Source organism: Shewanella glacialimarina (genome assembly GCF_020511155.1).
GTDB classification, from domain to species: Bacteria; Pseudomonadota; Gammaproteobacteria; order Enterobacterales; family Shewanellaceae; genus Shewanella; species Shewanella glacialimarina.
On record NZ_CP041216.1, the window covers coordinates 4152340 to 4210010 of the forward strand.

51 protein-coding genes (2 of these 51 only partly in view) are annotated in these 57671 nt (G+C 40.5%); 20 read left to right on the top strand and 31 right to left on the bottom strand.

Annotated features, from left to right (window positions below; translation table 11 throughout):
- The 5 genes from FJ709_RS18150 to leuA all read right to left on the bottom strand — a co-directional run.
- Window positions 1-1046, bottom strand: partial view of a diguanylate cyclase domain-containing protein gene (locus FJ709_RS18150; RefSeq protein ID WP_226411779.1) — the 5' portion only. 397 nt of this gene lie to the left of the window's left edge; the window shows 1046 of its 1443 coding nt (coding positions 1-1046); it begins with the start codon at window positions 1044-1046; its stop codon lies beyond the left edge, outside the window.
- Window positions 1047-1435: 389 nt separating this feature from the next.
- On the bottom strand, window positions 1436-2041 hold the full coding sequence (gene leuD, locus FJ709_RS18155; protein ID WP_226411781.1) for a 3-isopropylmalate dehydratase small subunit: 606 nt from the start codon (window positions 2039-2041) through the stop codon (window positions 1436-1438).
- Window positions 2042-2060: 19 nt separating this feature from the next.
- A complete protein-coding gene (leuC, locus tag FJ709_RS18160; RefSeq protein ID WP_226411783.1) occupies window positions 2061-3473 on the bottom strand; it encodes a 3-isopropylmalate dehydratase large subunit in 1413 nt (470 codons plus the stop codon).
- Complete coding sequence (leuB, locus tag FJ709_RS18165; RefSeq protein WP_226411785.1) at window positions 3473-4567, bottom strand: 3-isopropylmalate dehydrogenase; 1095 nt, start codon at window positions 4565-4567, stop codon at window positions 3473-3475. Before leuB ends, leuC begins: the two co-directional genes overlap by 1 nt.
- Window positions 4564-6132 carry a 2-isopropylmalate synthase gene (leuA, locus tag FJ709_RS18170; protein WP_226411787.1) on the bottom strand — a complete coding sequence of 523 codons (1569 nt, stop codon included), beginning with the start codon at window positions 6130-6132 and terminating at the stop codon, window positions 4564-4566. The genes leuB and leuA overlap by 4 nt, the downstream gene beginning before the upstream one ends.
- Window positions 6133-6629: 497 nt before the next feature.
- Between leuA and FJ709_RS18175 the strand changes: the two genes are divergently transcribed.
- Complete coding sequence (locus FJ709_RS18175) at window positions 6630-8444, top strand: hypothetical protein (RefSeq protein WP_226411789.1); 1815 nt, start codon at window positions 6630-6632, stop codon at window positions 8442-8444.
- 99 nt (window positions 8445-8543) lie between these two features.
- On the opposite strand, the gene recQ is transcribed toward FJ709_RS18175, so the two are convergent.
- Window positions 8544-10367: a DNA helicase RecQ gene (gene recQ / locus FJ709_RS18180; protein WP_226411791.1), complete on the bottom strand. Its 1824-nt coding sequence runs from the start codon at window positions 10365-10367 to the stop codon at window positions 8544-8546.
- 167 nt (window positions 10368-10534) lie between these two features.
- Here recQ and FJ709_RS18185 point away from each other — a divergent pair, with 167 nt between their 5' ends.
- Both FJ709_RS18185 and rarD read left to right on the top strand, forming a co-directional pair.
- A complete protein-coding gene (locus FJ709_RS18185) occupies window positions 10535-10999 on the top strand; it encodes a thioesterase family protein (RefSeq protein WP_226411793.1) in 465 nt (154 codons plus the stop codon).
- A gap of 115 nt (window positions 11000-11114) precedes the next feature.
- Window positions 11115-12017 (top strand): EamA family transporter RarD, encoded by a 903-nt coding sequence (gene rarD / locus FJ709_RS18190; RefSeq protein WP_226411795.1) that lies wholly within the window; start codon window positions 11115-11117, stop codon window positions 12015-12017.
- A 31-nt stretch (window positions 12018-12048) separates the two neighbouring features.
- Here the strand turns inward: rarD and FJ709_RS18195 are convergent, their stop codons facing one another.
- The 5 genes from FJ709_RS18195 to radC (FJ709_RS18215) all read right to left on the bottom strand — a co-directional run bounded on the left by FJ709_RS18195 (window position 12049) and on the right by radC (FJ709_RS18215) (window position 15545).
- On the bottom strand, window positions 12049-12588 hold the full coding sequence (locus FJ709_RS18195; RefSeq protein ID WP_226411797.1) for a PH domain-containing protein: 540 nt from the start codon (window positions 12586-12588) through the stop codon (window positions 12049-12051).
- 155 nt (window positions 12589-12743) lie between these two features.
- Window positions 12744-14063 (bottom strand): amino-acid N-acetyltransferase, encoded by a 1320-nt coding sequence (argA, locus tag FJ709_RS18200; protein ID WP_226411799.1) that lies wholly within the window; start codon window positions 14061-14063, stop codon window positions 12744-12746.
- 266 nt (window positions 14064-14329) lie between these two features.
- Window positions 14330-14503, bottom strand: coding sequence for a 50S ribosomal protein L33 (rpmG, locus tag FJ709_RS18205; protein ID WP_226411801.1), 174 nt, complete (start codon window positions 14501-14503; stop codon window positions 14330-14332).
- Between the two features lie 6 nt (window positions 14504-14509).
- Window positions 14510-14746: a 50S ribosomal protein L28 gene (gene rpmB, locus FJ709_RS18210; RefSeq protein ID WP_226411803.1), complete on the bottom strand. Its 237-nt coding sequence runs from the start codon at window positions 14744-14746 to the stop codon at window positions 14510-14512.
- A 121-nt stretch (window positions 14747-14867) separates the two neighbouring features.
- The gene (gene radC, locus FJ709_RS18215) at window positions 14868-15545 is read right to left on the bottom strand and encodes a RadC family protein (RefSeq protein ID WP_226411805.1); all 678 of its coding nucleotides are present in this window, start codon (window positions 15543-15545) and stop codon (window positions 14868-14870) included.
- A gap of 150 nt (window positions 15546-15695) precedes the next feature.
- Here radC (FJ709_RS18215) and coaBC point away from each other — a divergent pair, with 150 nt between their 5' ends.
- The 5 genes from coaBC (at window position 15696) to folE (ending at window position 20890) form a co-directional block, all read left to right on the top strand.
- On the top strand, window positions 15696-16889 hold the full coding sequence (gene coaBC / locus FJ709_RS18220; protein WP_226411807.1) for a bifunctional phosphopantothenoylcysteine decarboxylase/phosphopantothenate--cysteine ligase CoaBC: 1194 nt from the start codon (window positions 15696-15698) through the stop codon (window positions 16887-16889).
- Complete coding sequence (dut, locus tag FJ709_RS18225; protein ID WP_226411809.1) at window positions 16886-17344, top strand: dUTP diphosphatase; 459 nt, start codon at window positions 16886-16888, stop codon at window positions 17342-17344. The genes coaBC and dut overlap by 4 nt, the downstream gene beginning before the upstream one ends.
- A 35-nt stretch (window positions 17345-17379) precedes the next feature.
- Window positions 17380-17973, top strand: a complete 594-nt coding sequence (gene slmA / locus FJ709_RS18230) for a nucleoid occlusion factor SlmA (protein ID WP_226411811.1) — start codon at window positions 17380-17382, stop codon at window positions 17971-17973.
- A gap of 126 nt (window positions 17974-18099) precedes the next feature.
- Window positions 18100-20064 carry an alpha/beta hydrolase family protein gene (locus FJ709_RS18235; protein ID WP_226411813.1) on the top strand — a complete coding sequence of 655 codons (1965 nt, stop codon included), beginning with the start codon at window positions 18100-18102 and terminating at the stop codon, window positions 20062-20064.
- A gap of 175 nt (window positions 20065-20239) precedes the next feature.
- Window positions 20240-20890: a GTP cyclohydrolase I FolE gene (gene folE, locus FJ709_RS18240; protein ID WP_226411815.1), complete on the top strand. Its 651-nt coding sequence runs from the start codon at window positions 20240-20242 to the stop codon at window positions 20888-20890.
- Between the two features lie 106 nt (window positions 20891-20996).
- Here folE and pyrE read toward each other — a convergent pair whose 3' ends face one another.
- A complete protein-coding gene (pyrE, locus tag FJ709_RS18245) occupies window positions 20997-21638 on the bottom strand; it encodes an orotate phosphoribosyltransferase (protein ID WP_226411817.1) in 642 nt (213 codons plus the stop codon).
- Window positions 21639-21710: 72 nt separating this feature from the next.
- Window positions 21711-22424 (bottom strand): ribonuclease PH, encoded by a 714-nt coding sequence (gene rph / locus FJ709_RS18250; RefSeq protein ID WP_226411819.1) that lies wholly within the window; start codon window positions 22422-22424, stop codon window positions 21711-21713.
- 166 nt (window positions 22425-22590) lie between these two features.
- Here rph and FJ709_RS18255 point away from each other — a divergent pair, with 166 nt between their 5' ends.
- The 6 genes from FJ709_RS18255 (at window position 22591) to FJ709_RS18280 (ending at window position 29515) form a co-directional block, all read left to right on the top strand.
- Window positions 22591-23454: a YicC/YloC family endoribonuclease gene (locus FJ709_RS18255; protein ID WP_226411821.1), complete on the top strand. Its 864-nt coding sequence runs from the start codon at window positions 22591-22593 to the stop codon at window positions 23452-23454.
- A 199-nt stretch (window positions 23455-23653) separates the two neighbouring features.
- On the top strand, window positions 23654-24868 hold the full coding sequence (locus tag FJ709_RS18260; protein ID WP_226411823.1) for a tyrosine-type recombinase/integrase: 1215 nt from the start codon (window positions 23654-23656) through the stop codon (window positions 24866-24868).
- A 46-nt stretch (window positions 24869-24914) separates the two neighbouring features.
- Window positions 24915-25256, top strand: a complete 342-nt coding sequence (locus FJ709_RS18265; protein WP_226411825.1) for a hypothetical protein — start codon at window positions 24915-24917, stop codon at window positions 25254-25256.
- A 131-nt stretch (window positions 25257-25387) separates the two neighbouring features.
- Window positions 25388-25963, top strand: coding sequence for a GIY-YIG nuclease family protein (locus FJ709_RS18270; protein WP_226411827.1), 576 nt, complete (start codon window positions 25388-25390; stop codon window positions 25961-25963).
- A gap of 10 nt (window positions 25964-25973) precedes the next feature.
- Window positions 25974-28124 (top strand): ATP-binding protein, encoded by a 2151-nt coding sequence (locus FJ709_RS18275; RefSeq protein ID WP_226411829.1) that lies wholly within the window; start codon window positions 25974-25976, stop codon window positions 28122-28124.
- Window positions 28124-29515 (top strand): hypothetical protein, encoded by a 1392-nt coding sequence (locus FJ709_RS18280; RefSeq protein ID WP_226411831.1) that lies wholly within the window; start codon window positions 28124-28126, stop codon window positions 29513-29515. Before FJ709_RS18275 ends, FJ709_RS18280 begins: the two co-directional genes overlap by 1 nt.
- On the opposite strand, the gene FJ709_RS18285 is transcribed toward FJ709_RS18280, so the two are convergent.
- The 5 genes from FJ709_RS18285 to FJ709_RS18305 form a co-directional block, all read right to left on the bottom strand.
- The gene (locus FJ709_RS18285; protein WP_226411833.1) at window positions 29486-31036 is read right to left on the bottom strand and encodes a DNA cytosine methyltransferase; all 1551 of its coding nucleotides are present in this window, start codon (window positions 31034-31036) and stop codon (window positions 29486-29488) included. The genes FJ709_RS18280 and FJ709_RS18285 overlap by 30 nt on opposite strands.
- Before the next feature lie 189 nt (window positions 31037-31225).
- Entirely contained in the window at window positions 31226-32713 is a 1488-nt protein-coding gene (locus FJ709_RS18290) for a hypothetical protein (RefSeq protein ID WP_226411835.1), read from the bottom strand.
- Complete coding sequence (locus tag FJ709_RS18295; RefSeq protein WP_226411837.1) at window positions 32713-34224, bottom strand: DUF5710 domain-containing protein; 1512 nt, start codon at window positions 34222-34224, stop codon at window positions 32713-32715. Before FJ709_RS18295 ends, FJ709_RS18290 begins: the two co-directional genes overlap by 1 nt.
- Before the next feature lie 5 nt (window positions 34225-34229).
- Entirely contained in the window at window positions 34230-36026 is a 1797-nt protein-coding gene (gene drmB / locus FJ709_RS18300; RefSeq protein WP_226411839.1) for a DUF1998 domain-containing protein, read from the bottom strand.
- Window positions 36019-39171, bottom strand: coding sequence for a helicase-related protein (locus FJ709_RS18305; protein ID WP_226411841.1), 3153 nt, complete (start codon window positions 39169-39171; stop codon window positions 36019-36021). Before FJ709_RS18305 ends, drmB begins: the two co-directional genes overlap by 8 nt.
- A 488-nt stretch (window positions 39172-39659) precedes the next feature.
- Here FJ709_RS18305 and FJ709_RS18310 point away from each other — a divergent pair, with 488 nt between their 5' ends.
- On the top strand, window positions 39660-39866 hold the full coding sequence (locus FJ709_RS18310) for a hypothetical protein (RefSeq protein WP_226411843.1): 207 nt from the start codon (window positions 39660-39662) through the stop codon (window positions 39864-39866).
- Here the strand turns inward: FJ709_RS18310 and FJ709_RS18315 are convergent.
- From FJ709_RS18315 to FJ709_RS18340, 6 genes are all read right to left on the bottom strand, one after another.
- Window positions 39863-40105: a helix-turn-helix domain-containing protein gene (locus FJ709_RS18315; RefSeq protein ID WP_226411845.1), complete on the bottom strand. Its 243-nt coding sequence runs from the start codon at window positions 40103-40105 to the stop codon at window positions 39863-39865. The two genes, FJ709_RS18310 and FJ709_RS18315, sit on opposite strands and share 4 nt — an antisense overlap.
- A 152-nt stretch (window positions 40106-40257) precedes the next feature.
- Window positions 40258-40791: a HEPN domain-containing protein gene (locus FJ709_RS18320; protein WP_226411847.1), complete on the bottom strand. Its 534-nt coding sequence runs from the start codon at window positions 40789-40791 to the stop codon at window positions 40258-40260.
- A gap of 16 nt (window positions 40792-40807) precedes the next feature.
- Window positions 40808-42388: a VWA domain-containing protein gene (locus tag FJ709_RS18325; protein ID WP_226411849.1), complete on the bottom strand. Its 1581-nt coding sequence runs from the start codon at window positions 42386-42388 to the stop codon at window positions 40808-40810.
- On the bottom strand, window positions 42381-43916 hold the full coding sequence (locus tag FJ709_RS18330) for an AAA family ATPase (RefSeq protein ID WP_226411851.1): 1536 nt from the start codon (window positions 43914-43916) through the stop codon (window positions 42381-42383). The genes FJ709_RS18325 and FJ709_RS18330 overlap by 8 nt, the downstream gene beginning before the upstream one ends.
- Window positions 43917-44006: 90 nt before the next feature.
- Window positions 44007-45482 (bottom strand): sigma-54 interaction domain-containing protein, encoded by a 1476-nt coding sequence (locus FJ709_RS18335; protein ID WP_226411853.1) that lies wholly within the window; start codon window positions 45480-45482, stop codon window positions 44007-44009.
- Window positions 45483-45688: 206 nt separating this feature from the next.
- Window positions 45689-45877, bottom strand: coding sequence for a helix-turn-helix transcriptional regulator (locus tag FJ709_RS18340; RefSeq protein ID WP_226411855.1), 189 nt, complete (start codon window positions 45875-45877; stop codon window positions 45689-45691).
- Window positions 45878-46021: 144 nt separating this feature from the next.
- Here FJ709_RS18340 and radC (FJ709_RS18345) point away from each other — a divergent pair, with 144 nt between their 5' ends.
- The 4 genes from radC (FJ709_RS18345) (at window position 46022) to FJ709_RS18360 (ending at window position 47978) form a co-directional block, all read left to right on the top strand.
- Window positions 46022-46498: a RadC family protein gene (radC, locus tag FJ709_RS18345; protein WP_226411857.1), complete on the top strand. Its 477-nt coding sequence runs from the start codon at window positions 46022-46024 to the stop codon at window positions 46496-46498.
- Window positions 46499-46664: 166 nt separating this feature from the next.
- Window positions 46665-47069: a DUF2787 domain-containing protein gene (locus FJ709_RS18350; RefSeq protein ID WP_226411858.1), complete on the top strand. Its 405-nt coding sequence runs from the start codon at window positions 46665-46667 to the stop codon at window positions 47067-47069.
- 133 nt (window positions 47070-47202) lie between these two features.
- Window positions 47203-47763 (top strand): tyrosine-type recombinase/integrase, encoded by a 561-nt coding sequence (locus FJ709_RS18355; RefSeq protein WP_226411860.1) that lies wholly within the window; start codon window positions 47203-47205, stop codon window positions 47761-47763.
- Complete coding sequence (locus FJ709_RS18360; protein ID WP_226411862.1) at window positions 47760-47978, top strand: helix-turn-helix transcriptional regulator; 219 nt, start codon at window positions 47760-47762, stop codon at window positions 47976-47978. Before FJ709_RS18355 ends, FJ709_RS18360 begins: the two co-directional genes overlap by 4 nt.
- Before the next feature lie 235 nt (window positions 47979-48213).
- Here the strand turns inward: FJ709_RS18360 and FJ709_RS18365 are convergent, their stop codons facing one another.
- Together FJ709_RS18365 and FJ709_RS18370 are read right to left on the bottom strand one after the other, a co-directional pair.
- Window positions 48214-48888, bottom strand: a complete 675-nt coding sequence (locus FJ709_RS18365; RefSeq protein WP_226411864.1) for an inovirus Gp2 family protein — start codon at window positions 48886-48888, stop codon at window positions 48214-48216.
- Between the two features lie 339 nt (window positions 48889-49227).
- Complete coding sequence (locus FJ709_RS18370; protein ID WP_226411866.1) at window positions 49228-50538, bottom strand: helix-turn-helix domain-containing protein; 1311 nt, start codon at window positions 50536-50538, stop codon at window positions 49228-49230.
- Between the two features lie 183 nt (window positions 50539-50721).
- Between FJ709_RS18370 and FJ709_RS18375 the strand changes: the two genes are divergently transcribed.
- On the top strand, window positions 50722-51426 hold the full coding sequence (locus FJ709_RS18375; protein WP_226411868.1) for a hypothetical protein: 705 nt from the start codon (window positions 50722-50724) through the stop codon (window positions 51424-51426).
- A gap of 191 nt (window positions 51427-51617) precedes the next feature.
- On the opposite strand, the gene FJ709_RS18380 is transcribed toward FJ709_RS18375, so the two are convergent.
- The 5 genes from FJ709_RS18380 to ftsY form a co-directional block, all read right to left on the bottom strand.
- Entirely contained in the window at window positions 51618-52904 is a 1287-nt protein-coding gene (locus FJ709_RS18380; RefSeq protein ID WP_226411870.1) for an acetyl-CoA hydrolase/transferase family protein, read from the bottom strand.
- 312 nt (window positions 52905-53216) lie between these two features.
- Window positions 53217-54077 (bottom strand): RNA polymerase sigma factor RpoH, encoded by an 861-nt coding sequence (gene rpoH, locus FJ709_RS18385; RefSeq protein ID WP_226411872.1) that lies wholly within the window; start codon window positions 54075-54077, stop codon window positions 53217-53219.
- A gap of 318 nt (window positions 54078-54395) precedes the next feature.
- A complete protein-coding gene (gene ftsX / locus FJ709_RS18390; protein ID WP_226411874.1) occupies window positions 54396-55361 on the bottom strand; it encodes a permease-like cell division protein FtsX in 966 nt (321 codons plus the stop codon).
- Complete coding sequence (gene ftsE / locus FJ709_RS18395; RefSeq protein WP_226411876.1) at window positions 55361-56047, bottom strand: cell division ATP-binding protein FtsE; 687 nt, start codon at window positions 56045-56047, stop codon at window positions 55361-55363. Before ftsE ends, ftsX begins: the two co-directional genes overlap by 1 nt.
- A 6-nt stretch (window positions 56048-56053) precedes the next feature.
- Window positions 56054-57671, bottom strand: the 3' portion of a protein-coding gene (gene ftsY, locus FJ709_RS18400) for a signal recognition particle-docking protein FtsY (RefSeq protein ID WP_226411878.1). It continues 47 nt past the right edge of the window; the window shows 1618 of its 1665 coding nt (coding positions 48-1665); its start codon lies beyond the right edge, outside the window — the gene reads right to left on this strand; the stop codon is at window positions 56054-56056.

Here is a 57671-nt window from a genome sequence, read left to right on the forward strand (position 1 = left end):
TCGATAAATAATAATGAAAAGTGACGCTTTTCGGATAATAGGTTTTGAATCATATCTCTAATAGCCATACGGTTAGGTAACCCTGTGACCATATCATGATTCGCCAAGTGCATTGCTTTTGTCTGGGCTCGTGCCAAATCTGCTGTTCTATCAGCTACGCTACGCTCTAACTCATAGCGACTTTTTTTAATTTCTTCAGACATATGGTTAAAACTTTCAAAAAGCTGCACAAACTCTTTGGTTGTTAACCGCGATAAAGACAGTTTTTTTAAGGTGTTAGGGGCAGAGGTTAAACCATTGGTAGTATCAATTAATAACGCAATCGGACGCGTAATTAACCCAGAAATCCACCACGAAATGCCAACACAAACAATAAAGGCACTAATTGCTAGCGTTAAAATAATGCCGGCTTGTTCATCTGCACGGGCTAATAATTCACTTTTTGGCTGAGGGATCATCACCCCCCATCCTGTGCTCGGTACCACGGTATAGCCGGCTATCATGTCAGCCTTTACTGCCGGAGAATAAAATGCCATAACGCCTGAGCCACCCATCATCATATTTTGTACCACACTTATCGCACTGATGTTTTTACTCTCTTGTTGCCATAACTTATCCGGATGGGCTAATACATTACCTTGTTGATCAACAATAGCGGCATGCCCGCCTTGACCAAACTTAACTGCAGACTGCAATTGTTGGATATAGCTAGAGTGCATAGTAGCAAGCCATATCCGTTTATCATCACTTTGGCGGATCATATATAAGGTCGGCTTAGTAACACCTTTTTTATGGATTGGTGTAAAGCGGCTACGATTAATATCAGTCATATTAAATGGGTTTAATGAAGAGGTTAACGAGGTAGGCTGTGAGTTTTCAGGACCAAAAATAACCGCTTGTAATTTGCCATACTGATCAAATTCACCTAATGAAACAACATCAACATCCTGCATCAACTGAATAAATTCTATTGCTAAGGTTTGCGATACTACTGAATCACTCGCGCGAGTAAAAATAGCTAAAGCATCAATGGCATAGCGCTCCAATGCCTGGGAAACATTCTTGGCTAGTAGTAAATGTTTTTCTTCTACCGTCCGATATTCATCTTCAAATACATTATGATTCGATCATACTGCCATAGAAATAATCGGCACTAGCGAAACTAGCACCATCACTAACAATAACGAGCATCTAAAAGATAGTTTCATTAATAATTTGCTCTCATTTAACCCAGCTCCATGTAAGCGAAAAGTCTATTAGCCAAACACAAAATTGAAACACCTTATTCACAAACATTCCAAAATGCAACCAGGCTTAATAAGAGCTTAAAGTTGCGCGCTAAAGAAAACTCAATGTTATTAAATAGCATCCAATAAAAAAACCTTCTATTACTAGAAGGTTTTTAAAAAATTAACCTACCTTTTAACGGTAAGTTTTATGCATACCAGGCAGGTATATTAGTTTCATAATCGGTAATGCTTTGCTCAAACGATAGTGTTAACCCTATCGCATCTAAACCATTTAGCAATTTATGACGCGCTGATTCAGTAAGACTAAAACTAAACACAGCACCTGTTGGTGAGGTCACTTGCAGCGCTTGTAAATCGACGGTAACTTGAGCACCCTCTTTGGCAGCCACTTCATCAATTATTTGTTGTACTTGTTCAGCCGCTAATTTTACCGGTAATAAACCATTGTTAATTGAGTTGCCGTAAAATATATCAGCAAAGCTAGGCGCAATAATTACCCGTAAACCAAAGTCCGCTAATGCCCAAGGAGCATGTTCACGGCTTGATCCACAGCCAAAATTTTCTTGGGTGAGTAAAATTGAGGCGCCCTTATAACGCGGATGATTTAACACAAAATCAGGGTTGGGCTTATCGCCTGCATCATCTAAATAACGCCAGTCGTGAAATAAATGCACCCCAAAACCATCACGGGTCACTTTAGACAAAAATTGCTTTGGAATAATTTGATCGGTATCAATATTGGCACTATCAATGGTTACCGCTAAACCGGTATGGGCAGTAAATGCTTGCATGTTTCTCTCCTTTATCGGTTTAGTAAGGTTTGCGAATATCAACAAAATGGCCTGCAATCGCTGCTGCGGCAGCCATTGCAGGACTCACTAGATGAGTGCGACTCCCCCGGCCCTGACGGCCTTCGAAGTTACGATTGCTGGTTGATGCGCAGCGATCGCCGGCTTCTAAACGGTCATCATTCATGGCTAAACACATTGAACAACCCGGTAAACGCCACTCAAAGCCCGCTTCAATAAATATTTTATCTAAGCCTTCAGCTTCTGCTTGTAATTTCACCTGGCCCGAACCCGGCACTACAATGGCCACAACACCTGCCGCCACTTTACGATTTTTAGCATGTGCGGCAGCGGAGCGTAAATCTTCAATACGCGAGTTAGTGCACGAGCCAATAAACACTTTATTGATGGTCACATCGGTCATTTTTGTGCCCGATGTCAGGCCGATATACTCTAATGCCTTAATGATACTGTTGCGCTCAGTGCCGTTAGTCTCATCATCTGGATTTGGTACTACACCATCAATTGCAACCACTTGACCGGGGTTGGTGCCCCAGGTTAACTGCGGCGCAATATCTTTAGCTTCGAGTACAACTTGCTCATCAAACTGGGCATCTATATCGGTTTTTAATTCAGACCATGCGGCAACCGCCTGCTCCCAATCTTGGCCTTTTGGTGCAAATTCGCGCCCTTTTAAGTAGTCAAAAGTAGTTTGGTCAGGTGCTACCATGCCAGCTTTAGCACCCATTTCAATGGCCATATTACATAAGGTCATACGACCTTCCATTGATAATGCGGTAATTGCATCACCACAAAATTCGACCACATAGCCTGTGCCGCCATCCATACCCAGTTTGCCAATAATGGCTAACACGATATCTTTAGCTGTCACGCCGTCAGTGACACTGCCACGCACTTCTACTCGCATGGTTTTGGCTTTTAATTGGCGTAATGTTTGGGTAGCTAAAACGTGTTCAACTTCAGAGGTGCCAATACCAAATGCCAGTGCGCCAAACGCACCATGTGTAGCGGTATGAGAGTCACCACAGACAATGACACTGCCAGGTAATGTAATGCCTAACTCAGGCCCCATTACATGCACAATACCTTGGTTTGGATGATGAATATCATATAAGCGTACGCCAAAGTCTTTACAGTTTTGCGCTAAGGTTTCAACTTGAATACGCGCCATTGGGCTTAGTGCATCAAGGCTGGCACTTTTAGTTGAGGTATTGTGATCCATGGTCGCAAAAGTTTTTTCTGGTGAGCGTAATTTACGCCCCGCAACCTTTAAGCCACTAAACGCTTGCGGCGATGTCACCTCGTGCACTAGGTGACGATCCACATAAATAATTGGCGCCTCAGCTTCTGGGCTAGCGACTATGTGTGCATCCCATACTTTTTCGTACAATGTTTTTGCGCTAGTTTGCGTCATTAGACACCTTCCTTAATAGCATTAGCGATGAAATCACCCATTTGCTTGGTCGATTTGGCTTGGTCGCGCTTCTCTGCTGTTAATAATTCGCCAGTTAAAAAGCCCGCTGATAATGCTTTACTTACGGCACGCTCAATGGCGGTTGCCGCGGCTTCTTCTTTAAAGCTGTGACGTAGCATTAATGCTGCAGATAAAATTTGTGCTACTGGGTTGGCAATACCAAGACCGGCAATATCTGGCGCACTACCACCAGCGGGTTCAAACAAACCAAAACCAGTGCTGTTCATGCTGGCCGATGATAATAAGCCCATAGAGCCGGTTAACATGGCGATTTCATCAGAGATAATGTCACCAAAAAGGTTTGAACATAACATCACATCGAACTCATTTGGACGACGTAATAATTGCATGGTCGCATTATCAATATAGATATGCTCAAGCTCAACATCAGGGAAGTCTATCGCAACTTCTTCAACCACTTGACGCCATAATACCGAGCACGCTAGCACGTTAGCTTTATCGACTGAGGTGACTTTCTTTTTGCGCCCGCGCGCGGCTTCAAATGCGATACGGGCAATACGGCTAATTTCACGGCGGCTATAACGCATAGTGTCAAAAGCTTCTTCATCGTCCCCTTCGCCCTGGCGCCCTTTTGGCTTACCAAAGTAAATACCACCTGTTAGCTCACGCACACACAACACGTCAAAACCACGGGCTGATATGTCACTACGTAATGGTGACATATGCTCTAAGCCATCGTGTAATTTTGCAGGACGTAGATTACAAAACAATTCAAAGTGACCACGAAGCGGTAATAATGCACCGCGTTCAGGCTGATCATTAGGCGGTAATTTTTCCCACTTTGGGCCGCCAACACTGCCAAATAAAATCGCATCAGCCGCTTCACAACCTTTTAATGTTGCATCAGGCAATGGGCAACCATGATTATCAATCGCAATGCCGCCTACATCATATTCGGTGTATTTAATATCGAGCTTAAAGCGTGCTTCTACTTCGATAAGCACTTTACGTGCTTCGGCCATCACTTCTGGACCGATACCATCACCCGACAATACTGCTACTTGATAACTCATACGCCACCTAACTCCCTATCTTTATGAATCTGTTGTTTAAAATCAGCCACTTTATCGGCACGATAAGTTAAGTTCATCACATGCACTAAGGCTTGCGCTGACGACTCAACTACGTCAGTAGCTAAACCGACGCCGTGGAAGTTTTGGCCATTATATTTGGCGGTAATATCCACTTGTCCTAATGCGTTTTGGCCTTCACCTTTAGCACCTAATTTATAGCTAGTTATATTTATCTCACGCCCAGTTGCTCGGGCAATCGCATTGTATGCTGCATCAACTGGACCGTTACCTGTGGCAGCTTCCGTTTTTTGCTCGCCATCAACCACAATACGAATAGTGGCTGTCGCTACACCTTCGGTTGAATCTGAATGCACCATCATGTGTTGTAATTCATAGTTATCATCATCTTGAGATCGTGATTCCATAAACACTAAGGCTTCAAGGTCATAATCAAATACTTGGCCTTTTTTATCGGCTAATTTTAAGAACTGATCGTACAAACTGTCCATATCATAATCAGTCGTCAAATAGCCCATTTCTTCCATTCGATGCTTAATCACATGGCGGCCTGAACGTGAAGTCATGTTCAAATTATTACGATTTAAACCAATGCTTTCTGGGGTCATAATTTCGTAAGTATTTTTGGCTTTTAACATGCCATCCTGGTGAATACCTGACGAATGTGAAAACGCATTAGCGCCAACAATCGCTTTATTGGCCTGAATAGGCATATTACACAACTGGCTAACCAAACTTGAGGTGCGGTAAATTTCTTTGGCGTTAATGCCACACTCTAGATCTAATAAGCCTTTGCGAGTCGATAAAATCATCGCTATTTCTTCAAGAGAACAGTTACCTGCACGCTCTCCAATACCATTAATAGTACACTCAATCTGACGAGCCCCCATTTCAACGGCGGTAATCGAATTGGCAACCGACAATCCTAAGTCATCATGGCAATGCACTGAAATTATCGCTTGATCGATATTAGGGACGCGATTAAATAAGGTCTGAATAATGGCGCCAAATTCACTTGGAATGGTATAACCGACGGTGTCCGGGATATTAATGGTGCGCGCACCCGCGGTAATTGCCGCTTCAACCATACGACATAAATTATCAATCGGTGTACGGCCGGCATCTTCACAGGAAAACTCAACATCATCGGTAAATTTACGCGCATATTTAACCGCGTTAACGGCCATTTCTAGCACATCATCAAAGCTGCGTTTTAATTTGCTTTCAACATGAATGGTTGAGGTAGAAATAAAGGTATGAATACGGAACTGCTCTGCCACAGATAAAGCTTGGGCTGCTGCATCAATGTCTTTTTCTAGGGCACGTGCTAGCGCACAGACACGGCTATTTTTAATGGTTTGGGCAATGGTTTGTACCGACTTAAAATCACCCGGAGATGAAATAGGAAACCCTACTTCCATGACATCAACACCAAGACGTTCTAATGCTAAAGCAATTTGAAGTTTTTCTTTCACTGTCAAACTGGCCGCCAAAGCCTGCTCACCATCTCTTAATGTGGTATCAAAAATTATGACTCTATCAGACATCGACTTTACTCCATTTTTGCCTTTGCTTTTCAAACTAAATTGGCAATTGCTTCTCGGTAATGACTACATTTTCAAATGCGTATAAACAAAAAACCCCGCGACATCATGCGCGGGGTTTGTGATTGGTGAGAAAATTAATTCACATTCAGCACAACAGGCTCCGCGCAGTTTCTGCGAATGAGGAGGAGGAGCCCTAGAAGTACATTTGTGTTATTCATAATTTTTAAATATCTATTCTATTTTTATCGTGATCGAATTTTCTCTTGGGTTAATAATTACCTTGGCAGCGCCTCAGTGTCAACCCCATTTTTACTAAGTTGAATAATATGAGTGACGATTAAAATGAATAATCATTGAATAAATAGCGTTATAAATCGAGCTATCTCATTGTTTCACTTCTAACTTAGTCATTAATTTTGTGCATTATTTAGCGTGAAATCGGTATACTCAACACTACTCTGGCATCTTTTTTAGCAAGCCCAAAGGTCATCATGTTTTTGTTGCAGCGGTTTATACGTGTGTATTGCTTATTTATCACAGGATCACTGACACTTATTACCGCAGCATTATCCTTAAACAGCAACACAGCTTTGGCTGCAACTTATCCACCCGCATTAACTCATGATGATTATCAGCTTAAAACGAAAACAGAAAAGCTCGATTACATCAATTGGCTGTCACCACAGTATCCCGCTCAGGCTAAAAAACTTATTGATGAGCTTGATTCTTTGCATCAAGCAACGCCTTTTTCTGATCATCATTATTTGAGATTACATTTGTTAAGTTGTTTTAATCTGATTAATTTGGGTTTAAATTCACAAGCCATTAAAGTAGCCAAAGTTGGCGTCGATATGGCTCAAAAAATGCGTATAGATTTAGCCAAACCCTATTTTCTAGCCTGTGAAGCAAGTGCATTGGATTTTGAGGGGGAACAAATTCTGGCCGCACTCGTCAATGAGGAATCGATTAAATTAGCTCAGTTATATAACCAGCCTCAAGCATTGGCTCAGGGCTTAATAACTAGAAGTACCAGAAATAATACTAACGAAACCTTCTCACAAGCATCTGAAGATATCAAAGTCGCCATAGACTTATATCCTGCCGCAAAAGATCAAACTCCATCATGGTATTTACTGCCTGAACCTTACTTAACACTGGTGATGAGCAATTTAATGTATTCTTCTGGTGATTTATTGGCAGCATTAGCTTATGCAAAAGAAGCACAAGCCTCACATCAGTCTAATGGAGTTATTGCCACCGCTGTGGGGTTTTACTTGGCACGAATTTCTATCTCTTCAGGTGATTTAAAATCTGCAGAGCACTATTTAGCGTTAACTAAAACCCTTTCACCTGAACCAGATAACTTAAATAACCAAGCTAATTTTAATGCCCAAACGGCTTATATCGAACTGCACCTGGGTCACTTACTCTCAGCAGAAACCGCTATTGAAAAAAGCATCAAGTATTTTATCAATACTAATGACGATATTAAATTAATGCGGGCTCAACGTACTTTAGCAATGATTTATTTCGCTCAAGATAAAAACAAGCAAGCGTTATCGTTAATGAATGAAAACATTGCCCAAGCTAATCATAATAATCAATTTTTTGATCTAGTAGAGTTTCATCAAATTCTAAGTCAACATTACAGCAGCAACAATCAATATAAATTAGCGTTTCATCAGCAAGAACTTAAATATGCTGCAAGTCAAAAGGCCAGTGAAAAACTGACTAACACACGCATTGCACAGCTCAAGGCTAATCGCGAACCCATTGAAAATATTACTCAACAAATAGACCCATCATCGTTAATCTTTCAAGCACAAAATATCGCGCTACTCAGTTTAGCTATTTTTATTTTATTTGCATCGTTTATTTTCTTTATCTCCCGCAAGCCTAAAACTGAACTCAACTTGAGAAATGATGACGACCCATTACAGCAAATAGATTCAATATTAAGCTTGGCAAAGCAGAGCCATAATCCGCTCACATTGTTGCTACTGGACACAGTCAATATGCGTGATGTGGATATTGCGATAGTGCAAGGAGCAATGCAGCAAGTCTTACGAGAGCAAGATAAAATTTTGCGCCAAAAAAGCAACCAAATCGCAGTATTACTGCCCTTCACGACCGATAAAGGTGCTACACGAGTAGTTAATCAACTTGCGATCATTATTCAACCTTATCAATCGATTAAAGTTAACTTTGGCATCGCCAGCCTGCAGCAGTTGGACAACCTTGATAGCTTAATGAAACGTGCAGAATTAAATCAGCTAGGCAATTTACAGAAGTGGCACCAAAGTAGTAAATAAAATACTAAACAAACTGGATTAGAGGTAATGGCTGTTATTTGAGGTTTTACTTGAAAACTTTTTGATTTAGCAGAGTTTTATGGCCTGATAACCGAGACATTAGCTGTTGGCTAAATAGTCACTGATCTCATCAAGAAACTCACCACCGAAGCGGTCTAGTTTAATTTGGCCTACGCCGTTTACAGCCAGCATTTCACCTGGACTTGTGGGTAACATGGCAGACATTTCAGCCAGCGTTGCATCATTAAACACCAAATAAGGCGGTATATCGTGTTGTTCAGCAAGCTCTCGCCGTAATAGCTTTAAGCGTGCAAACAGCTTACGATCATATTGCTGCACTGAACGGGTATTGGGCTTACGTTTAACATCTAATAACTGAATACGTGGTTCAGCCAACATCAACGCCATTTCAGCTTTTAAAATCGGTCGGGCGGCGGGGTTTAAGCGAATACTGGAGCCGCGGGTAATGTCTTGACTGGCTAAGCCAAGGTGAATTAATTGCCTAAGTACACTTAACCAATGTTCGGCGGACTTATCAGCACCAATTCCCCAGGTTGTCAGCTTGTCGTGGCCCCTATCCATCACATTGGCAGCTTTAGAACCTCTTAGCACATCAATAATATGATGCATACCAAAGCGTTGTTGTAGTCTAAACACACAGGACAACACTTTTTGCGCATCTTCAGTACCGTTGTATCGTTTAGGTGGGTCAAGACAAATATCACAGTTACCACAGGGTTCAGAGGCACTCTCATCAAAATAATGCAGTAGTACCTGACGACGGCAAGTTTGCGCTTCAGCAAACGCTGCCATGGTATGTAACTTATGAAACTCAACCTGTTGCTGTGGACCCGGTTCAGATTGTTCAATCAAGTGTCTAACCCTGCCGATATCGGCGGGGTCAAATAACATATAGGCTTCGGCTTCTAACCCATCTCGACCGGCTCTGCCAGTTTCTTGATAATAGGATTCAATACTTTTAGGAATATCATAATGCACCACAAATCGCACATTCGATTTATTGATCCCCATACCAAATGCCACCGTCGCAACGACTATGTCGACTTGGTCTTTTAAAAATTTATCCTGTATATCCGCTCTGTCATCCTGACTCATGCCCGCATGGTAACCTTGCGCATTAAAACCTTGTAAGCGTAAGCGCTCAGACACTTCATCAACGCGGCGACGACTGCTGCAATAAATAATCCCACTGGCGCCATTTTGAACTTGGAGGTATTGGCGTAATTGATTCGCTGCATTGAGTTTTTCCGCTACGGTATAGCGAATGTTTGGACGATCAAAACTGGCTAATAGAGTATAGGGCTGAATATGCAAACGCTCACAAATACTCTGACGGGTAGCATGGTCTGCTGTGGCCGTTAATGCCATTAATGGAATGTGAGGGAAATGCTGTTTAAGCGCACCTAATGCAGCATATTCAGGCCGAAAATCATGACCCCATTGACTAATACAATGCGCTTCATCAACGGCAAATAATGAAATGGTAAGCTCGTGCATACGCTCAATAAAGTCCGGTCTTAATAACCGCTCAGGAGAAACGTAAAGCAGTTTTATTTCGCCCTGGTGCAACTGACGCAAAATTGCGGCGCTTTGCTCCCGTGGTAAGGATGAATTTAAATACGCCGCACTAACCCCACTTTGCCTTAAGCTATCGACTTGATCTTTCATCAAGGATATTAACGGTGACACCACAATAGTTAACCCAGGCATAACGAGTGCTGGTAACTGGTAGCACATACTTTTACCACCACCAGTTGGCATTATCACCAAGGTATCGTTGCCGGATAAAGCTTGCTCAATAACCTCACGCTGCCCATCGCGAAAATCGCGATAACCAAAGACTTGCTGCAATTGAGCAGCTAATAAATCAGCATGAGTAGATTGAACGGGTTGTGATGTCATTAGCGGAAAATGGTTTATCCATAATTAGTTGAACAGAACAAAATGAGTCGACTATTCTAAAGCACCCATGCACAGATGTCTTGGCTTAAACCACATTCACCTCTATCAAATGATGAGAATTAGCGCTAGATTAAATACTCTACGTTTAATAGAAAGCAAGGACGAACATGACAACACCCATTCAAGCTCAAGTGTTACAACAGGTTGCAGAGATTTTCGATAAGCATGTCCCGTTTCATAATCTATTAGGGTTAGAAATCATACGCTACGATATTCAGGGAGTAGAAGTGGCCATTAAGATGAAACCTGAATTAATTGGCAATATTCATCAAAACATTCTTCATGGCGGAGTAACAGCAACAATACTGGACGTTGTGGGTGGTTTAACCGTGTTTGCAGGGTTAGTTGGCAGTCGAGATGATTGGCAAATTGAAGAATTACAACAACGCCTCACTACTCTAGGTACCATTGATATGCGCGTTGATTATCTTCGCCCAGGTAGAGGCCAGGTGTTCACAGGCACAGGCAGTGTTATTCGCTCAGGTAATCGGGTGTCAGTTTGTCGTATGGAATTACATAACGAGGAAGGCACTCATATTGCCTTCGGCACGGGCACCTATATGGTGGGCTAATTTTGAGGCAGAATCTTTACAGCAGCAATCTAATAAGATAAATAAGTTTACTTGAGTCAGGCGACTATCAGGCCTACAATCTCCGGCTCATTTACCTGACAATTCCTGTGAACTTATGCCTGACTTAGAATACCGCAAAGGCGTTATACTTGCTGTGTGCGCCTACGCTATGTGGGGAATTGCTCCGCTTTACTTCAAATTACTTATTCAAGTGTCTCCTCTTGAAATTTTAATGCACCGAGTGATTTGGTCATTTGTATTTATGATCCTATTAATGCAATTTATCGGTGGATTTGGGCGTTTACGCTTAGTGCTTAAACAACCTAAACAAGTTGCGGTATTAGTTGTCACCTCGATATTAATCGCCGCCAATTGGTTAATCTTTATTTGGGCCATCAATAATGACCGCATGCTAGATGCCAGTCTAGGTTACTTCATTAACCCATTATTTAATGTCTTTTTAGCCATGTTATTTCTTGGGGAAAGATTGCGTAAATTGCAGTGGGTTGCTGTGAGCCTAGCCTTCATTGGGGTGTTACTACAGTTAATTTCGTTTGGGTCTATTCCACTCATATCGCTTGCATTAGCCGCCAGTTTTGGTTTCTATGGCTTACTTCGTAAAAAGGTCAATATCGATGCTAAAACCGGCTTATTAGTTGAAACAGCATTGCTGTTACCTATCGCTTTAGGTTATTTACTAATGACACTCGATTCATCGGCTACCAGTATGCTAGTCAACAACCTTAGTTTAAATCTAACCTTAATTGCAGCGGGTATTATAACTACCATTCCGTTACTTTGCTTTGCGGGAGCGGCGGTACGTATCCCATTTTCCATTCTAGGCTTCTTTCAATATATAGGCCCCAGTATTATGTTCATTTTGGCTATCAAGCTGTTTAATGAACCTTTTGATATGGAAAAAGGCCTAACGTTTGGATTTATTTGGTTAGCGCTTGTGGTATTTGTCGGTGACATGCTAGCACAACGTCAAAAACGCATTAATACAGCCAAAGTATAATTAACCTCATCAAGTCCCCTCAAGCACTCATTTAATAGGTTAGTTGAGTATGGAGCAAAGCCAGGGCAGTATCTGGCTGCTCCACGCTAATCATGATCACATAATCTTTATCGATAATAGGCACTATTACCACTTTTTGTGTGCCATTTTCCGCCGCAACAACTGACAGTAAGGCCTTATTGCCATTTTGTAATTTAAACCAGCCTAAAGCGTAACCTGGCAATCCTAATCCATTGATACGCCATTTAGGCTGCAATTGGGTTTGAATGGCTAAATCAGCGATGTACGAAGCCTGCCAATCAATATCACTCACGGTAAAATCTTGGCTATATAACGGCACATTGAATGACACGCTATTATCATCCCATTCCAGCTGACTGTTATATGACTGATACAAGGTTAATATAAATACCCCAAACACAGCCAACAAGATCCCCATGGAGGCATACTTAGCATTATTAGGCATGGGTTTACGCAATACGATAACGGCAATAACAAGCAGTCCCACTAACAAACCTATTAGGCTATATAGCGCTGACGGGCCTAAAGCACTGAGAGAAATAATGTGCATAAACGTATTCCACTGGATAAAAAATAATAATAAATTTAATATCATTTAATTTGCCAGCAACGACATATTATGTCAAATCTATTAATTTGATAAATGACAGGCATAAAAAATGCCGGACAGACCGGCATATTTAACGAGACAACAGGGTTATTCGATTACAAATCCAGTGCCAATATTTTTGAGCGACGTTGATAATTGTATAACTGCTTTTTCTTACCGGGTAATTCTTCTACTTCTACAATGTTGAAGCCATGCTCTAAAAACCAGTGAATACTGCGCGTTGTCAAGGCAAATAGGCGTGAATAACCACGAACACGCGCTTGACCAATAATGTTGTTTAACAACACGCTGCCTCGGTCTGCATCACGATAATCAGGATGAACAACTAAGCAGGCAAACTCACCGGCATTGTCTTCTTCAAATGGATATAACGCCGCACAACCAATGACTAAGTTATCGCGTTCAATCAGCATAAACTGCTCGATTTCCATTTCTAACTGTTCGCGTGAGCGACGCACTAGAATACCTTGCTCTTCTAATGGACGAATAAGGTTCAATACCCCACCAATATCGCCAATAGTCGCGCGGCGTAAGCGCTCTGCGCTTTCAGTCACAATTTGGGTACCAATACCCTCGCGTGAGAACAACTCTTGCAGTAAAGCACCATCATCTAAGTAACTGACTAAATGGCAACGTGGTACGCCATTGCGACAAGCATCAATACTCGCTCTAATGAAAGCTGTAGTTGCTGTGCATGCCGAACCATTTTGCTCCATTAACTCAAGCTGCAGCTGCGCTTGATTTGGCATCAGTTCAGCAATTGCATTGCCGTTTTCATCTAACAATCCATTTGTTTCACTAAAGCCGATAATTTTGTCTGCTTTTAGTTTTACAGCAACCTGGGTTGCCACTTCTTCGGCCGTTAAATTAAAGCTTTCGCCCGTAACAGACGCGGCTATAGGTCCCATTAAAACAATACAATTATTTTCTAACTGACGCTTTAAGCCTTGGCTGTCGATACGACGTACTTTGCCACTTAAGCAAAAATCAACCCCATCATCTACCCCTAAAGGCTGAGCAATCACAAAATTACCACAGACCAAGTTGATTTGTGCATTTTGCATTGGCGTATTGCCAAGGCTCATGGATAAGCGCGCGGTAATATCAAACTGTACCGCTCCGGCAACTTGTTTTATTACCTTTAAGGTATCTTCATCTGTAATACGCACACCATTATGGTAAGCAGGCTCAATACCCGCGGCCTGAAGGCCCACATCAATTTGCGGCCTAGCACCATAAACAAGAACAATTTTAATCCCGAGAGAATGCAATAACGCCACATCATTCAAAATGGCACGAAAATGATTATTCGCCAGCGCTTCCCCGCCTAGCATCACAACAAAGGTTTTACCGCGATGGGCATTAACATAGGGTGCAGAATGACGAAATCCATCAACCAATTCTGTAGTTCTCACAGGCAGATTCACCTCATTAAATAATTAAGTTTCGAAATTGCGATAGCGGTTAATTCCTACCCATCACATTTGACGCAATGCTATTGCATTTTAATGCACTATTAAAGCATTTATTTTCACTTTCAATAAAATAAACATGCTGTGCCAAGTGTAAAAAATTTAGGACAGCTATAAAGATAAAACGTTTACTCATTAGTATAGCTTACTTTATTACAAGCATAAAAAAAGCCCCTGTAAAGGGGCTTTTTAAAAGAGGCATAAATCAATTACTTGATTTTAGCTTCTTTGTACATAACGTGCTGACGAATAACAGGATCAAATTTCATGATTTCCATTTTCTCAGGCATATTACGCTTATTTTTTTCAGTAGTGTAGAAGTGACCAGTTTTAGCACTAGATACTAATTTGATCTTCTCACGATTACCTTTAGATTTAGCCATTTTCTATTATACCTTTTCGCCACGAGCACGAAGTTCTTTAATAACAACTTCAATGCCTCTTTTGTCGATAATACGGATACCTTTAGTAGATACACGTAGTTGCACGAAGCGTTTTTCTTCTTCTAACCAAAAACGGTGGTTTTGTAGGTTAGGTAAAAAACGACGACGAGTCGAATTTTTAGCGTGCGAACGGTTGTTACCAACCATAGGCTTCTTGCCAGTTACTTGGCATACTCTTGACATGTCAATCTTCTCCAAAACAAATTTTTAACGCTCGAGCATTAATGTGCCTCGTATGGCCGTCGCCCGAGGCACAAAGAGGGCGCATTTTATACACGATTAGCTACATAAGATCAAGTAGTGATTAACACATCCATCCCCGCTCAGCGAAGGATACTATCTCTTTATCACCCACAACCATATGATCTAACAAAGAAACATCGATAGTTTCTAATGCAATTTTTATTCGCTCAGTTATTCGCCGATCAGCTTGACTGGGCTCTGCAATGCCTGATGGATGGTTGTGGCATACTATTACAGCCGCGGCGTTTTTTTCCAACACTAAGCTCACCACCTCACGGGGGTAAACCGAGGCTGCATTAATAGTTCCGCGGAATAATTCTACAAATTGAATGACTCTATGTTGGTTATCCAACAATAGTAAGGCGAACACTTCATAGGATCGGTCTGCTAATTGTCTCATTAAATAGTCCCGAGTTAAATCAGGATTTGTCAAAATTTGGCCTTTTTGTAGATTTTCTCGTGCAATTCGCTTAGAAATCTCCGCTGCGGCCTGTAATTGAGCATATTTTACCGGTCCAATACCGGCAACTTTACAAATTTGCTGCTTAGGGGCAGAGAATAATTTACGCAAGCCGCCAAATTGCGTGATCAATTGACGTGATAAATCCAGTGCATTTTGTCCTGCTAAGCCATTGCGTAAAATCACTGCTAATAATTCGGCATCAGTTAATTGCCCTGCACCATTGAGTAATAATTTTTCACGCGGCCCTTCACCTTGCGGCCAATCTTTAATTGCCATAAACATTCCTTGTTTTTAATCGAGCAAAATCCATTCAAATAATTTGTCACTCTCACAGTATGGTCGAATATTTTGATAATGGATCTTCACCCACTTTTGATTGCTTTGTGGTATCGTTAGCCGCATTACGATTTGAAGCGAATTTTATCCATGCTGACAGATAAGAAAGTGTTATTAGGTATTGGTGGTGGCATTGCTGCATATAAAAGTGCCGACCTTATTCGCCGCCTAAAAGAGCGTGGCGCAGATGTTCGAGTTATCATGACTCAAAGTGCCATGGAGTTCATTACTCCGCTAACGATACAAGCCTTATCAGGCTATCCTGTCGCTGCAGATTTACTTGATCCAGCTGCGGAAGCCGCTATGGGACATATTGAATTAGCGCGTTGGGCCGATGTTGTACTTCTAGCCCCTACCACAGCAAATTTAATCGCCCGCATCAATGCAGGTATGGCAGATGATTTACTCACGACAACATGCCTAGCAACTAGCGCACCAGTGATCATTTGCCCTGCAATGAATCAGCAGATGTATCAAAATATCGCCACACAAGAAAATATTGCTAATTTAACCAGAAAAGGCTTTACCCTTTGGGGACCAGCATCTGGCAGCCAGGCCTGTGGTGAAGTCGGCCCAGGACGCATGCTTGAGCCATTAGCCATAGCAGAACAATTGGTTCAATTTTTTGCGCCAAAATTACTTGCAGGTAAAAAATTGCTATTAACAGCAGGTCCCACCCGTGAAGCCATTGATCCTGTAAGATACATTTCCAACCATAGCTCAGGCAAAATGGGTTTTGCTTTGGCTCAAGCAGCGAAGGAAATGGGTGCTGAAGTCACACTTGTTACTGGTCCAGTTAATTTGACTACTCCAGCCAATGTTTGTCGTATCGATATAGAATCAGCTGAACAAATGCTAACTGCGGTTATGGCTAATATTAGCCAGCAAGATATTTTTATTGGTTGTGCCGCTGTGGCAGATTACCGTATAGCTGACATCGCCACTGAAAAAATGAAAAAGTCGGCCGATAAAATGCAACTGTCTATGGTGCAAAACCCAGATATACTCGCCAATGTTGCAGCGTTAGCCAATAAACCCTTTACCGTCGGATTTGCGGCAGAAACTAATAATGTTGAACAATATGCTCGCGGGAAACTTGAGCGTAAAAAGCTGGATATGATTGCCGCTAATGATGTGTCTATTCAAGGCTTAGGCTTTAATGCCGATAATAATGCATTACAGGTATTTTGGCATGATGGGCAACATTCATTACCCGCAACAGATAAACTCTCGTTAGCGCGCCAACTGCTTACTTTAATTAATCAACAATTACCAACAACATGAAAACACCTATTGAACTAAAAATTTTAGATTCTCGTATTGGCAGTGAGTTTCCATTGCCGGTCTATGCCACACCGGGAAGCGCGGGTATGGACTTACGTGCCATGATAGACACAACGATGGAAATTACCGCGGGTGAAACCGTATTAATTCCAACAGGTATAGCAATTCATGTTGCTGACCCAAGCCTTGCTGCAATAATATTGCCACGCTCGGGATTAGGTCACAAACACGGTATTGTATTAGGTAATTTAGTCGGTTTAATTGATTCTGATTATCAAGGACCATTGATGGTGTCTTGTTGGAATCGAGGCTCGACATCTTTTACGATAGAAATCGGCGATCGTTTAGCACAACTGGTATTTGTACCTATAGTACAGGCGCAATTTACGTTAGTAGATGAATTTAATCACTCGGATCGTGGTGAAGGTGGATTTGGTCATTCTGGCACCAAATAACCCAACTTGCAGTCACTGAGTCAAGGAACATAAGAATGGCGGAAAGCCCTAAAATCAATCGTCGTGAACACATTTTACAATGTTTAGCTCAAATGTTAGAAACTAGCCCAGGTCAACGCATTACCACAGCCAAACTCGCTGCCGAAGTTGGGGTGTCAGAAGCGGCTCTTTATCGCCACTTTCCAAGTAAGGCGCGCATGTTTGAAGGGTTAATTGAATTTATCGAAGATGCGCTTTTATCTCGCTTAAACATCATAATGGATGAAGAGAAAGACACCATGAAACGCTGCCAATTAGTATTGCACCTTTTATTGGTATTTTCTGAGCGTAATCCAGGTATATCACGAGTGCTTAATGGAGATGCATTACTGGGCGAGAACGAGCGTCTACGCAGCAGAATAAGCGTACTTTTTGCTAAAATAGAAACTCAAATTAAACAAATTCTGCGTGAAAAAACAGTCCGTGAAGGCCGTGGATTTAATTTGGATGAAGCCGTTTTAGCCAACCTATTACTGGCCTTTGCAGAAGGCAGAATCTCGCAGTTTGTCCGCAGTGAGTTTAAGCAAAAGCCAACACTGCACTTTGACGAACAATGGACGTTTATTCAGCAACAGCTATTAAGAAGTTAATTAGCGCACAACGCTAAATTATTAAGTAATATGTATTAAAATTTATTGTGTCGTTTGCAAAGCTATTATTTAAAACTCTTTTATTTTAAAATAAATATTTATATAACAATTATTACAAGGATGTATATGAACCGCGCTGCCTTTCTATTTTTATGCTTTTTAACGTTTTCACTCTCTTACTCCCATGCTGCATCATTATCTACATCTGAAATATTTAGCATGAGCGCTGAATATTCCGATGTTAAAATTTCCCCACAAGGAGACTATATTAGTGCTTTGACTACGCATGATGGAAAAAAGACCCTCTTGATACTTCAAACTGATACTAAAAAGTTAACTAACGCCATTAGCTTTCCTGGTAACGCTGAAGTTGGCGATTATGAATGGGTTAATAATGAACGCATTGTTTTACAAAAAATGTATTTGAAAGGATGGTCTGAGCAACCTATTTATTACGGTGAATTGATGTCCGTAAATGCCGATGGAACCAATGTAAAGTATCTATTTGGATATAATAATGGCGAAGCACAAATAGGCAGTAATATCAAAAAAAATACCGCAATTAGGGCAACTGCTTATATTCTAGACCCGCTTCCTAATGACAGTAAATATATGCTAGTAAACGCTATTTCATGGGATACAGGAAGTAGTTTGGACTACAGTAAACAACAACATGTTTATCGCGTTGATGTAAAAACAGGTAAACGAAAAAGACTCATGACCTCACCGATTGGTTACACCCAATTCTTAACCGACAATGAAGGTGAAGTTAAATTTGCATCTGGGGTGGATAATAGCAACAAATTAAAATTATTTTACCGAGAGAATGGCGAGTGGGTTGACACTGTAAACCTCCAGTTAGGATTGGACGATTTTACACCAATCTCTTTTGCTGACAAACCCAATACAATTTTTGCTGCCGGTCGTGTCAAAGGTGAAACATTAGGAGTATATAAAGTTGATTTATCATCGGGTAAGAAAGAGAAAATAATTCAAGATATAAATGTCGATCCTAGTGACTACTGGATTAACAAAAATAGTAAACAATTATATGCTGTCGAATTTAGTGATGGATACCCTGCATATGACTTTGTAAATACTGAAGACTCCCATAGCAAGTTGTTAGAACAACTTTTAGCATCACTACCAGGGCATCAGATTCACATCGTCAGTGAAACATCAAATGCTAATAAGTTTATTATAAAAGCATTTAATGATAGAAATCCTGGTGATTATTATTTATTCAATGTGGATAAAATGAAACTTGAATATCTTGTTTCACAGAAAAGTTGGCTTGACCCTGAGAAAATGGCTGAAGTTAAACCTATTAGTTTTACAAGCCGAGATGGATTAACCATTCAAGGCTATTTAACTTTGCCAAATGATAAAGAAGCAAAGAATTTACCATTGATCGTTAATCCACATGGTGGGCCACATGGAACACGTGATTGGTGGGGGTTTGATGCCCAGAACCAGTTGCTCGCACAAGAAGGCTTTGCAGTATTGCAAGTCAACTTTAGAGGTTCAGGTGGCTATGGGCGTAAGTTTGAAGAGGCTGGTTATTTAAAATGGGGCAATGAAGTACAATTTGATATTATTGACGGTACGCAATATATTATTGACCAAGGCATTGTAAATAAAGAGAAAATTTGCATTGCCGGCGGCAGCTTTGGAGGTTATAGCGCGTTACAAAGCTCAATTGTAGCGCCTGATTTATTTAAATGTGCGATTGGTTTTTCAGGTTTATATGATCTCCCTCTTTGGAAAGAGGATAGTGATGTATCAAACTCTAAATCAGGCAAAGCTTACCAACACCAAGTTTTAGGTAAAGATATTGCTACACTGCAATTAATGTCTCCTTCATATAACGTTAATAAATTAAAAGCAAAGTTACTGTTAGTGCACGGAGCAGATGACGAACGTACGCCGTTAACTCAGCTTGAATCACTTGAGAAAAGCTTAAGTGATATAAATTATCCTTATGAAAAACTAGTCATGGATGATGAAGGCCATGGCTTTTATAACGATAAACATCGCGCTAAATACTACCAAAAAATGCTTAAATTCTTAAAAGATAACCTGGATATTTAGCCTCTTTTTACATAAAGTTTCTCATCAAAAGCCGATACCTGACTAAAAGGGTCGGCTTTTTTATGTCAGCAATATTAATTTAGTCCAAACCACGCTATCATCCCTATCCAGCTGCAGTGAGCAGCTCCCTCATTTTTAACGTACACTTTAGTGGTACTTGTTGTAGGAGAATATGATGGCACTATCTGAAACAGCCAAGAAAGTTCAAGCCGCATTAGCTGATAGAGGGCTTGAAACCCCTATGCTGCCACAAACCTCTACACCTGAAGAACGTAAGGTTAAAATTGAGCATCACATGCGTGAAATTCTGACCTTGATGTCGTTAGATTTAACGGATGACAGCCTAGCCGATACCCCACGTCGGATTGCAAAAATGTATGTCGATGAGATTTTTTCAGGCCTTGATTACGAGAATTTCCCCAAAATCACCGTCATTGAAAACAAAATGGGCGTTGATGAAATGGTGCGGGTGCAAGACATCAGTTTAACCAGTACCTGTGAGCACCACTTAGTCACCATAGATGGCTTTGCTACCGTTGCTTACTTACCACGCACCAAGATTATCGGCTTATCAAAAATTAATCGTATAGTGCGATTTTTTTCCCAGCGACCACAGGTACAAGAGCGTTTAACCCAACAAGTGTTAGTGGCATTACAAACCTTGCTTGAAACCAAAGATGTTGCGGTAAAAGTCGATGCGGTGCATTACTGCGTTAAATCTCGTGGCGTAATGGATTCAACAAGTTCAACCACCACCACAGCATTAGGGGGTATTTTCAAGTCAAATCCGGCTACCCGTGCTGAGTTTTTGCATCAAGTTAAATAGCCACAACAATTACCGATTGTGATAAATATTCCAATAAAAAAGCTGCAGCAATATGATTATTACGCAGCTTTTTATGCTTAAACTGAAACTAACTCGTCAGTACCAATTAAATCCCGTACTGCTGACGATAGGCGCTCACCGAAGCTAGCTCGGTTTCCATGCCCGACTTTTCAGAGAGATAATTTATTAAATCGGCTAATTTAATAATCGATACAATTTCACAGCCAAAATCACGTTCAACTTCTTGAATCGCTGATAATTCACCCTTGCCTTTTTCTTGACGATCAAGTGCAATCAATACTCCAGCAAGCTGGGCATTGTGGGCATTAATAATTTCCATTGATTCACGAATCGCGGTGCCAGCGGTGATCACATCATCAACCAGCATAACCTTACCTTTAAGCTCACTGCCGACCAGGCTGCCACCCTCGCCGTGAGTTTTTGCTTCTTTACGGTTAAAACAATAAGGAATGTCCACATCATGATGATCACAAAGGGCGACTGCTGTAGTTGTTGCAATAGGAATGCCTTTATAAGCCGGGCCAAACAACAAATCAAATTCAATAGCAGAATCAATTAATGCAGCGGCGTAAAAACGTCCCAAACGGGCTAAATCCTTGCCTGTATTAAACAATCCAGCATTGAAAAAGTACGGGCTAGTACGGCCAGATTTTAAGGTGAACTCACCAAAGCGCAATACTTGGCGTTCTAAGGCAAATTCAATAAACTCACGTTGATAAGCTTTCACTTTCATTCCTCTACAATCAAATTTTAGATTAAAAAAAAGGACCACCAAAGGTCCTAATTTTTCAACAGCATATTAACTTAATGCCGCTTTCTGTACATCGACAATTTCACGAATACTGTTTTTAGCCAGGCCAAGCAATTCCAGTAACTCTTCGTGGCTAAATGGCTCACCTTCTGCAGTACCTTGAATTTCAATAATTTTGCCCGTTTCAGTCATCACAACATTCATGTCGGTTTCAGCAGCACTGTCTTCAATGTATTCTAAATCACTGATCGCTTCGCCTTTATAAATACCGACACTTACTGCTGCAATTAAAAACTTAAGCGGGTTAGCTTTAATAATGCCTTTACCACGCGCCCAGTTAAGCGCATCAACCAATGCCACACAAGCACCTGTAATAGCAGCAGTACGCGTGCCACCATCAGCTTGAATCACATCACAATCGATAACGAGAGTATTTTCGCCTAACAGCTTCATATCAACTGCAGCACGTAATGAGCGACCGATTAAGCGTTGAATTTCTTGTGTACGACCTGACTGCTTACCACGAGCCGCTTCACGGTCCATACGGCTATGGGTCGAACGCGGTAACATACCGTATTCAGCCGTTACCCAACCTTGTCCTTGGCCTTTCAAAAAGCGCGGTACACCTTCAGTAAAGCTGGCGGTACAAAGTACTTTAGTATCACCAAACTCAACCAACACCGAACCTTCCGCATGGGCAGTAAAGTTACGGGTAATAGTAATAGGGCGAGTTTGAGCGGGTGTACGATTGCTTGGGCGCATGAAAAGTCCTGTAGTCGAATTCGTATTTAATTTGGGACGATATTATAGTCGCATAAGCTTACATATGCCATGTAAAGGCGACATTGTGTGAACGAATCCTTTAACCCCTTGTGATAAAACCGCTATAATCGAAAATCAATTTGGTTAATATCATATAGGACACTTCATGATCCAAAGCATGACAGCTTACGCTCGTATCGAGCATAAAGCAGACTGGGGCACAGCCTCATGGGAAATTCGTTCAGTCAATCAGCGTTATTTAGAGACCTACCTACGCTTGCCAGAACAATTCCGTAGCTTTGAGCCCGTGCTACGTGATCGCCTGCGTAAACGTTTAAATCGCGGTAAAGTGGAAGTAAACCTACGTTATGAACTAGCCGACAACAGCACAAACGAATTGCAGTTAAATCAAGATTTAGCCAAACAATTACTTAATGCAGCCAATTGGCTAAAACAAGAAGCCGGACAAGGCGAACTAAGCCTTACCGACGTGCTACGCTGGCCTGGTGTGCTAGCTTCAGCAGAACAAGATATGGACAGCATAGGCGCTGAATTAATGAAAGCGTTTGACAGCGCCATCGACCAATTCATTGAAGCCCGCGGCCGTGAAGGTTCAGCTATAAAAGATATGCTACTAAGTCGTTTAGACGGCGTGACTGAGCAAATCAAAGTGGTACGTGACCACATGCCTACCGTTATGCTGTATCAGCGTGAAAAACTGACTAATCGCTTAGCCGAAATTCAAGGTGAATTAGACCCGGCACGAATTGAGCAAGAAATGGTATTACTGGCTCAGAAACAAGATGTTGCAGAAGAGATGGATCGCCTTGAAGCGCATGTAACCGAAGCCCGCAGAATCCTTAAAAAAGGCGGCAGTGAAGGCCGTCGTTTAGACTTTATGATGCAAGAATTTAACCGCGAATCAAATACCTTAGCCTCAAAATCAATCAGCGCAGAAATCACTTCTGCAGCAGTAGAGCTTAAAGTTTTGATAGAGCAAATGCGCGAGCAGATCCAAAACGTGGAATAACGTCCATTTAAGTCCGTAAACGTAACGCAATCATTGTTTATAAAGGGTTTATGCTTAATCTCAATCCGTAGAGGTCCAAACGTACCCACCACTTTCCCGAACTATCTGGTGGGTAATGCGGTGAGTATGCTAGTATCTAGTCAATGTGTAGTGGTGGGTAAAATACCCACCCTTATAATTGGCTGGAGAACTAGAGCAGATGGGAAAATTAACCGCAAAGGAAATAGCAGCAAAAGCTAAGGGAGAGCCTGGTCGATTCGCCGATGGTGGAGGACTGTATTTTGTTGTACCCAAATCCGGCAAAGCGTTTTGGATGCTCCGCTACACTGCCAACAATAAACGCAAAGAAATGACACTAGCCAAATACAGTGATCTCTCTCTTGCTGATGCTCGCGCCGACGCCGCAATAAAAATGAAACAGTTTCGAGATGGGTTAGATCCTCTTGTCGCTAAGAAACGCGCCGAACAAGTCGAAATTAAAACCGTCGATGACCTCTTCGCCGATTGGCATATCGGTAACGTTAAAAGACTCAAACACCACGAAATCCCCGAACGCATCTACCGCAAAGACATTGCGCCACATATAGGCACCTTTAACGTCAATAGCGTCAACGCTAGAGACATAAGAGAAGTATTGAAGGCCATTGCAGCTACTGGCCGTCCAGCGATCGCTAACGACGCTCTGATGTACTGTAAACAACTTTTCAATCACGGCATAAAACTGGATCTGCTTGGCGCAAATCCAGCGAGTGCATTTTCGGTTTCTGATGCTGGTGGCGTGGAAAAAAGCAAAGACAGGGCGTTAACAATAGAAGAAGTTACTCAGTTCTTTCATATTGCACGAAGCAACAGCGATAGTTTCAGCCGTGACAATTATCTAGCCTGTGCATTACTGGTTACATTGGGTATTAGGAAATCTGAATTGGCAGAAGCGCCATGGAAGGAATTTGATTTAGAAAAGCAGATTTGGAACTTATCGAAAGAGCGAAGTAAATCAGGTGTTGGCATTGCTATTCCATTACCTGAAGTAGTAATGAACTGGATACAAGAGTTAAAGGTAAGAGCTTGTGGATCTGAATATGTGTTCCCTAGCAGACGTTCAAGCAAGAACCCACATATGGGTAGAGATACTCTAAACCGTGCAATAACCAAACTCTTTGGTCATGAAGCTGGTAAAAAGAAGCAACCACCCAACGTAATGGGCGATATGGACCACTTTACCGTTCACGACTTACGCCGCACTTGTCGTACTTTATTAGCCAAGCAAGGCACACTAGGGCATGTAGCAGAACGTTGCCTTAATCATAAGCTTAAAGGTGTAGAAGGGATCTATAACCAGCATGATTATTTTGAAGAAAGGAAAGAAGCTCTAAATACATTATCCAAATCATTGCAGACTATTATAAACAATTAACAGTAAAGATAATGAGAACTATTACGTATAATTAGTGGAGATACAGATGTTATACAAAAATGAATTTGGTGCAGATTTTGACTTAGGATTTAACTTAAGCGATTACCCTTATCTTAAAGATAAAAGTTGGCATAACGATGTAAGCCCAAGCTTTTACTTTAGCATCGGCTCACAGTACTACGTCTTATGGATTGATCACGCTGCCCCTACCGAACGTGAAGACTCAAACAGCCGTTACTTAATCCAAGAAGCCACAAACGAAGGTAATGAAACACATCCAGAAATCTACAGTTCTGATGGTGACATAATTTTTGAAAGTGAATTGTTCGAAGATATAAGTACTTTTTTGGAGAGTCTTACTTGTCAACAAGGTCATACAGTTAGTTAAAGTATCCTGCTAATCTATACCCACATGACAACTAACACCTTTCTAGTTAATGTGGCATTATTAAGAAACTGTTTTGTACAATTTTAATTGAAAATATTTATCTAGAATTCTTGCTGAACAAGGACATCAGAATGACGGCTACCTACTATGTGTACTCACTTAAAGACCCTCGAGAAAAACCAGCTAGAGTGTTTTACATTGGGAAAGGTACAGGTAGTAGATCAACCGAACATCTAAGAAAAGTAGATGACACTCGTAAAGGAAAACACATTCAAGAGATTTTAAATTCTGGAAGTGTACCTATTATTTCCAAAGTGATAGAAAAGTTAACTGAAGAACAAGCATTACAAATTGAACTCGAATTTATTACAAGTTTTGGGACTATTGAAAGTGGTGGTTCCTTATATAATACGATAATCCCAAGGTCTATCAAGCGCAAAACAGATGATAAAGTTACCGTTCCTAATGGTGCAGTCGAAAAAGCTCAGTTAGGATTAAAATTATTAAAAGATTCAATCGTCTCACTTTCAGAAGAAAATCCAAAAGGAATAACAAATTCTGATTGTGCTCATTACTTGGGCCTACAATCAGATAATGACGGCAACCAACAAGACTATCTCACCTATAGTGTTCTGGGAATACTCCTCAAAGAAGGGGTACTTGAGAGCATAAAAGTTGGTAATCGTAGAAAATATAATAAACTCTGAGGGTTCACTGATGTCAAATATTACAACCACATCATTTAGAGCAAATGCCCATTTACTTAAATTACTCGGTGATCAGCTGATTGGTGATGACCGTTTGGCTGTATTCGAACTAGTAAAAAATGCTTATGACGCTGATGCAACATCTGTTGAAGTAGAACTAAACCTCAACAACGAACAACCCTATATTGCCATTTGGGATCATGATGGCCATGGGATGAATAAAAACACAATCCTAACAAAATGGATGGAAATTGGTACTGAGAGTAAGCGTAATTCCAACTGGATAAGAAGTTCAAAATTTGGCCGCCTTCCTCTTGGAGAAAAAGGAGTAGGTCGACTCGCCGTACACAAACTCGGCTCAATTATGCAACTTAATACTAGAAGTAAAGGTTTTCCTGAAGTTCAAATAACTATTGATTGGCCAAAGGTTATTGGCCAAGCAACATACATCGAAGATACAAAAGTTCAAGTCGAAGAATTGGCAACTCCATTGTATTTCCCTGATGAAATGACTGGCACACGTATTGTTGTTAGTAATCTCAATAAATTGGAGTGGACAAGGGGAGATATTAGAAGGCTTAAAAGACTTTTGACAAGTCTAACGTCACCGTTCAAAACAACTTCAGATTTTGAAGTCTTCTTAACCGTGCCAGGCAGAGAAGTTGATTATGATGATGTACTGGATGCCGAAGATGTAATTAATAATGCTCTATGGAAGTATGAATTTGAGATTAATACTAACGGAGAATTTTCCTATCATTATACATTTAACCCACCTTCTCTATACTCCTCATTAAAAAGTGAAACTAAAGCCGGAAACAATGAAGCTTTAGAACTATTTCCGCCATCGAAAGAAGAAAGGTTAAGCCGTTTCTTTGAAAACCGAAATGACTTACTTTTAACCCCCAATGATTTAACTAACATAGGTCCTATTAAGGGCTGTTTTTATGTTTTTTCCCGAGAAAAAGAGATCCTTAACGCACTAGGGGCATATCAGTCTATTCGCCAATACCTTGATGACAATACAGGTATCCGTGTTTATAGAGATGGCATTCGAGTATTCAATTATGGTGAGAGAAACGATGATTGGTTAGGTCTTAACGCTATGCGTGTAAACAACCCAGGCAAGCGTATCGCTGTAAATTTAGTAATTGGCAATGTAGAACTAAACCTTGAAAATAGCCGAGGCCTCGAAGAAAAAACAAACCGAGAGGGCTTCGATGAAAATGAGGACTTTATACGTTTTCGGCTAATTACCTTCAGTATAATGGAGCATTTTCACTTACTGCACTTAAAGGCTAGGCAGCAATTACAAGATGCCAAGCAAGGCGCTAATAAAAAAGAAAAGCTGCCAACTCAACGTTTTGAAGAGAATATTCAGAAACTCAAAGACGGACTCGTTAAGCATAAATTAGACAAAGAACTAGGTGGTCAATTGTCTAAAATAGAGTCTGACTACAAACAAATGCGACAAGTTACACTTAGTGCTGTAACTGGCGTCAATTTATCTGTAATTTTCCATGAAGTAGAGCGCGGAATTATCCAGTTGAACTCTGACATCCAAAAAAATGTTGACTACAATACGTTACGCGAGCGCTCTGGACACCTAGCAAAACTACTTGAAGGATTTGCTCCTCTTCTAAAAAACAATGCTAGTAAAAAGTTTCCAGCTAGGGCTCTTATTGAAGGAGCTCTTGATTTTTCTCAACATCGTTTCTCCCATCATGGGGTTATTGCTTCCTGTCCATTAAAAACTGATGAGGCAGTCGATTTTGAAATCAAAGGCCCTTCAAATTTACTACTTGCTGCCATTAATAATATCATTGATAACGCAATTCACTGGACGGGCTTGAAGGCAGAGAAAGGAAATGACGCTGACTACAAGCCTGGTATTCAAATCACCACATTAACTGACTTTTTCAAAGAAGGACCGGCTATTGTGGTTCTGGATAATGGACCAGGATTTGATTTAACTCCTGATGAAGCAATTCAACCATTTAATACCACTAGACCGGGAGGTATGGGAGTCGGCCTCTACTATGCAGACCAAGTCATGGAATCAATTGGTGGCAAAATAATTATCACAACCGCTGAAGATCTAGACCTTTCCGAAGTATACAGCGGTGCTGCTGTAGCATTAGTTTTTAACAAGGTAAATTGATGATAAACAATGTAAACATCGTCGCTGTGGACGATGAACAACAGCAACTTACAGCAATTCAAAATGCATTTTTTTCTGGTGGTATTCCTTGCTTACCTATTCATTATAAATATGACCTAATGGATAACCGTTCTGGCATTGACCATATTGATGTTAGTAACTTTCAACCTAGGATTGTCGTTACAGACTTAAACCTTAGAAATGGCTCTCTAGGTAACACAATGGAGCTAGTAACTCCAATTGCTGACTTACTTATTAAGTTAGCTATAAAAGGTCCTTATCTTCTTATTTTCTGGTCAGGTGTAACAGCTCAAGTCGAGCGCGTAATGGAATTACTACAAGAGCGATTTAGCGAAAAGATTACGCTGCCTCTTCATTTTTCTTGTATCGACAAAGACCTATATTTAGGAAATCAAGACGCTAAAATTTTAACGAATAAAATCATTGACTTGATTGATGAAAGTGCATTGCTAAAAGCTCTTTTAGATTGGGAAAGTAGAATAACAAAAGCAGCAAAACAGACTACAAATTCATTATTCGATCTCACTAAACCTTCAAGTCTCAACCCTGGAGCAGGCTACCAATCGCAACACAGATCTGAATTGGAACGTGTATTGGCAAAAATAGGGAATGAGACTATAGGGGTTTTGAATGCAAATGAAGCCCCAGAACTCGCTCTAGATTTAGGTTTAGCCCCAGTTTTACACGACCAATTAAACTCTATTTCAAATGAGAACGATAGTCATATTTGGAAAAATGCAGCGCCAAATATAGGTGTAAATATAGATATTGATCAAGAGTTAGCGACAAAACTCAATTCTTTCTATCACATCGAACAAGTAAATGCTGACTACTCAAAAGCTTGTCGGGGAGTATTTCTTGAACTTGATAGCAATGTATTAAGAGATCAAACAAAACTCACTAAACTCGAAAACCGATTTGGAACTACTATTAAGGAACTTATTGAGGAAGAGTTCCTCGAACAAATTGTCAAAGTGAATAATAGGGAGTTGGTACGAAAATCTACTAAATTAGGTTTCGTCGAAATTTCTGCCGAGTGTGACCAAGCTCAGAAGAAAACTAAATTACATCGATATGTAATTGCCGCACTAACACCACTAAAGCACTCTCCCGAAGGTGAGCCCGAATATAATATATTTGGGAAACAAAACAAAAAGTCTCATAATGGCATTTATCGGGTGCCAGACATAAACATCGCCGGGGTTGATTATATGCTACAGCTATCCTTTAAATATCAAATAGGCTCTCTGCCATCTGAAAATTTATGGTTAGGGAATCCTCTATTTAGACTTCGAGATCAGATAATGATCGATATTTCATTTAACTGCGCACAGTATATCTCACGTCCGGGTATAGTTGCTTTCAAGTAACTTCATAACAACCCTACCAATCTGCTGTGCCAAATACGGTGGCACAGCATTTCCTACCTGCACATACTGCTGTGTCCTATTCCCTTCAAATAAATAGTTATCAGGAAATGTCTGTAACCTTGCAGCTTCTCGCACAGTTAAACTTCTACACTGCTGTGGGTCGTAGTGTATGAAGTAATGACCGTCCTTAGAAATGTGACTAGTCACAGTCGTAGCGCACTTATTTGCAGCTTGAGTTCTGAAGCGATCGGCATGCACACCAGAATCCCAATTTTCATGATCAGGGGCTAACTCTAACGGATAATCTCTTGCTTTAGGTGATGTACCACCACTTAACTTAGTAAACGCAGCGCTGAAAGCATAACGAAGTAAATCTGAAGTCATGTGCCCGCGAGTAGCATGATTTAACACACAACCAGGATGGCCATCCAAATACCAGTCTTCAAGATGAACAGGTATAATTCGCTCAAGTTCTGGCAATAGAGAACTTTGACGATCTAACCCTAACATTGGTTCAAGATTTAATTTATCAACAGCACCACTCTCGAATCGCATTTTCAAAATACGTTTTAACTTTTTAGCATTTATTTGTACTTGGTTTTCCCAATCTTTTTGAATATCTTTCTGCTTAGACAAGCCACTTCTTAATGGAGGTAAATCAGACAGCACTTGCTCAACAGTTACAGCTTTCTCCATCGGATGAATGGTACTAGGTACATGGGCTATACCCTGTCGTACTCCCAACAAAATTACACGATGCCGTGCTTGAGGGACGCCATAATTTTCAGAACGAATAAGAAAGTCTGAGGAGTCTAGGTATTGAGGATCGTTTGGATCGTCGGCCTCTACAACAAGTGAAAAAACTCTATATTTAGCAACACCACTGACTTCTGTAACTAGTCCTGGATCTCTCAAATCTTCTAATATCTGAGGAAACATAACCTCGCCATCGATTTTGGCAGATAGAATACCTCGTACATTTTCCATAACAAATACATCAGGTTGTGCTATAGATAATACTTTAAGGTATTCCTTGTATAAGAAGTTTCGGTGGTCATCTTCAGCCTTGTAGTCTTTGATTCCCGCATTGCGAGAACGTCCAGCTAAAGAGTATGCCTGACAGGGCGGCCCGCCAATGACTATTTTGGGGCCTTTATGAGCTGCAACTAGTTCACGAATGCGAGTATGAATTAGCTCGTTATCTTCACCAAGAGCCCTTGGTTCTTCTAACGTTTCGTATATTGCCTCTTGAGCTTGGTGAGGGTATAACTCAAAAATCTCATTCCGAGTTAACTTCCCACGAACATAATTGAAGTAGTCTTCTAATCCGCCATCTAATTCTTTAATTTTTCTGTAGAAGGCTCGCGTTGTTAATGTTTTATGTGCCGAAGGCTCTTTCTCGACCGATACACCAATATTGAATGGTTTGTTACCATCTTCATCTGTTACAGAAGACACACCTTCCCCAAGCCCGCCAGGCCCAGCAAAAAGATCGATTACAAGAATTTCACCAGTTTTCATTTAACTACTACTATCAATAAAATTTCCAGGCAATCATACCAGGCATAGATTTCTGAACAATCTATTTATCATTGTTCAGTCTACATAATCAGTTTATTAGCCCTGTGTTAGTAACCTACCGACTTATACCACCACTCACTGCAGGAAAATAGAACACAATTACAAGAAATATTTTGTAGCATTTTGATTTTACATAAAAGTTGTTTTTCTTGCGTTTAACAACTTCAGCGATGACATTTTGCTCAGTTCACATCTTAAAAAGCTCTTTATCTCTATGATATCTGCAGCCTTAGCAGCCCATCGAAGGTAAACACCATTGTGATCAACTTCAAACCGTACTCCTTCCTTGAGACTAGATTGTAATTGAATCAGATCAAGCGCTAACTTACCCTTATACCTCTTTTTACCAGCTTCAGTACTGAGATTGATTAACAACAACGAAAGATTAGAACTATGCTCATCCACCAACAAACTCATTCTAAAACCTGAGTTAGGGAACACTCCCTCTATATCAAACTCCTGATAGCCATCAATAGCTCCCTTCGACTCAGTTAAAAAATCGCACTCTGATATTAAATAATTTTTCACTATCTTAGTATCATTAGGGAGGACTTCTTTTGCCTCAAGGTTAGTAGTTGATTGAGTTTCACTTTGGTAAAATTCATTATTATGTAGTGCAGCATTAAGATTCTGAAGCCATGCCCTGTTCTCACCAATGCATCCTCTCTGCTCAGAGTTGAGTAAACTAAAGCCTGAGCGTAAACTAATAAACGCTTTAGCAGCTTTATATACTAAAGGCCCGATCTCTAAAATATTCTTTTCTTTTAACGCTCTCAAATAACTAAACTCAGGGTTTAACAGTACTAAAATTATCGCTCTTAATACGATAGAACCATCTTCAGGATCTATAAATAATTTGTCAGGGACATTTTCACTATTTACAAAAGCTTGTGCTAGAACTTGCCATTGAGTATATTTTTTTTGACTAGCGATATTCACTGGCACTAGAGTGTTTAATTGCTGCAGCACCTCGTTGGCATTCCATCCAGCATCTAAACCATTGTCCAGACACAGCTCTATGAAGTGCTCTAATACGGAAATATCAATTTCATCATTACTTTCAACATTCATTAAAACTCTAATTAAATCAACCTTTGAATACCCAGGTCTGAGTATTGAAGTCACATTGTCTAATTGAGGGTATTCTATTAACCAATCATAAATTAACGCCATGATGCCATCTTCTAACATCATCATATTCACAAAATCAATCTTAGAAACTGGTTCAGGAGGGGTTATCTCTAGTACCAGAGTATTCACATCGCCAACAACAGAGGTAACAACCTCACAATCAAGTGATTCGACATTAAAATTTTCATAACTACTGTCAAGAAATGCCTGTCTCAATTCTGCGTCGGGAAACCAAACTTTTTCTAAGTTTTTGAATGAATATGCATTTTTATTTTCCTTACACGATAATTCGAGTAAGAGGAAACCGTCATTCATTGCTCCACTATTAACAACTGCTTGGCTATCAGACCAGTTTAGAAGAGTTTTCTGATTAACTTTAGCGCAAAGTGAAGAGAGTATGACCTCATATGCAAGTACATATCGAGAGAAATACTTTTTAGGTATTAATAAGTAAGAGGATTTTTCATTCATTAAGTAACCAGCCATTAGATTTCCCTATATTCCATTAACCCTGAACCTTCACTTGGTAAATGCTCTAATATGGGAGCCTTACTCTTCTCATCTTTAAGATACATTAATACTAATTCAGAACGAGCCCGAGAACACACTACATACATATTCATCTGAAATGTTACTAACTCTGTATCACTAAAAGAAAAGTTTTGTAGCTCTGGGATAAATACCGTATCAAACTCCAACCCCTTGCAACTTCTTCTATTCAATATAGTAATTACGCCTTGCTCATCAAACTTTAAAGTTTCACTTGTTTTCGGATCAAAGCTCGAATATGTCTGTACCTTATAATTTGGTAGCTCAGCAATCAGCTTATCAAAATAAAACCGACGATCATCGTCTGAGTCTACAACTATAGCAACCTCTTGCGCACCTCTAAATTTCAAGTAGTTCTTAATATACATTACTTGCTGCAATTGTTCTTTTACAGCAACCAGCTTAGGTTTATCACCTGTTTTTTCTGGTATATCTGGCGTTCCCGTTGGCAACCCAACATAGAAATACTGCGCTAGCAATGCTATTGGTTTTGTATTTCTAAAGTTCTGAGTCAAGCGGAACTCATTTTCTTTCTTTATCTTCAGGCATTTACGAATATCTTCCAAAGATGAATTTTGGCCATCATGTAAACGCTGATTTTCATCCGCTAAAATTGTTATCCCACCATTAATCATGCATCGGCTCGCACCAAGCAAAAATTTAAAAAAATCAGGAGGGAAATCCTGAGCTTCATCAATAATTAAATGTCCCCAATCTATAAACTTGTCTGAGTCTAGCTCTAGGTATTGGTCAAGCATAAGCTCCCAATCGTAATGCCATTTCTTTAATTCTGGAGGATCAAACTTCCCACCAAAACCTAACCATCTCTCAAATCTTTCAAAATTATCATCTAATTGTTGTTTAGTAATAAACCATCTTTTTTTTTGCTGATCGAAGTTTGCTCCAGCAGCCTTGACCTCAACCCGCTCTTCATAGCAGGGTTTCAAATAAATTTTATCTTGAGCTTGGAGTATCGGTATAAACTCTGGCCATTTAGAGAAAAGTTTACTATCCGCTTCATAGACATCACGGTTAACAAACCACTTCTTTAATACTCTGTCAAATCGGCCACCAGCAGCTTTTACTTCATCTTTATCACTAAATGGATTATTCAAAAAAACCTTATCAGATTTAGATGTAGCTTCTGAGTCATCAGCTTCTCTCTCTATACAGTGCAGTTTCCACCATTCAGGTAACCAGCTATGCATCGTTTTTGAATTTACATCACCATCAATCTCAGCGGCTATATTTTGTGTATAACTTCTCAAAACACGGTTATACATTAATACTACTGCTGTTATTTTTTTACGGGATAAAGCTTGAGCCCTCAAAAAAGCGATCACGGTTTTACCAGTTCCTGGAGGACCAGAAACCATCACACTACCTGAGATAGGAGCATCTTCAAAAACATCCTGTTGCTCCTCGCTTATTTGACGAGCATTCGGCATTCGCATTAGATCCCCCCCTCACTAACACGCTTCATGATGCTACTAAATAGCCCTTGTTCTTTTCCGTCACCGATGACTAACTTGCGATCTAGTAATAGATTATTATGTTCGCAACTGGTTTCAGATACTAATGCACAAGAATGACAAGCGGCTTTATTTAACCCCATGACACCCTGAGTATCCAATTCGCTACATACCGGATCATTAGAGCACCAATTGGCAGTTTCAAGTGCAGCAACAATAGCAGGGAACAATCTGTGCGCCTCCCCTTGTTGTACTAGTCCTCCCAAGCTACCTTCTGAATCACCATCTGCGGTATAAATTAATACACCGGCTTGCCCTTCTGCTGCATAAATCCGTTCTCGTAAAGAACCGCTTGAGTATCCACTTTCAAAACTTAACTGACGAATAATTAAATGAGCAAACGTATGCAAAGCAATGAACTTTGCTGAAGGTTCTGGTAAGTAAGTAGAAGTAACATTAGCGTAGCGACTTAACACACCGGATAACCTAGGTATTAAGAATTCACTAGACGCATATTCCCAATCCTCAAGTGCAGTTTGGTCAAACTCAATGAATACTCCTTCTCCAAACACCTCACAAGCAGGCAACCATGGTTTTTGTTTTGAGTCACCATGCATCAAAACAGGATTATCATCTGGCTTAATCCTTTCAAAACCACAGAATGCTCGAACCTCTCGAAGTTTATCTAATAAGACAACTTTTGATATTAGACTGTGACAGCCAAATGTTTCCTCTCCAGCAAAATTAGCAATTCGAGCTTTAAAGTTGTCAGTCTGCTTATCTTCGATGTCAGTAGCACTTAACACCTCCCACTCTGCAACTCGTAGGTCTTCGTCTTTGGGGATACGGAATACTCTAGGAGGTTCTCCGCCTCCTTCTACTGCGCCCAAAATTGCATCAATGGAAAAACCAAACTCTTCCGCTAAATACTCAGCATAGAGCTTAACTGCGCCTTCTTTACCACGTTCTCTAGCTCTTAATAGATTGTCATAGTCTTCACAACCTTGGATTTTATCAATAATACTGTTACCTATTGACGATGATTCATAAGGTATATCGAGAGCTGAACGAATTATTGGGTAGTAAAGGTTACTCGCACCACGCTGAAGAACATGTAATGGTTCATCACACTTTTCACTGTAATCTTTATTAAACTCCCAAGGCTGCTTATTTGAACACTTAATTTTAAGGGCGCCATCATCCATTATTCTTGCTAATGAATTTTTTGCACCACAATGTTTACAATGTACCTCCAAAGCACCCAACCCACTTCCCATATCTTTTCTAGCTTTAAAATATAGATCTGTCTTTGGGGATGAACATTTTGATTCCCCCCCCATGTGTGCCCAACGATCCCATGGTATATCTTGAAGGTGTCCTTTGTTACAAGCCGCGACGAATCGCATTGGAGCTAGGGATTTATTATTGCAGTTTTTGTTTTGACAAACTGGTACTCCACTTTCATTTAAAGGGTCATCTTTATGCCAACGCCCTAAATGTCTGCATTTTGGACAAAACATCCAAGCAGGAAAGCGCACTGTCATTAATGCATTTTTTTTATGAACGTTTTCCCAACGACTCTTAAGGATAGGTGGTTTTTTGAGTGACCAAACCCCCGCCTCTCTTGTTAAACGCTCTAGCTTTATCTCATCTAGATTTTTAGGCCAGTGTTTAATATCCATAAGAATCAGGGACTCATCACCAATATCAATGATTGAACCCGGGCCAAAAGGACTAATTAATTGAGAGCTACGATAACTACGATTAGAATCAGTCATTTTTTTCACCTCTAACTAGGATATGAGTTTCTGTATCTACACTACGCATGGAGTTAAGAGTCTTCCATGCGCCATCATGCTTATCACTATCAAAAGACTTAAATAAAGGTTCAAATTGTTTCCCTGCACCACCATTCTCATACAATTGAACCGGAGATTTTTGACTGTTAACCCGCTCACTCCATTGGTCGATTAGTGAATCCAAGTAATCAAATACCTTTTGTTTCTCCCTTTGGTCCATACCAACCATAGAGGCTTTGATACGCTCTTTAAACACGCCTAGAATATTTATAAATTCTGCAGAGTCTTTGTTAAAATATCTAACACTTTTATTTTCACGTAGATAACCAGTCATTCGAACAACAGCTATTAATGAAGCGTGTAATGCACGCTCTACTGCAGGCATAGCCCATGGAGTTACACTAGTTGGTTCAACGTAGCGATAGAGCGCTTGGTGATAACTTTTGAAAGATTCATAATGGGAACGATCGCGAGGCTTGGTAGCTGAGTACTGTGTAAATACGATGCCTGGGGGTCTCTTTTTACTACGACCAACACGGCTTGATGCCTGAATATACTCGGAGGTAGCTTTAGGCTGGCCAGCAATAAGCATCATACCTAATCGTCCAATATCAACACCAACTGATATCATGTTTGTACAAGGTAAAATGTCTATCGCTCCGTCAGGATGAGTAACTCCTTTATCTAGTTTAGCTAAGACTTCCGGAATACGAGGGCCCTTAACGTTAGCACTAAGCTCCTCAACCAGTTGAATATCTCTTATCTCTTTTTTATCTTCCGCAATAACACCGACTCGGGCTGGAATATCATCTCGAGATAAGGTCATCGTTTTACCTAACTCTCTACGGCTATTATGATATATAGGCAATGTCCAATAGCTATCAAGTATTAAATCCTTAAAACCTAGGTGTTGTGGTGCTTGAATTAATGAAGCACCAAGCTGAACTAACCCCGTTTGCCCTGTATGTCCTGCAGGCATAACCCCAACATAAAGACGACCCGGATTATCTTTATCCTCTTTAGAAAAAAAGGAGTCTGACTCATCAGTACCTGAAGGAGGGAAAATGGAGACATTTCTACCAAATAGCCTATTCACCTGATAATTGGCACTTCGAATTGTAGCAGTAGCGGCTATAATCTTTGGTTTAGCACCTAAAATCTCCATGATGCTATCAAATCCTGCTTCATAAATTCCGGCTATTGTCCCTAAAGGCCCTGAAATCAGATGCAACTCATCCTGTATGATTAAGCCCGGTGACCGCACCTTCCCATTGCCAAAAAATGCAGAGGCTTCTGACTTCCATGTTAAACGAGCGAATTTATCTATTGTGCCAATCAACAAGCTCGGTGGCTTGCAATACAGAGCATCATCTACTACTTGGACAGGGAGATGTTCATGAAACTCGCATGTATCACTTGGGCACATAAAGCTAAAATGACTATGAGGATCACTCTTAACACCATAATCACAATTATTTTCAGAATGGTGTGCTGGAAAAATGGAAGTGCCGCACCAAGGACAAACCTGCAACTGAAAAGGATTTTCTGGCTGATCTGATTCTCTCTCCCTGAGATAGGCTTCGTGTGCATCCTGATACGAATTAGGCGAGCTAGCAGCACCGACCCAAAGCCCTAGACTAAATGTTTCAGCTCCTAGACTCTCTGGTTGATTTTGCCGAAGAATTTCAAGAGCACAAATTAAACTACCTGCTCTTTGAAATTGCTGCGATGTCAGTAGCCTTAATGTATAACGTTTAATGACAGAAGTACCACCGCCCATTTCTCCAAATTTTAAACGACGATAAATCATTTCCCAAGCAGCTACAGCTAAATAAGCTTCAGTTTTCCCACCACCAGTAGGGAACCACAGTAGATCTACATCATCATGAGAGGAAGATAAGTGTCCTTCCTTATCTGGTATAAGTGACTCCAATACTAATAATTGGAATGCCAATTGGAAAGGACGCCAATTAAACTTGCCTAATATTTCACTGCCAAAATATTCTGGTGTTTCATAGCCCCAGTTTCTACTTTTACTACTACCAGAATATTTACTACCTGAGTGAATCATTTGCATTAGCATCGCTTTATTCGCCAATCGAAATGCTTTCATAGCTGGCTCATCAGCGGCTAAGCGTTCTATGCCTGAATACATGCGCTTTGAAGCGACCCTAAGTCTTAAAATGATTCTCTCTTTGGCTGAGAGATAACGCGGGTCTAATAACTCAGCCTCCAATTCATCTATCCAATGGCTGTATACATCTGCGAGTTCTGTATAGTCACTTAACAACTCAGTCGCTGATACATTATCAATATCTGCGATTCGATGAATGCTTAGCATTTCACCAGCGAGACTACTGACTTTTGTTTGGTCTAACTCAGTAGTAAACCCTTTGACTTCATAATGCGGAATAACTTCGGTAATTAATGTTGTTGGGGTATTACTTTTAGTCGGTATATACCAGTCTACGGCAACACCATGGCCTACAGCCCATGGAATTCTTTTGCGATAAGTTAACGCCAATTCTTTTTGTTCATCATCCAGTTTGAATCGATCACTACTTGGATACTCAATAATACTACCCGCTGTAGTAGCAACCTTAATTTGGCACTGATACAGACAATCACTAGGATCTAGTTGTTCACCAGACTTAGATTGATTTGAAACTGCAATCGTTATGATTTTTCCTGATACATAGGGACGAATAGCAACATCTAAACGGGCACCATTGTTAAAAATGGATTTTTGCAAACTGTCTGTCGCAGAAAGGTCTACTATACTGACATGATGTAAGGGCTTACGTTGCCACTCTTTCTGCTGGTCTTTGCTATATCCACCAGCTGTAATTTCTATTTCGAAAATAGATGAGCTTTGAGCTGCAAACGACAACGCCATAGAAGATGGTTTGAAGTCATTGCTTAATGCCTCTGTTGTAGAGTCTTCACTATCACTTTCGTCAAGCTCGTCCCTTAAAACTGCTGGAGGGAAAAGAGTACCTGCGAGATAACGCTTATGAGGAGCATCTGACAATAACTCATGCTCTCCATTCCATGGGCCCACTAACTGCTTGCTAACGTAATTAAGCAACTGTTGACGAGCGCTTTCAAAGTCTTCCATTGACATTACAACCCCTCTGCGATTGTGAATATTTTGTTGTTAACATAACATTCGACCTCACATAACTGAATAAACCAAGTTCTATTAATATACTACTAAACAGCAACTTACCAGAGTTTTTTGATTGGTTTAATCTAAAAACATGTCTTTCACGTCTATATTTAATCTCAGGGCATTTCGGTAAAAAAAGTTCTATATTCGCATTTAACTGGAGGTTAAACTTGAGTCGGCTCAATTAATAATGTCACATCTTTTTGGCTCTTATAGTTTCACGGTCAAAGTGCCTAGCGATCAGGGGCCAAGACAATCGTTTATGAAGGGCGACTTTATCTGCGTTAGATTCGAAACGTCCTTCTTTATCGCCTTCTACAATTCAAAATAGTTTCTGCTGATATTTTTATTCCAAGATAAGTAAAAATTTGTGACTTATAATCCGTAGACCTTTAAAGCCACACATATGATAATTAGCTCAAACAACATCACAGGAAGCACTAATGAGTAAAATATCAGTCATAAACCTTCCACATGAGGAAACTTATCTTGGATTTGGTATTTGTATTGAGCCTAATCCAGATCAGTACAACGAGGGCTTTGCATGGTCAATAAGCAAAGATGATGAAGAGTATGATTGCGGATTAGATTTTGAAGTTCAGCAGGCTCTTGAAGCCGCTTATAAGGCTATCGAAAAGTTAATTAGCTAATCGACAGCCTTAACCATTTTTAGGTGGTTAAGGAGTGTTACAACAAATTCTGATTGACTGACACCTAAAGCCAAAACGATCGTCTCTAATGAGTCCAAAGTAATATTTCGAACACCACGCTCTACTCCTGAGATGTAAGTTCTATCTATCCCTGACTTCCTTGCCAATTGCTCTTGGCTCAAACCAGCTTCAAGACGTAAGCTTTTCAATGTAGATGCTGTTACCTGTCTAAAAATCATACTCGTTTCATCCTTGGATGTAATTATCTCTAGAATCAGCTTCTCAAACTAAAAATTCAACAGACTATAAGTAACATAACTAAAAATACTACTTATCAAAGTAATATTTTTTATCTCCAAGCTTTCATCTTTTAAGGTATAACTCATCCAAGCTAAGCTTGATCTATCGCAAGGTCAGTAGTTTCAACTAACTTCTTAAAAAATGTCAGGCACTTTTTCATGTCCGGGCGGCTGACTAGATGGGTTGCTTGCGTGTCATTGACCGAACGATGGACAGCTTCGCCTCTTTTCTTAATCCATTGGTTCAATTTAGATTTGGCTTGTTCAGCATCGCCATCAATCCAAGTCCATTTATCTGTAACATCATTGTGTAGAAAACGTTCAAACATCACCTTAGTATTTTTCGAGTTCGGTGTATGAAAGTACCTCAATTCCCTTTCTAAGGTAGATGTAATGAAACTTGCTACTTTTGAACCTTCCAGAGTCCGTAAATCAGCGGTTAACCTTTCTTCAATGACATCTTCCACATAGGTTTCCCACGCAGTTAACGTCATGATCAATGCAGCTCTTTTAAGCTCTTCAGGCTCTCTTTCTCTACCCTCCAGCTGGTTTAAATGATCGTAGGCCTGCAAAATTCGTTCTGCGTCTTGAATTGCGTTCTCAAAATTGTCTCTCGCTTTAGACATAAGTACTCCTTTACCTTTAATGTTTATTATTTTGAAGATCTAACCAGCTTGAAAACAGATGTAGAGGGTCACAGATTTTGTCCATAGGTGACAAACTATCTCCAATGACAACACCATGAACGCTCATTGCGCGTTGCTCTTTCCTGTTTTTAATTTTTCGAGATAAGCCTGACGACACTGTAAACTCGCCATCGCTTACCAAAAGAATGTCAGCCTGCAGCCATTGCTTCTCATCACTTCTTTCTAACGCCATATTGAGAGGGCCTTCAACGTCTGTGCCGCCACCGAATGACATCGACAAAAAGAGGATCATTTGCTCAAGCCCGGCTTTATCAGGTGTAAGCTCCATTTCCTTTACTTCGCCTTTACTGCCAAACAAATAAACAAAGCAGGCTCGTTTTTCTTTCTTTGCAACACTGATGCACTGCAGAACAAGCGCCTTAGCAACATTCTCTGGTGTTCCAGTCATAGAACCAGAAGTATCTAAACACACAATCATAGGACCACGATTGCGATTTAGCTTATTTCCAGAATGGCTTTCTTTGGCATCTTGTTCTTGCTCCGTTAGCTGGGTCACCATCTCAGTACCTTCAACGGCATAACTCAACAGAGCATGTTCAGCTCTGCGAGCATGCCATAATTTTTTAAGTACTGGGTGGCCGAAAAAAGCAGCTTCTTGTGGCAGCATTCGACTAATAGAGTCTGAACGAGTAATACCTTTGGTTTCCATCGGCACTAAGGGAGTGGTAATTTCGACATCATGGCGAAAAGTCATGCTCATACGTGAAATAATTTCTTCAATAATTGGCTCTCCCTCTGTATCTTTCATTCTTCCCAAGGTTTCAATTACTTCACGCAGTTGTGGGATCTGCTTTACAATCTTTTGCAGCCTAACTAGATTCATCCAGCCATGACTTTGAAACACTCCTTGAGATAGATCCCAACCAAGACCGGTCACTAATCCCAAATCAGTAAAAACCCCCTCTAACTCTTGCCATATTTCTAGCCTTTCAGACCAGATACTAGGAAGCTTAAATAATTGTCCACCAGCACTGTTTACTAGCTGAATCCAAGCATTGAGCTCAGCTTGTATTTTAATATCTAAGCGTTGAGCATCATTAAGTGCTAAATGCTTTTGTTTTTTTGAAGAACGGCGTTGCTGTTGAATTGCTTCCAATTCTAGTCGTAATTGCTCCAGAGCTTCCTTTTCTGCAATGATCGCCAACTGTCGTGATAATGTTGATGTCTGTCGCTGTAAGCTCCCTAGCTTAACTAATAGGTCACTAAGCAAAGCATCGGTTACCTCTGGGTTATCTTTACAATAGCGCGCCACACCAGATGCCTTTATTGAAGTCGCGATTTCTTGTTGTATAACCTCAGGGAGCCATGGGCAAGGTAAAGATATCTCTTCTGCAGCCAACAGTTGTGAACGTAACAGTGCTATTGACTGGCAGCGAGTTGTTAAGTCGCCACCCGATAAAGTAACCACCGCAGGTAACAACTCATTCGGTAATAACTCAATGACAGCAAACTGATGGTCTAACTGCGCCAACAATCCGACCGAATGCTTCGTCATCGTTGGATTAGATTCACTCACACAGTTCACCTTCTAAAGCCTCATCTTCAGATACATCCGAAACCATGTATTTAGACTCATCTTCTATCGGTAACTTGGCAAATCCAGCCTCTAACTTTAATAACTGCGACAATTGATGTTGAGTATGTGAACGTGCATTTTCAAGGCTGGCCGTGACCTGAGGGAGTAATGCCTTGTCTAACCAAATGTGGTCATTGAATATTGATGTAGCTGACTCTAGTTGTGTATTTAAAGCTTCAATATGTGATTGAGCAGAATTTTTTAAATCACGTACTTGTTGCAATTGGCCTTGAATATGAAATTCAGAGTAAGTAACAGCTTCCATTGCTGGTAAGTAGTCCTTTTCAATCATGATAGGAGTATTGTCTATATTGCTTCTGTACCGTTGTAATGCTCTAGTACTTTCCTCATTTTCCTCTTTATCCCAATAAAGCAATTTCCCCTCTTTATCAGTCTTCTGCACTTCTCCTGAAGACTTAATCGTTTCATTCCCTTTAGCATTAATAAATAAAGGTTGCCCCTTAGCATTATTCTTTTGTCTTTGCTGCGTTTGATCAAACTTCAATTTATGATCCCAGACAGATATTAAACTAGTCAAATTTTTATGAGAAAACTCACCGTTTATAGCAACAGCGTTTTCGTAAACATTTTTTAGCCCTTGAAGTTCTTCCGGTTTATTCCAGAGGCAATGAGGCAAAATCCATGCATCATAATTACTGACTTCATTCATCCCAGCAGTAAATGCTGACACTTTCATTAATTTAATAACTTTTCGCCAGCGACGGTCTGAAACATAAATATCCTCTCGCTGCAAATGTTCTCTAAACGCCTTACATAACTCAATAACAGAAGGTGGCAGTAACACCTTTTCAGACAACTTCTGAACTTCTTTGAGATCTTCTAACCTTAGGCGTACCTCCAACTCAGGGTCAAAAGCAGAATCCGATAGCATCAGCAAGCTATGAAAACCCTCATTCGATACTGGTGCAACAAAACTTCGCAGCATAAACCTGTCATAGAGCGCAGAGAGTTCCTCTCCTTCAGGTAATTCATTGCTTGCCGCAACAACAGAAATTAGAGGGACTGGGTATCTACGATTACCATTGTCAAACTCACGTTCGTTCAGCAGTGTCAGTAAACTATTTAAAATTGCGCTATTGGCTTTAAATATTTCATCAATAAATGCAACTGAAGCTTCTGGCAAGTAACCACTGGTTAACCGATTGTACCTATCCTCTTCCAGAGCCTTAATAGACAAGGGACCAAATAGTTCCTCTGGTACAGAAAAGCGCGTTAACAAACGCTCAAAGTAACTAGCCTCGACAAAAACACTTTTTAAACGCTTAGCTAATTCACTTTTTGCTGTGCCTGGTGGCCCGATTAACAGCACATGTTCACCAGCTAATGCCGCTAATAACATTAGCTTCACTTGCTCATTACGTTCAAGCAGCCCCTTGTTCATTTCATTAATTAAACTCGCTATTTTTTCTTTGCGTGAAAGCAGGCTGATTGGTGTTTGATTTTTCAAAGCTTATATCCTTATTTAAAGTGACAGTCCGATACAATTTCCGGATTAATCTAGCTATAGCTAGATTCATGCCAATGTATAACGAACTATTTATATCCCTAGTTTTTTAACTCTATTACTCAATGTTTGATGATTGTTGTAACCCAGTAATTTTGCTACTTTACTTTTATTCCCATCATGCAGCTCTAGCGCTTTGACAATATAATGGCTCTCAACTTCCGCTAATATGCTATTTATATCAAAGCCTTGATGAATATCCCGTTCTAAAAGAGACTCTTGTTTACCGTCCATAATAAATAAGGCTTGTCGCATTTCTGCTTCATCGATGCAGTCTGAACCTGACCACAATGCAGCTCGTAGTAGCGTCGCCTTCAATTCCCGAATGTTGCCAGGCCATTTGTGTTCTTTGATAACTTTTTTTGCAAGATCGGAAATATTTTTACCTTGTAATACCGAATGCTCTTTAGCCAAGGTCTGCATTAGTGAGTCAACCAAAAAGTCTAAATCACCTTGTCGCATTCTTAATGGCGGTAATTGCAAGACGCCTATTGCGACTCGATAAAACAAGTCTTCACGAAACCGACCATGGGCAACTTCATTAATCAAATTTTTATTGGTTGCCGTGATCAATCTAAAATCGCTACTTTGCTCATCAGAATCCCCTAGACGGGTATACTTTCCATCTTGCAGTACTCTAAGCAACCTGACTTGAACAGCAGCATCCAATTCCCCAAACTCATCTAGAAATAAAGTTCCGTTATGAGCTTGCTCAAATACACCTGTTTTGTCTGAAACGGCTCCAGTAAAAGCCCCCCGCTTATGACCAAAAAGTATTGAATCAATAAGCTCTGTTGGGAAAGCTCCGCAGTTAACAGCAATAAAGGCCTTGTCTTTACGGGTGCTGGCATTGTGAATGGCTCTAGCAAACATCTCCTTACCAGTACCGCTCTCGCCATAAATAAGTACTGGAACATCCTGTTGTGCCAATATTTGTGCCTGGGACTTCAAGACTTGCAAATTAGACTCAATTGTAAGGATGTCATCAAAAGCAGAATCTATAGGCGCTTCTAATCTGGCTAGGTTATTTAATTCGGATTGGTTTAATTTAGTAACAGCAGGAATATATTGGGCAGATAATTTAAAAGGTATATTAATGACTTGCACTCCCTGCTCTTTAGAAGCTTGATAAAAAGTGCAAGGGAAACGTGTTTTACCCAGCAAAACCCAAATAGCCTGCATAGCTGGGGTACCAGGGCTTAGTAAAATACTTAAGTCATAATCGGACTGCACAACTTCTTTCAATAATTGCTCTGCAGCAATATAAATGTCTTCATAATCGATTGGAGATAAAAGCTTGGCTTTGCGTGCATTAACCTTACACTTCACCCGTTCTGACAGGAGTGATACATACGGTCTTACGTCTTCATCACTATAATTATAGATAAGTTCAATAACATCAAATTCAGCGGCTTTAATCGTTGTCCAAATAGGACCAGTCATCTGCCCTTCAGACATATTTAGGTCATTTCCACCAATCCAACTTACCAGTAATCTTTTTTTTTTCATCCCTAAGCCCAATTCGTATCTATCCATAGTGATCACTACTAGCGTCATTCACATAGATTCATCTAACAGTCAGCAAATCTACAAGTGCCCTACCATTTATAAGTGATAGGACTAATAATTAAAATATCATGCGGTTACAGCATTTTTCAATGTGAACTTGACGAAATTGATAAGGAGCAACAAATTAGATTTAACTCGAAATTAATTTACTCCATCAAATCCCGCTCTTCTATCCTTTCTAAGATCCAATCTTGCACTTCACTTTCTACCCAAGCAACACTTCTTTTGCCAAGCTTAGCCGGTTTTGGAAAGGTTTTATCAGCAATGTATTTATAAATAGTCGAACGTCCTAGCCCAGTACAATCCATCACAGCTTTCAGTTTAATTAGTCTCATTGTGAATTCCTCATGTTTGATTCACAACATGAGTTGAGCGAGTAAAAATTTAGATGGATGCTGATTACCCCAACACGATTCCAACAATTTTCAGATATATATCACTCCTGTGCATAAGCCATTAACTGACTAAAGGAGACTTTTATGCACACCAAACCTAACAACAAAACGGCCTTGCATTGGCCAACCACTGCGCTTCAAATTCTTGAAAGTGCTGCTAACATCATTGCTGAAAAACTTAACCATCAGGACGTGTACACAAACCCACAAAGCACTAAAGACTTCCTGTTATACAAGTTAGGGGGTTATGAACGGGAAGTGTTTGGCGTGATGCTACTGAATAGCCAACACCAGCTTATTGAGTTTCGTGAGCTGTTCTTTGGCACCATTGATGCTGCCAGTGTGTACCCCAGGGAAGTGGTAAAGGCTGTACTTGAAGTGAATGCTGCTGCGGTTATCTTTGCTCATAACCATCCATCAGGAGAGTCTGAACCCTCACAGGCAGACAAACAGATAACAAAGAAGCTAACGGATGCTTTGGCGCTTATTGATGTCAGGGTATTGGATCACATCGTTGTAGGGACTACGCCAGTTTCATTTGCAGAGCGAGGATTATTATAGCCACTGCCTTTTAACGCCCTGTGTTAACAACTGTCGATAACACCTCGTTATCAAACATCTCTTTCTTTTCTACTCTCACAACTTACCAGCCACCAGCTAGCAGGGGATTAAGGGCATGCGCCCTTAATCCCCTGCATTTGTGTGTTTTGGTGTTAAGGACCGCTGTATGACCATTTCAATTGATACGGATCAAAGACCTGTTATGCCAGTATCTTTCTATCAGTTACTTTCACAAGAATTAGTCGATACCCAACCACAAGAGGCGAATGCCATCACGTTGTATTTTAGAGATCCAGATTACTCGCCTGAACGAGGTGGATTTCATCCGGTTGAAGTACGACTTGAGAAACAACTTAATCACTGGCGTTTAGTCTACGTGACTGATTTTGCCTTTCATGGTTATGAGTTGATTAAGGACATTGATATCTGTTTTAACAGCAAACAAGTTTATAGCTCGATTGGTGGATGGATAAACCATGATGAAGGTAAAGAGCTCATTGAGTTGTTTAGTGACAATTTCATTAGCTACCACCATATGGATGTTTACCAAGTACAAATTGCACTGTGCTAAAACCTACCTTAAATCCCAAGTTCCCATAATGGTAAAACGGGAACTTGCAAACCCTTATGTACCAAGGGGTAAGAGCGACAGACCCCTCTGAAGTACCCAAAACGCCCGGATAGCTCGAATAAGGAACTTGAACATGGCGGAAGTACAAGCAATCAAAAAGCATGAAACCATTCAACTCATTGGCCATTTATTAGAAATGCGCTGTAGTAAGCAAATGGCCGACATTTGGAATATCGGCCTTAATCTTGCGCTACGGATTTCTGATTTACTGTCGATTCAATTTAACGATATTCAAGGAGACCGATTAGTTGTCAAAGAAATGAAAACCGGTAAGCAAGCCAACATTAAACTGAACCAAAAGGTATTGGCTCATATACAGCAAGTCAAACGTAACCATCCACACCATATCTACCTATTCCAATCCTTTCGTAATCAGCAATCTAAAAGCATTAAGCCCAGACCGTTAACAAGGCGTGCTGTGGCTAAAGCATTTGCGTTAGTTGGTGAAGAGTTAAAGTTAGCACTAGGCACTCACTCCATGAGAAAGACCAGGGGCTATCATCTCTACCAAAACACTAAAGACATTGGCCGCGTAATGAAGATGCTCAGGCATAGCTCTGAGGGCGTTACATTACGATACATTGGGATTACCCAAGACGATGTAGACCAAGACTTTCAGGAGCTTGAATTATGAATACTCTACAACCCACACCTGAGCACTTACAACTGCTGAAGCTACGACAGGTCATGAAGCTGACTTGCTTGGCTCGCTCAACAGTTTACAAGTACTGCGCTGACAACAGTTTCCCCAAACCGGTTAAACTTGGCAAAAGAAGTGTTGCGTGGGTAGAGAGTGAAGTAAGGGAATGGATTAAGCAGAAGATGTTTCAACGAGTTCAGCTTCGTTGAGCATCCATGCAAAGAAGTGGGCTACCTCCATTTCTTTTTTGGTTAATTGTTAGGTTTACTGCGGCAGTGTTATCACTTGTTCCTTCAGGTCATGTATCGACCTATCGCTCTCCTATGTTTAGTTATGCTATTGAGTGATGACAGCCTAAACCAATGAACTTGAATAGCTTGAAAATGCCACAGAACACCCTAAAGGCCTTCAGGTATATATTATCTTCTAAAACGCCGTTTTAGCCTATTTACGACTAGCCCCAAAAGAGTGACTCCTATTACCGTAATGCTTAGTATCTACCTTAGCAAAGTAACTTAGTCTTTTGAAAACCAATGGATAGTCAGATTGAAAACAATAGGCATCCTTACCTAAAATGTAATACGGCGTATCACGAGGAAAGTGAACCAGTGGATTGGCCTGGAAATATTCTATCCCCAACGCACTAGCCCAAGCGTTCACAATTTTAGTCGATAGGTTATGCCCAGGCTGGGTATAATCACCTAAGGTATGATAGGTATCCTTATTAAAGAATAAAACCACATGATAATGGTCTTGTAAGGCTTCATGCCTTTCTTTTACCCACACAAATCTGAGTGTGCACGAATGCACACGTTTACCTTCATTTCTCTTTTTACTTAAGTCAGCCTGTATTTGAGCATTAAGGGAAGCAAAGTACCGAGAAATAACATCAGTACCAAATTCTGATGGGTAGTCATCACACTCTGGTCTACTGGGTAAGTGCAAATCAACTCTTACGATAAACAAACGATTATATTGGTCAAGTGCCAAATCTAGCACACGCTGGATAGTCTCTAGATAATTAACCACCAATGGATAATTCTCATTAACGGGTATTCCTCTAAAGTTAGTTCCATTCAGTAAAACTAAGTTCTTATTCTCATGGTGTCTAGCATTCATTGTGACTCTCCTATGTGGTATTCATAGGAGTTGTCTTACATGTATTAATTTAGAGATATTGATTATCTAAAGCCATCACTTTAATGGTGATGGCTAGTTACTTATCACTACTCACATACTAATGAACAGCTATGTAGTATTAACAAACCGACAAACCAGTTATGAAGATGCAGCCGCTGATGGTGATCGATGAATCAATATCATCCAGATTCAATAGGGTGGCAGAGGTGAACCATTACTCTGGAAATAAATTATTTTTAGTTTTACTTGATAACGGCAAAGGTAAGCCATCAAATCTTAATATTTCTGCCATTACTGTTGTCCAATTTCAAAACGATTTTAGGTTGTTAATCTATCGCAGGTTTTGCAAAATGACTCCATATAAAACTCAGTCACCACTTGATTTCCTGTAAAACCAATAATTGAATAAGTCTGATTAAGCTTTCGCTCATCAGGTTTAATTTCTAAATACTTTATGACAGATTTAGCCAAAAATAGAACGCAATAGACAGTCATTTGTATTAAAGACAATTGATACTTGTTACCTGATGAAATCCTGCTATCACTCGGATGCTTATCACTAACGAATTCCGTCAAGACTCTTTCTTTCATCGCTTCGTAATCAAATTTACCCAACTTGAGATACTCTTCCACATTTGCGCAAGCATGTTTATTAATCAGAATTCTCCAAGCAGATAGCAAACTTTGACTTCTTTGACCATTGAATATCCCCGCTAGCCTAAGTACCTTAAATGCATCGACAAGAATTACACCGTACTCAGGTCGCTCCGCAATTATGTCGAGATGATCTTTAATCTGAGCAGGGTCTTTAAATGCGGCAATATGGAAATACTGGCACACATCGAAGGGGGAGCTGTATTGCTGAGTTATAAGAATCCGTTTACTTGCCATAAACTTACCAAGATTTAAATGATAATGACTTTTAACCTTACCAAATAATTTCGGTATAACCATTCCAGGTAAATGAAAATGAATATACCCTCTTGTCTTCAAAGTACTAATTTGTGACTTAACCCTACGATGACTGACACCCATCAGATCGGCCAATTCACTCATTGATACATTATCGACAATTGCCAGTTTATTCGCTCTGCTCAATAAAATAGAAAGCAATAGTCTCAGGCTTTGATTTAGTGAGTGCGCTCTTTGGCCATCAATCTCTAAATCTGGAAGCATGAGTGTCTCTATACACTCATAAAACTGTAAATCCTCATCGCTTGAATCTTGAAAATTAAAAAAATCTACCGTTAGTTTGTACCATGCATTCGATCCTACTTGGCCCTTTATATTTTTGGGCTTCTTACGAATGGCGTAGCCATACTTGACTAGATAATCAAAAGTTTCCTTAGCTACGTTTGATGTGACCCCATACTTAATCCTGATATCTTTAACACTCAAATCAATCTGATCACAACCTTGCTCCAGGTCCTTCAATATTTTCATAATAAAAAACTTTGATTCTGGTTTCATATCTATAAATTTATGATTTAAAAATTTTAAATGCACAAGGTAATGCTCTAAAAGAAAGATAGGAAATAAAATACTACCAAATACTTTATATGACAATAGGTAGGTACCATTATAATAATTAAAAACGATGTCACCAACAGCGTCACCAGACGGTGTCATCAGAAATATACAGACGTGGTCTAATGACGTTGTTCTCGGCATTAAAAAGACGAGGTATACAGACGTAGTCAGCAATGAAAATCACCAGTTTATTACCTGTAAACTATTCAGCAAGGTATGTATCTGATACATTGGAAATATGCGACTAATTAGAATTAATTTGCCTTATGGGAGGACTATCAAATGGGAGGTTTATCTTGGATTACAGACAATAACAAACAGTTAAATTGGCTTGAGCAATATCTTGATAGGAAGAAGATTTTTTTCACTTATGAAGGCTCCCTAAAAAAAGAAGATCTTACAGGCTGCATCGAGCGAATAGAAGATCCCGGCATAAGACTTAAGTTTACCCTAAACATGAGAGCAGCTTGGAATAAAAGCCAATCTAGACAAAGAAAGTTATCAGATGGTTTCATATCTCAATCGATGGAAATAAAAAAAGAAACTCAACAACAGTTAAAGGCACTAGCATTAAGCAATAGTTGCTCTCAAAGTGAAATAATATCGTGTCTAATCAAGAAGGATTTCGATGCTACTGCATTGCTAAAGAAAGAACTTAAAGAGTGCGCAAGTAAATTGTCAGTTGCAAATAGACAAATAAAGAAACTAAAAAGCTCACGGTTAACCAATAAAATACCAAACATTGAAGCCGCAGAAAAACACATACTGACTCTAGAAGAATTAGTTTTGAACCAACGTAGGACTTTGAGTGATAATACCATTGCGATGAAAGACTTGAAGCTAGAAAATAATCGCCTCACGAGTCAACAAAAAAAGGAAGCAAAAGAGCTTTACAATAAAGCTAAGGATAAGCTATATGCAGATGGTAAAATACAATTATTCGGCATAAAAAAAACGACACAACTTTCACAAAAAATCGGTGGGTAATATGGTGGGTAAGAATAATACCTACAACAACAAAAACATCCAAGACAATGATTATAAAGTTATTTGTATGAATATATCGCGAGCAGATCCAAAACGTGGAATAATGTTTTAGCGGTCACGCTAGAACACTAAAAACCTTACTAAAGCCTCATTAAGTGAGGCTTTTTTTATTTACTAATATCCATAAAAAGCTATACCCTCAGCCGCCAAATATCGAAGGTTTCCTGACACAACTGTTCTCTAAAGTCTGGGTGGGCGATATCGATTAAAGCGCGGGCGCGTTCACGCAGTGATTTACCCCGCATGTTGGCAATACCATATTCGGTGACAATGTAATGCACATGGGCACGAGTAGTGACGACCCCTGCGCCAGGAGATAACACTGTCGCAATCCTTGAAATAGTGCCTTTAGCTGCAGTGCTCGGCAGGGCAATAACCGATCGCCCTCCTTCAGAAAGGGCTGCCCCGCGAATAAAGTCCATTTGACCACCTACACCGGAGTAGATACTCGTGCCTAGCGAGTCGGCGCAGACCTGACCTGATATATCCACCTGTAAGGCAGAATTTATTGCCATAACATTAGGATTTTTACGAATAATAGCCGTATCGTTAACCTGTTCAATATCCATGAAAATCACTGATGGATTATCATCAACAAAATCATAAAGTCTCTGGCTACCTAAAGCAAAACCTGTCACCAGTTTGCCTGGGTGCACCTTCTTACGGCTGTTATTAATGGCGCCACTCTCGACAAGATTTAATACCCCATCGGAAAATAGTTCGGTATGGACACCAAGATCACGATGCTCTGTAAGGCAAGAGAGTACAGCATCAGGAATCGAGCCTATGCCCATTTGTAAGCAGTCACCATCGCGGACCAGCTTGGCAACATTTTTACCTATGGCTAAGCTAATCGGGTCACTTACAACTAAGGGATGTTGTGGCAATACCATACTTTGCTCATACACAGCGGCAAATTTCTGGTAATGAACAAACCCATCACCATGAGTACGGGGCATCATGGGATTAATATGTGCGATGATTTTACCGGCCATTTGGCATGCTGCCAACGTTGCTTCAACCGAAATACCCAGTGAACAAATACCATGTTTGTCGGGCGGCGATACCTGAATAATAGCGGTATCAATTTGCTGCTCACGGGAACGAAACAGTTTAGGAACTTCAGAGAGAAATATCGGCACATAGTCCGCATCACCTTGTTGCAACAACAAGCGTGTTGGCACGCCACCGAAAAAGCAGCGATGACGAAGATGGCCTTTTAATCTTGGGTCACTTAATGACTCAGCTCCTTCTGTATGAAGCTGCAATAGTGTTAAATCATGCCGATTTAAAGCATGTACAGCCAATGCATCGAGTAATAGCTTGGGTGTCGCTCCCATAGAGTGGGTCCAGATTGTTTCACCATTTTCAATTAAAGAAACAGCTTCTAAAGCGGTGTTACAGATAATTGGGGGCATTAAGTTTACCTAGGTCATGGCTCTGTTTTCAGTGTAAAGGCTAATAAAAAACTTTAATAGACTCTATAAAAACCAATTATCAGGAAGTTGATCTTAAGCACGGGTTATAACAATTTAACTTGAAATACACAGACATGAAGACTTTAAACTCGAACTAGTTAGCCTTAAAACTGAAGCGTTTTGATATGAAGGTTTTTATGCGCAATAGTGTTTGAAACTGTATCAGCTAATACAAATATTCTAGCGATAGGCATAAAAAAACCTGCCGCGGCAGGTTTTAATTAATACTTAACGAGCACTAATAAAACAGTATTAGATATCCATACAGCTTTTAAGCTTATTCATGGCATTTTTTTCTAACTGTCTTATACGCTCAGCTGATACTTGGTAAGTATTAGCCAGCTCTTGTAGGGTCGTTTTATCATCATCTAACCAGCGAGAACGAAGAATGTGCTGACTACGCTCGTCTAAGGTTTTAATGGCTGATAATAAACGGTCCTGCGAGTCTGACTCCCAGTTGTCGTCTTCAATGTTTTGCGCAACATCTGAAGCGTGATCTTGCAAATACAATGCTGGTGCATAATCGGTTGTGTCGTCGTCACTGTCATTGGTCAAATCAAAGGCAGGATCTTGCGCCGCCATCCGAGATTCCATTTCGGTCACGTCTGATCTAGAAACACCTAAGTTTTCGGCCACCATTGAGACTTCTTCATCGCTGAACCAGCCTAAACGTTTTTTAGATTTGCGAATATTGAAGAATAGTTTGCGTTGTGCTTTGGTGGTAGCCACTTTCACAATACGCCAGTTTTTCAACACGTATTCATGAATTTCAGCTTTAATCCAATGCACTGCAAATGAGACTAGACGAACACCAACATCGGGATCAAAACGTTTTACCGCTTTCATCAAACCAACATTGCCTTCTTGAATTAAATCCGCCTGTGGCAGGCCATAACCAGAATAACCTTTGGCGACGTGTGCAACAAAACGAAGATGCGACATAATAAGTTGTTTAGCCGCATGAAGATCGCCGGTTTCTTGTAAACGCTTGGCGAGATCAAACTCAGTCTTAGCATCTAACATTTCAATTTTAGATACTGACCGAATATAAGCTTCTATGCTACCACTGCTTTGCGGTAACGCTAGCGCCATTGATTGCGTTTGATAAGTCATTCGCTCTCCTACTGCTTTAATAAAATCATGCTACAAAATCTTTGAATACAATAAGATAAATTAAACATTCACAAGATATTAGCTGATGAACTTTCTATTACTAAGACATCTTATGTCAAATAAAGTTCATCCGAGCGGTTATTTAACCCGTTAATACACTACTTTGCAAGTAAACTAAGTTTCATTTACTCATTTTACATAGATTAACTTAATCGGTAAATTCTGTTAGCGCCTGTTGTCTATGTTTATATTAATCGCTTGTTACTGAATCTATCTGCCATAAAAGCTATTGACCACAGGTGATTAACTACAGACTGTTTACGACGGTTCGATTTTACGAAGATGCTGTCGCACTGATAAATAAGATCCTAACCAGCCTAAGAATGATGCCAGTAAAACCAGTTGGCCTAGTTCAGCAAAAGTAAGTGACTGCAAACTTAGTTCACTACCATATAGCCCCATTAAGTCTGCTAATGCGCCATCCAAATACCAGACTAATAAATTAATAATTATCCACGCTAAAAGCCCACCAATGACCCCATACCATATTCCAGTATATAGGAACGGCCGCTGAATAAAGGCTTCTGTGGCGCCGACTAATTTCATAATTTCAATTTCGGTGCGACGATTCATAATAGCCAGTCGAATGGTATTGCCTATCACTAATACCACAGCCAGTACTAATAATGCCGCGATTGCCAGTACGGTTTTCTCCAGCAAGCGCACCATGGCTTGTAAACGCTCTAACCATTCAATATCTAAACGACCAAAACTGACCTCAGGTTCACGCTCAAGCCTACGCAATAACTCGCGGGCACCTGTTGGGCTAGAATACTTTAACGATGGCGTAACTGTTACCACTGCTGGCAATGGGTTTTCATCAAGGTAAGATAAAGCTTCACCAAAACCAGATAAGCGCTGAAACTCTTCTAAGGCTTGCTCTCGACTGATATAGTCAATCGACTCGACTTCTCGAAACACTTTAATGCGTGAAATTAAGCTTTGGATAGATTGCTCGCTGCGCCCTTCATTAATAAACAGCGATATCTCTGCAGCGCTGTTCCAAGATTGGGTAATATTTTCTGCATTCTTAACTAATACCTGCAATGCGGCAGGTAAGCTTAAACTGACACCAAGCACTGCCATTGTCATGACAGAAGATAACGGATTACGCCACAACTCACCAATACTCGACATGCCTTGCTGAATGTGACGAATAAAAAACATCACGATTCGGCCACTCATAGGTAGCTTACTTTGAGTAATATTATTATGTTTAGCCATTATTCTTCTCCCGCCAAGCTGGAGCGCGACTCACCGCCAATCATTTTGCCCTGTTTAAGGGTAAAGGTTCGATATTTCATCCGCGCAATTAACCCTAAATCGTGGGTAGCAATTAACACGCTGGTTCCTGCGTCATGGAAGGTTTCAAATAACCTTAAAATATCCATAGACAGTTTGGGGTCTAAGTTACCGGTTGGCTCATCGGCTAACAAAATAGGGGGCTTATTCACAATCGCGCGGGCAATACCTACCCTTTGTTGTTCACCGCCAGACAACATAATGGGGCTATGACGCTCTTTGCCATATAACCCAACCATATCTAACGCACCGGCTACACGCTTTTTGATTTCACCGTGGGAAAAGCCCTCAATCACTAATGGCAGTGCTACATTGTCAAAGACACTTTTATCCATTAATAGGTGATGGTTTTGAAAAATCATGCCTATATTACGGCGTAAATAAGGCACGTGTTTGGCACTGACATTGGCAATATCATGGCCATTGATAGCCACCCTACCTGCTGAGGCACGTTCAATGACGGTGATCAATTTAAGCAGGGTGCTTTTACCTGCACCAGAGTGACCGGTTAAAAAAGCCATCTCACCTTGACGAAGATGAAAATTAATATCCAGTAAGGCTTTTTGCCCGCCGGGATAGACTTTACTTACCTGCTCAAATTGGATCATGTTTGCCTATTCTGCCTTTTCTTGACTAAATAATGCTTCGATAAAATCATGGGCATTAAAAGTACGTAAATCATCAATTTGTTCGCCGACACCAATGTGACGAATGGGAATATTAAACTTATCTGCTATGGCGAAGATAATACCACCCTTTGCGGTGCCGTCTAATTTGCTTAAGGTAATACCTGTCACACCCACTGCTTCTTGAAATAGTTGTGCCTGGCTAATCGCATTTTGCCCTGTGCTAGCATCTAAGGTTAACATCACTTCATGGGGTGCATTGATGTCGAGTTTTTTCATCACTCGAACAACTTTTTTTAGTTCTTCCATTAAATGGCTTTTGTTCTGTAAACGGCCTGCGGTATCAGCAATAAGCACATCGACTTTACGTGCTTTAGCTGCTTGAAGTGCATCAAAAATAACTGAAGCACTGTCGGCTCCTGTGTGCTGTGCAACAACAGGAATATTATTGCGCTGCCCCCAGACTTGTAGTTGCTCAACAGCGGCCGCCCGAAAAGTATCACCAGCAGCTAACATGACAGATTTGCCTTGTTTTTGATACTGTTTTGCCAATTTACCAATGGTCGTTGTTTTACCTACACCATTAACACCTACCATTAAGATAACAAATGGCCCCTCAGCATTATCAGGCACCAAAGGGATAGCTACAGGGGCTAACATTTTGTGCATTTCATCACGCATCAGATCATACAGTGCTTCTGCATTTTTAAGCTGTTTACGCGATGCTTGCTCAGTGAGACTTTTAATTAACTTAGTAGTAGTTTCAACACCCACATCGGCGATTAACAGTTGTTCTTCAAGCTCTTCAAATAAATCGTCATCGATTTTTTTGCCACTAAACAGACCAATGAATCCAGAACCAATATTTTCACTGGTACGCATCAAACCACGTTTTAAGCGCGCAAACATGCCTTCTTTTTTAGGCTTATCTTGAGGCTCTGGTTCAACTTGAGTAACAACACCTTGCGCATTATCTTCTGCAGCTTGAGCTTCAGCGGCTGCTATTCTGGCCTCTTCTGCAGATTGAGCTTCAACGGCTGCTATTCTCGCCTCTTCGGCAGCTTGAGCTTCAACGGCTGCTATTCTGGCCTCTTCGGCAGCTTGAGCTTCAGCGGCTGCTATTCTGGCCTCTTCGGCAGCTTGAGCTTCAACGGCTGCTATTCTCGCCTCTTCGGCAGCTTGAGCTTCAGCGGCGGCTATTCTGGCCTCTTCGGCAGCTTGCGCTTCAGCGGCGACTATTCTGGCCTCTTCGGCAGCTTGCGCTTCAGCGGCGACTATTCTCGCCTCTTCTGCAGTTTGAGCTTCAGCGGCAATTATTTTAGCCTCTTCGGCAGCTTGCGCTTCAGCGGCTGCTATTTTAGCCTCTTCGGCAGCTTGAGCTTCAGCAGCTACTATTCTGGCCTCTTCGGCAGCTTGAGCTTCAGCGGCGAAGATTCTAGCCTCTTCGGCAGCTTGAGCCTCAGCGGCTGCTATTTTAGCCTCTTCTGCAGCTTGCGCCTCAGCGGCAATTTTTGCATCACTCGCTTGCGCTTGAGTAGCATCATCTTGAATACTTTCTTGAGCAACGTCTTGGACGACTTCTTTGGAGGTTTCAACGACCTCTTGC

Coding starts and splice junctions, on each gene's coding strand:
- leuD (WP_226411781.1), bottom strand. CDS start 2,041: ATGCAAGCATTTACTGCCCATACCGGTTTAGCGGTAACCATTGATAGT.
- leuC (WP_226411783.1), bottom strand. CDS start 3,473: ATGACGCAAACTAGCGCAAAAACATTGTACGAAAAAGTATGGGATGCA.
- leuB (WP_226411785.1), bottom strand. CDS start 4,567: ATGAGTTATCAAGTAGCAGTATTGTCGGGTGATGGTATCGGTCCAGAA.
- leuA (WP_226411787.1), bottom strand. CDS start 6,132: ATGTCTGATAGAGTCATAATTTTTGATACCACATTAAGAGATGGTGAG.
- recQ (WP_226411791.1), bottom strand. CDS start 10,367: ATGACATCACAACCCGTTCAATCTACTCATGCTGATTTATTAGCTGCT.
- FJ709_RS18185 (WP_226411793.1), top strand. CDS start 10,535: ATGACAACACCCATTCAAGCTCAAGTGTTACAACAGGTTGCAGAGATT.
- rarD (WP_226411795.1), top strand. CDS start 11,115: ATGCCTGACTTAGAATACCGCAAAGGCGTTATACTTGCTGTGTGCGCC.
- FJ709_RS18195 (WP_226411797.1), bottom strand. CDS start 12,588: ATGCACATTATTTCTCTCAGTGCTTTAGGCCCGTCAGCGCTATATAGC.
- rpmG (WP_226411801.1), bottom strand. CDS start 14,503: ATGGCTAAATCTAAAGGTAATCGTGAGAAGATCAAATTAGTATCTAGT.
- rpmB (WP_226411803.1), bottom strand. CDS start 14,746: ATGTCAAGAGTATGCCAAGTAACTGGCAAGAAGCCTATGGTTGGTAAC.
- radC (WP_226411805.1), bottom strand. CDS start 15,545: ATGGCAATTAAAGATTGGCCGCAAGGTGAAGGGCCGCGTGAAAAATTA.
- coaBC (WP_226411807.1), top strand. CDS start 15,696: ATGCTGACAGATAAGAAAGTGTTATTAGGTATTGGTGGTGGCATTGCT.
- dut (WP_226411809.1), top strand. CDS start 16,886: ATGAAAACACCTATTGAACTAAAAATTTTAGATTCTCGTATTGGCAGT.
- slmA (WP_226411811.1), top strand. CDS start 17,380: ATGGCGGAAAGCCCTAAAATCAATCGTCGTGAACACATTTTACAATGT.
- FJ709_RS18235 (WP_226411813.1), top strand. CDS start 18,100: ATGAACCGCGCTGCCTTTCTATTTTTATGCTTTTTAACGTTTTCACTC.
- folE (WP_226411815.1), top strand. CDS start 20,240: ATGGCACTATCTGAAACAGCCAAGAAAGTTCAAGCCGCATTAGCTGAT.
- rph (WP_226411819.1), bottom strand. CDS start 22,424: ATGCGCCCAAGCAATCGTACACCCGCTCAAACTCGCCCTATTACTATT.
- FJ709_RS18255 (WP_226411821.1), top strand. CDS start 22,591: ATGATCCAAAGCATGACAGCTTACGCTCGTATCGAGCATAAAGCAGAC.
- FJ709_RS18260 (WP_226411823.1), top strand. CDS start 23,654: ATGGGAAAATTAACCGCAAAGGAAATAGCAGCAAAAGCTAAGGGAGAG.
- FJ709_RS18265 (WP_226411825.1), top strand. CDS start 24,915: ATGTTATACAAAAATGAATTTGGTGCAGATTTTGACTTAGGATTTAAC.
- FJ709_RS18270 (WP_226411827.1), top strand. CDS start 25,388: ATGACGGCTACCTACTATGTGTACTCACTTAAAGACCCTCGAGAAAAA.
- FJ709_RS18275 (WP_226411829.1), top strand. CDS start 25,974: ATGTCAAATATTACAACCACATCATTTAGAGCAAATGCCCATTTACTT.
- FJ709_RS18280 (WP_226411831.1), top strand. CDS start 28,124: ATGATAAACAATGTAAACATCGTCGCTGTGGACGATGAACAACAGCAA.
- FJ709_RS18285 (WP_226411833.1), bottom strand. CDS start 31,036: ATGAAAACTGGTGAAATTCTTGTAATCGATCTTTTTGCTGGGCCTGGC.
- FJ709_RS18290 (WP_226411835.1), bottom strand. CDS start 32,713: ATGGCTGGTTACTTAATGAATGAAAAATCCTCTTACTTATTAATACCT.
- FJ709_RS18295 (WP_226411837.1), bottom strand. CDS start 34,224: ATGCCGAATGCTCGTCAAATAAGCGAGGAGCAACAGGATGTTTTTGAA.
- drmB (WP_226411839.1), bottom strand. CDS start 36,026: ATGACTGATTCTAATCGTAGTTATCGTAGCTCTCAATTAATTAGTCCT.
- FJ709_RS18305 (WP_226411841.1), bottom strand. CDS start 39,171: ATGTCAATGGAAGACTTTGAAAGCGCTCGTCAACAGTTGCTTAATTAC.
- FJ709_RS18310 (WP_226411843.1), top strand. CDS start 39,660: ATGAGTAAAATATCAGTCATAAACCTTCCACATGAGGAAACTTATCTT.
- FJ709_RS18315 (WP_226411845.1), bottom strand. CDS start 40,105: ATGATTTTTAGACAGGTAACAGCATCTACATTGAAAAGCTTACGTCTT.
- FJ709_RS18320 (WP_226411847.1), bottom strand. CDS start 40,791: ATGTCTAAAGCGAGAGACAATTTTGAGAACGCAATTCAAGACGCAGAA.
- FJ709_RS18335 (WP_226411853.1), bottom strand. CDS start 45,482: ATGAAAAAAAAAAGATTACTGGTAAGTTGGATTGGTGGAAATGACCTA.
- FJ709_RS18340 (WP_226411855.1), bottom strand. CDS start 45,877: ATGAGACTAATTAAACTGAAAGCTGTGATGGATTGTACTGGGCTAGGA.
- radC (WP_226411857.1), top strand. CDS start 46,022: ATGCACACCAAACCTAACAACAAAACGGCCTTGCATTGGCCAACCACT.
- FJ709_RS18350 (WP_226411858.1), top strand. CDS start 46,665: ATGACCATTTCAATTGATACGGATCAAAGACCTGTTATGCCAGTATCT.
- FJ709_RS18355 (WP_226411860.1), top strand. CDS start 47,203: ATGGCGGAAGTACAAGCAATCAAAAAGCATGAAACCATTCAACTCATT.
- FJ709_RS18360 (WP_226411862.1), top strand. CDS start 47,760: ATGAATACTCTACAACCCACACCTGAGCACTTACAACTGCTGAAGCTA.
- FJ709_RS18365 (WP_226411864.1), bottom strand. CDS start 48,888: ATGAATGCTAGACACCATGAGAATAAGAACTTAGTTTTACTGAATGGA.
- FJ709_RS18370 (WP_226411866.1), bottom strand. CDS start 50,538: ATGACACCGTCTGGTGACGCTGTTGGTGACATCGTTTTTAATTATTAT.
- FJ709_RS18375 (WP_226411868.1), top strand. CDS start 50,722: ATGGGAGGTTTATCTTGGATTACAGACAATAACAAACAGTTAAATTGG.
- FJ709_RS18380 (WP_226411870.1), bottom strand. CDS start 52,904: ATGCCCCCAATTATCTGTAACACCGCTTTAGAAGCTGTTTCTTTAATT.
- rpoH (WP_226411872.1), bottom strand. CDS start 54,077: ATGACTTATCAAACGCAATCAATGGCGCTAGCGTTACCGCAAAGCAGT.
- ftsX (WP_226411874.1), bottom strand. CDS start 55,361: ATGGCTAAACATAATAATATTACTCAAAGTAAGCTACCTATGAGTGGC.
- ftsE (WP_226411876.1), bottom strand. CDS start 56,047: ATGATCCAATTTGAGCAGGTAAGTAAAGTCTATCCCGGCGGGCAAAAA.